Below are 56,485 nucleotides of genomic sequence, written 5' to 3'. Positions count from 1 at the left end.
GGCTGCCGCTGTCGAGGACCCCGCCGTCCGGGCCGAGCACCTGCACGTCCGTGCGGGCCGGGCGCACGATGTCGTGGCCGGGAGCGGAGGACGAGAAGTCGTCCGGGGTCATCTGGTGCGTGCGCACCTCGTCCTGGAGATCCTGGACGACCTGGTCGAACACGGACTCCTGGTCGACGCGGACCAGCCGGGCCGCCGCGCCGTACGACAGCACGCCGACGAGCAGGGTGACGGCCGCGGTCACCGCCGCGAAGGACACCACGAACGTGGTGCGCAGCGAGACGAGCCTGGGTCGCCTGGTGGCCACGAACCGCCGCAGGCGGCCCACTCAGTCCTCCCGCAGCACGTAACCCACGCCGCGCACCGTGTGGATCAGCTGCGGCGCGCCGGGCTCGTCGAGCTTGCGGCGCAGGTAGCCGACGTAGACGGCGAGGTTCTTGGAGCCGGGGCCGAAGTCGTAGCCCCAGATGCGGTCGTAGATCGTGGAGTGGTCCAGGACGATGCCCGCGTTGCGGACGAGGAGTTCCAGGAGCTCGAACTCGGTCCGGGTCAGCTCCAGTTCACGCTCGTCGCGCCAGACGCGGCGGGCCTGGAGGTCCATGCGGAGACCGGCCGCGGAGATCTGCTTGTCGGAGGACATCGTCGTGTGCGGGTCGTCCCGGAGTACGTCGGGGAGGACACCGGACGCTCCGGACGGGGCGGGGGTTCCGGGGACGCCGTTCGCCGCGACCGGGCTGGTGCGGCGGAGGAGGGCGCGGAGCCTGGCGAAGACCTCTTCCACGTCGAAGGGCTTCACGACGTAGTCGTCGGCGCCCGCATCGAGACCGGCGATCCGGTCGGCCGTCTCGACCAGGGCGGTGAGCATGAGGATCGGGGTGCGGTCGCCCTCCGCGCGCAGCACCCGGCAGACCTGGAGGCCGTCGATGCCGGGCATCATGACGTCGAGGAGCAGGACGTCCGGCGGAGTGCGGTGCGCCTGCGCGAGCGCCTCGACACCGTCGGCGACCGCGGTCACCTGGTAGCCCTCCAGGGTCAGGGCCCGCTCCAGGGCATGACGGATGGCGCGGTCGTCTTCAGCGAGCAGCACAGTCTGGGGCACGTCACCCAGTGTGCCAAGGCCTCCGGCGGTGGGGCGGTGGGGGCGGGTCTACGATCACCCTTTTTACCTGGCTCTCACCGAGGTGGGCGCAACCTGGGCTTTGCTCCTACCGTCTTCTCACGGTCGGGTGGGCGGGGGCTGGGTGGAGCTCGGCCCGAGTTCGGGGCGGGCGTACCTGGGGGCTGCGCCCCCAGACCCCCGTCGGCTCTGAAGGGGCCTTGTCCTCAAACGCCGGACGGGCTGATTTTCGCCGGCCGGGGTGGAAGGGCGTGGCCCCAATGGATGGGCCGGAGGGGCGGATGGTGTGCCCTCGCGCTCACACACCGGATCAGCTGTGGCCCCAGCGGGTGGGTGGGGGATCGGGATGGCGTGCGCCAGTCCTCAAACGCCGGACGGGCTGATGTTCAGCGCCGCCAGTTGGTCCGCGAACGGTACGACCGCCGGCCCGTCCGCCGGGTGGGTCGCCGACAGGCCCTGCATCAGGGTGGCCAGCTCTCCCGCCGCTCGGTCGATGCGTTCCGGGAGGCCTTCCGCACCCCAGTCCTCCGAGGCGGCGTAGACCGCGGTGGGGAGGACGACCGCTCGGAGGTAGGCGAAGAGGGGGCGGAGGGCGTGGTCCAGGACGAGGGAGTGGCGGGCGCTGCCGCCCGTCGCCGCGATGAGGACCGGCTTGCCGACCAGGGCGTCCTTCTCCAACACGTCGAAGAAGGACTTGAACAGTCCGCTGTACGACGCCGAGAACACCGGGGTGACGGCGATCAGGCCGTCCGCCTCCGTCACCGCGGTCAGCGCTGCCGCGAGCTTCTTGCCGGGGAAGCCGTTGGTGAGGTTGTGGGCTATCTCGACCGCGAGGTCGCGCAGCTCCACGACCTGTATCTCCGCCGGGACGCGGTCCGCCGTGGCGGTGGCCAGGCGGTCGGCCAGGAGGCGGGTGGACGAGGGAACGCTCAGCCCCGCCGAGACGACTACGAGCTTCATACGACGCTCACCTCTTCAGCGGACTCGGTGGACTTGGCGGACTTGGCGGACTTGAGGGACTCGTGGGTCGGCGCGTCCGGCACGTCCGCCGGGCGGTTCGCCTCGAACTCCTTGCGCAGGACCGGTACGACCTCCTCGCCGAGCAGGTCGAGCTGCTCCAGGACCGTCTTGAGCGGCAGCCCGGCGTGGTCCAGCAGGAACAGCTGGCGCTGGTAGTCACCGGCGTACTCCCGGAACGCGAGCGTCTTCTCGATGACCTCCTCCGGGGAGCCGACCGTCAGCGGGGTCTGGTCGGTGAAGTCCTCCAGGGAGGGCCCGTGGCCGTAGACCGGGGCGTTGTCGAAGTACGGGCGGAACTCGCGGACCGCGTCCTGGGAGTTCTTCCGCATGAAGACCTGCCCACCCAGCCCGACGATCGCCTGCTCCGGCGTGCCGTGGCCGTAGTGCGCGTAGCGCTCCCGGTACAGCTCGACCATCCGCTTGGTGTGGTCGGCCGGCCAGAAGATGTTGTTGTGGAAGAACCCGTCGCCGTAGAAGGCCGCCTGCTCGGCGATCTCGGGGCTGCGGATCGAACCGTGCCAGACGAACGGCGGTACGTCGTCCAGCGGACGCGGTGTCGACGTGAAGCCCTGGAGCGGGGAGCGGAACTTGCCCTCCCAGTTCACGACGTCCTCGCGCCACAGCCGGCGGAGCAGGGCGTAGTTCTCGATCGCGAGGTTGATGCCCTGGCGGATGTCCTGGCCGAACCACGGGTACACCGGGCCGGTGTTGCCGCGGCCCATCATCAGGTCCACGCGGCCGTCGGCCAGGTGCTGGAGCATCGCGAAGTCCTCCGCGATCTTCACCGGGTCGTTGGTGGTGATGAGCGTGGTGGAGGTGGAGAGGATCAGCTTCTCCGTCTGCGCCGCGATGTACCCGAGCATCGTGGTGGGCGACGACGGCACGAACGGCGGGTTGTGGTGCTCCCCGGTCGCGAAGACGTCGAGCCCGACCTCCTCGGCCTTCAGCGCGATGGCGACCATGGCCTTGATGCGCTCCCGCTCGGTCGGCGTCCGTCCGGTGGTCGGGTCCGGCGTGACATCCCCGACACTGAAGATCCCGAACTGCATGGTCGTTCACCCTCCAGGTTGTTGACTATTCAACTATACCCTCCAACGGCTGCCTTGGCGCACATATTCCGGCGGGGTGCGGGGTGTGGGCGTGGGGTGGGGGCGTGGGGTGGAGGGTGGATGGCGGTGCGGGGAGCGGGTGGGGTGGGGTTGGTGGCGGCGGCTGGGGTGGCTCGCGCGGGGCGGATGCAGGTGCCTGGGCCGACCCGGGCGGGCTCGAGGCCGGTACGCGGGAGCGGGCCGCGCGGGCTCGATGCCAGTGCGCGGGAGCGGGCCGCGCGGGGCTGACGCCGGTGCTGGGAGCGGTCCGAGTGGGGCTGACGCGGTGCTGGGAGCGGTCCGGGTGGGATCGGTGCCCGTGCCTGGGTCGGCCCTCGCGGGGCGGATACCGGTGCCGGGACAGGCGGGCGCTGGCCCGATGCCGCCTTCTGGGCGGGTCCGCCCCGGGTGTTCCGGCCGCCCCGGCACCCCCTCCCACCCCCACCCCCATCACCTCCCACCCGTTGTCAGTGGCGCGTCCTACGATCGCTTCATGGCCGCGCCGGACCGTGACACCCGAGGGATCGTCGACCCCGCCGAGCTCCTCGCGCGCGTGCGCTTCCGTCGTCCCGAGCCCGCCGAGCCCCTCCGCCCGTACATCGAGCACTACTGGCTCATCGACTGGGACCTGACCGAGCCCTACGTCTCTCATGTCGTCCCGCACCCGGCCGTGCACATCGTTTTCCAGCGGCTCGCCGGCGAGGACGCCTTCGTCGAGGTCGCGGGCATCCCGCACGGCCTCTTCGCCCAGAAACTGGAGGGGCGGGGACGGGTCTGCGGCATCAAGTTCCGGCCCGGCGCCTTCCGTTCGGTCGCGCCGGAGCGCCCGGTGTCGGAGTGGACGGGACGACGGGTCCGGCAACCCGAGGTGTTCCCCGACACCGACCCCGCCACGGTCCTGGACCCCGCCGACGAGACCGCCCGCGTCGCCGCGCTCGACGCCTTCCTGCTCGCCCTCGGCCCCCGCCCCGACCCGCAGGCCGAACTCGCGGCCACCCTGGTCGACCGCATCCGCACCGACCGCACGATCCGCCGCGTGACCGACTTCGCCCGCGCGGAGGGCCTCTCCGTACGGCTGCTGCAACGCCTCTTCGCCGGCTACGTCGGCGTCGGCCCGAAGTGGGTCATCCTGCGCTACCGCATCCACGACGCCCTGGAGCGAGCGGGAGTCGACGAGCCCGTGGACTGGGCGACCCTGGCCGCCGACCTCGGCTACGCCGACCAGGCCCACCTGATCCGCGACTTCACAGCCACGGTCGGCGTGACCCCGACGACATACGCCCAGGGCGCACGGGGCGCAGAGGGGACACGCTGACACCGGTTCCCTGAAGCCGGGTTCCCTGGCAAAGAAGTACGAACTGGGCAGACCTGCTGAGCCCCCCTGTCGAATACACGCAAGGACAACCCACCCAAGGGGCGCGGGGAACTGCGCGACCAGCCACATCGCACCCGCAGCCGTCTCCGAACGCAAGCCCCCGTTCTCTTAGGCGAACGCAACACACCGACGCCCCTGACCCCGCCCCCCCAAATCCGCTTGACCACCCCCCACCCCCTCCCCGATATTTATCTGCGTGACACAGACACTGCACGACACAAACAAAACAGCCGACGAACCCCCCGACCCCAAAACCCCACCCCTCCCCACCCCCACCCCCACCCGCTGGGCAATCCTCGCCATCGTCCTCGCCGCCGACGTCCTCGACCTCCTCGACTCGACGATCACCAACATCGCCGCCCCGACCATCGCAAGAGACCTCGGTGGCGGCCCCGCCCTCGTCCAGTGGCTCGGCGCCTCCTACGCCCTCGCCCTCGGCGTCCTCCTCGTCCCCGGCGGCCGGCTCGGCGACCGGTACGGACGGCGGCGGGTCTTCCTCATCGGACTCGCGGGGTTCGTCGCCGCCTCCCTGGCCTGCGGGCTCGCACCCGGCCCCGCCTTCCTGGTCGTCGCCCGGCTCGCGCAGGGCGCCTTCGGAGCGCTGCTCATCCCCCAGGGCTTCGGCATCCTCGGCGCGACCTGGCCGCGTGAGCGGATCGGCCAGGCATTCAGCCTGTTCGGGCCGGTGATGGGGCTGTCGGCCGTCGGCGGGCCGATCCTCGCGGGGTTCCTGATGGACGCCGATCTCGGCGGCCTCGGCTGGCGCCCCATGTTCCTCATCAACCTCCTCCTCGGCGGCGCCGCCCTCCTCGCCGCCCTCCGCCTCCTCCCCCACGACACCGGCGACGGCACCGCCCCCGTCGACGGCCCGGGCTCCGCCCTCATCGCGGGCGCCATGCTCGGCCTGCTCGGCGGGATCATCTACGGCTCCGCGCACGGCTGGACCGGACCCGCCCCCGCCCTCCTGCTCCTCGGCCTCGTCCTCTTCGCCGGGTTCTGCCACCGCCAGCGCACCGCGCCCGACCCCCTCATCCGCCCCTCACTCCTCCACAACCGCGGCTTCACCGCCGGTCTCCTCCTCGGAGTCGTCGCCTTCGCCGCCGTCGCCGGGCTCCTCTACGTCATCTCCCTCTACCTCCAGCAAGGCCTCGGCCGCTCCCCCGCGGGCACCGCGCTCGGCCTGATCCCGCTCTCCGCCGGCATCGTCGTCGCGTCGATCGCCTGCTACCGCCTCATCCACCGCCACGGCCGCCGCCTCGCCGCCGCGGGTCTCGTGATCATCCTCGCGGGCTGCGGCCACCTCGCTGCCCTTGTCGCCAACTCCGGTACAGGAGTGGGCAGTTGGGCGCTCGTCCCGCCTCTCCTCCTCGTCGGCCTCGGCATGGGCACCTGCTTCGGCACCGTCTACGACGTCACCATCGGCGACATCGAACCGGCCGAAGCCGGCAGCGCCAGCGGCTCGCTCAACGCCGTGCAGCAACTGGCCAACGCGACGGGCGCAGCGGCCGTGACCACCGTGTATTTCGCGGCAGTCGGCGCCGGGGCGGCCCACGCGCTGCTCGTCAGCCTCGGTGTCGTCGGCGCGGCCGTCGCCCTGTGCCTGTGTCTCGTACGGCTGCTGCCGCGCGCGGCGCCGGCGGAGCAGGGGCACTGAGCGCCGACGCGTCCGCCCGCCCGCTGGTAGCTTTCGCAGCGGCCGGACGACAGCGGGAAGAGAGCACGGTGAACCGAACCCAGACCCTGACCCGTTGGTTCACCCAGGACAACAACCCCATCCAGGTCTTCGGGACCGTCGCCGCGATCGTCGTCGGCGCGATCGCGGTGCGCCCGATCGGCACCTCCGGCACCGGGCTCGCGGTGCTGTGTCTGCTCGTCCTGGTCTCGCTGATGACGTGCACCCGGCTCATCCCCGAGGGGCGGCTGTCCCCGCGCGCGCAGCTCACGGTGCTGTGCGTCTGGTCGCTCGGGGCCGCCGCACTGCTGGCTCTCGACCACTCCGGGGCGTCGGCCCTGTTCGCGTACTTCGTCACCGGGCACGCCGGGTACCGCCTCGACAGCCGCCTTTCGCTTCCCTTCGCCGCGTGCACCAGCGCCCTGTGCGCGGGGGTGCTGCTCGTGCCATGGGGCGGCCACCACACGTCATGGATCGTGGGCGCCTTCACCGGGGTCAGCGTGCTGGTCGGCATCTCCAACCGCGCCCACACCGAGGCACTGCGCTCCGCGCGGGCCGCCGCCGAGCAGGCGGAGCTGGCCGCGCGGGCCGAGGCACGGGCCGAGACGCTCGCCGAGCGGGCCCGGATAGCCCGGGACGTGCACGACGTACTGGCCCACTCGCTGGCCGGGGTGAACATGCAACTGGAGGTCACCGACGCCCTGTTGGAGTCCGGTGACATCGGGCGGGCCCGGGAGGCGGCCCAGCGGGCGCAGAGCCTGGTGCGCTCGGGGCTGACCGAGGTGCAGCGCACGGTCGGGGACCTGCGCGAGGAGGCGCTGCCGCTGGTGGAGACGCTGCGGTCCATGCTCGACTCCGCGACCGACGCCGGTACCCTGACCGTCGACGGGCCGCCGCGTGAACTGCCCGTCCGCCGCACCCAGGTGATCGTGCGCTGCGCCCAGGAGGCGCTGACCAACGCGCACAAGTACGCGCCCGGCGCCCCGGTCCGTATGCGCCTGGAGTACCTGGAACAGCGGGAGGGGCTCCCGGAGGAGACCGTCCTCGAGGTGGTCAACTCCGCGCCGCCGGAGGGTTCTCGGCCCTTGGCGGGAGCCGGGAGCGGCATGGGACTTGTCGGGATGCGCGAGCGCCTCGACCTGGTGGGCGGCACGGTCTCGGCCGGGCCGATCGTGGACGGCGACGACGCAGGAGGATGGCGAGTGCGCGTGGTGATCCCGGCATGAGCGACGAGCAGCAGGGGCAGGGAGAGGGCCGGCGCGAGCAGCAGGCGCTGGTCCGGGTGGTCGTCGCCGACGACCAGACCGCCGTGCGCGAGGCGCTGGCGACCGTACTCGATCTGCAGCCCGGCGTGGAGGTCGTCGCCACGGCCAAGGACGGCGGGGAGGCCGTGCGGGCCGCCGAGGAGCACTCGCCCGACGTGATCCTCATGGATCTCAACATGCCGCGCATGGACGGGGTCGAGGCCACCCGGCTGGTCTCCGAGCGCTTCCCCGGGGTCGCCGTCGTGGTGCTCACCACCTTCGCCGACGAGGAGTACATCCTCGCCGCGCTCGGTGCCGGTGCCCGCGGCTACCTCACCAAGGAGTCCGGTCGGCAGGACATCACCCGCGCGGTGCGGGCCGCGGCGGCCGGGCAGTCCGTGCTCGACCCCGCCGTACGGGACCGGCTCGTCGCCGCCGCCGCGCGGGGCGGGGTCCCCGCCGAGCGGCCGGGCAGCGGGCTCGCCCCGGACCTCACCCCCCGGGAGATCGAGGTCCTCACCCTGATCGGCGAGGGCCTGACCAACCGGGGCATCGCGGAGCGGCTGGTGGTCAGTGAGGCCACGGTGAAGACCCATATCAACAACCTCTTCTCCAAGGCTCAGCTGCGGGACCGGGCGCATGCCGTGAAGTACGCGTTCACCCACGGACTGGTGAAGACCCAGGGGTGAGGGTCCCGGCCGGTGCCAGGAGGCGGACGCGGGCCAGCAGCAGGAACACCCGGGTGAGGACCATGGCCAGCGCCATGATGACGAAGAACGGTGCGATGGCGTCCTGCGCTATGTGGTGGTCCAGCATGAACGTGCCGAGGTGGTCGCGGAACCAGGTGTTGTGCTCGGCGAGGTAGATGAAGGCGACGCGCAGGGCGACCACCGCCGTCCAGATCGCCACGAAGCCCGCACCGCACCGCACCGGGTGTGCACCTTGCCGGTGCCCGGGTCCCGCTCCACGCCGGTCGTGAGCGTCGCGACAAGACCGCAGGCCAGGCCGATCGCGGCGCCCACCAGATAGACGACCACGTCGGCGTGCTGGCCGGGCATTCCCTTCAGGTAGAAGTAGCCCACCGCGGACACCGTGCCGATCGGCATCAGCACCTTGTGCAGGTCGTACTTCCGGCGTCCGTACTGCGTCAGCATCATCACCGCGAAGATGCCCCCGCTGATCGTCAGCGCCTGCTCCATGTCCGTCATGACGTCGCACTCCTCGGTCTCCGGCGGTGGGTCCGCCGCGCGTTTTCCTGAGCACGACTCTTCCGCCGGAGCCGGAAAAGCTCCCGGACCCACGGGTGGAATTCCGGGTGGAGATCGCAGGTGGAGCCGTCCCCTAGGGGGCCCTCGGGGGCGGCCCGCCGTGCGGCGACCGCCCCCCCTGAACCCGCCCCTCCGGCTCAGCGTTTGAGCGTGAACGTGAAGTCGCCGGTGAGCCTGGCGTCCAGCCGGACCCCCAACACGAGACTCCCCTCCGTGATCAGCCTCCCGACCTCGGCCCGCGACAGACCGCAGCCCTCGGCGATCAGCCGCACCGGCCGGACGGGTATCCGCGCCCCGAACCGCACCGCGACGTCGATCACCTCGCGGTCCGGGTGGCCGGTTCCGCCGGTGTCGAGACGCCAGGCGCCGGCCCAGTCGAGGGCGATGCGGTTGCGCCGCCGCAGCACCGGGTCCTGGAGCAACTGGGCTGCCAGGACAGGGTCGTTGGCGTGCAGCCGGTCCAGGAGTTCGGAGGGCACGGAGCGCACGTTCGCCCGCTCCAGGACCGTCAGTTTCGTGGTCGCCCCGCAGCCGGCGCAGAGCGCGAGGAGCCAGGCGTCGATGAGTTTGTGATGGGCGTTGACACGGAACTTGCCGTGCGCCCGGAAGCGTTCGGACGCGCACGCGTGGCAACGGCGGAGGACGAGCGGAAGGCGTGTGGGCATGACAAACCAGGTCGCGAGCACAGAAGGACACCGGTTCCAGTGAGAAGACCGCAGCGGAAAGAGGCGCGGCGCACAGACGCGACGCGCGACAGATCAGCACTCGGGAGGTCTCACACGGTGTACAACGAAACGTCCTTGCCCAGACGACGGGATGCGGCAGCACGCTAACGGCGCACGACGGCTCCGCTCAACGGGTTTTCGGCGCCCCCGGCGCTACACGTCCCCCGCCCGCAGCCGCGCGATCTGCTGCCCGCTGAACTCCACCGTCCGCCTCATGTGCCCGACGATCACGGCGAGTTCGGCGTCGTCGAGGTCGTCGAAGAGGGTGAACCAGCCGCCCCCGAGCCGGTTCCACATGCGCCCGAACTCGGCGATCTTCTCCGGCACGGTCGCCACCAGCACCCGCCGCCGGTCCTCCGAGTCCCGCTCACGGACCACGTAACCGGCCCGCTCCAGCCGGTCCACGAGCCGCGTCGCCGACCCCGTCGTCAGCCCGGTCAGCTCGGCGACCCGGCCCGTGGTCACGGGCCCGGCCTCCAGGGTGAGCAGGTTCAGACACTGCAGATCGGTGGGGTGCAGCCCGAGCCGGTCGGCGACGGCCTGGTTGAACAGGGCGTACGACGCCATGTACCGGCGCGATACGGAGGACAACTCGTCCAGCAGCCGCGCCCGCGCGTTCCCGGACATGTCGCACCCCTCGTCGCCTGTGCCGTTCCGCACGTGCCGTCCGTGCCGTGCGGAGATCGAGATCGTACGACGTGCTCGCGGGCGTGGCTCCGCGGTCCTACGGGTGTGGCTCAGAAGTAGTAGGTGTCACCGGTGTCCAGGACTAGCACCCGCTGCTGGTCGTTGGCCCGGTTCGAGTCCACCGTGCCCCCACCCCACAGCGTGTCCAGCTCCAGCAGCACCTCGGCGGACGCCTCCCGCAGCCGTACCCGCAGGTCGATCCGTTCGCCCACGCCGTCCGCGGCGAGCGCCCCCGTCCGGCAGACGACCACCTGCTCCCCCGACCGCGCGCACCCCTCCGGCAGCGTCTGCGCGTCCGCGAGCGGCTTCGACCAGCGCAGCCGTACGGTCGCGTCGGGCACCGCGGACGGGCCGTGGTTGCGCGGGGTGAACCGGACGTCGACCCGGCCGGCCGTCATCGCGGCGGAGCCGTGATACGCGAGATCCGCCTCCGGACCCGGGACGTCCGGATGCCCCGGGGCCGCGCCCGTCACCGCCAGCGCGGCACCCCCGACAGCGAGAGTCCGTAGTACCCCTAGTACCCGCATGCGATCCGCTCCTCAGTACGCCGCGCCCTTGCACCACGCCACCGTGGTCGTACGGATGTATCCCACGCGGAGCGGGCGACAGGCGCCGTCCATCAGGTGACACCCGCGTGATCTGATGGCGCCCATGCTCGTGCTCCGCTCCGCAGCCCTCTTCGTCGTCGCGGCCGTCTTCGAGATCGGCGGCGCCTGGCTGGTCTGGCAGGGGGTCCGCGAACACCGCGGCTGGCTCTGGATCGGCGGCGGCATCATGGCCCTCGGCGTCTACGGCTTCGTCGCCACCTTCCAGCCCGACGCCCACTTCGGCCGCATCCTCGCGGCCTACGGCGGGATCTTCGTCGCCGGTTCACTGGCCTGGGGCGCGGTCGCCGACGGCTACCGGCCCGACCGCTGGGACATCACCGGCGCCCTGATCTGCCTGGCCGGGATGGCCGTGATCATGTGGGCGCCCAGGGGGAACTGACCCCGAACCGGGCCCGCCTATCCTGGACGGAGTCGTACGTACGATCCCGTCGAACCGTCACCAGGAGCAGCCCATGGCCACCGCCGCACCGTCCGCCGCCTCCCGTATCGCGGTCGTCACCGGGGCGAGCGGCGGCATCGGCGCCGCCACGGCCCGGCAGCTCGCCTCCGCCGGGTACCGCGTCGTCGTCACCGCCCGCCGCAAGGACCGTATCGAGGCGCTCGCCGAGGAGATCAACGCCAACGGCGGCCAGGCCACGGCCTACGCCCTCGACGTCACCGACCGGGCCGCCGTCGACGAGTTCGCGACCGCCTTCAAGACCATCGGCGTCCTCGTCAACAACGCGGGCGGCGCGCTCGGCGCCGACCCGGTCGCCACCGGCGACCCCGCCGACTGGCGCACGATGTACGAGACGAACGTCCTCGGCACCCTGAACATCACCCAGGCCCTGCTCCCCGCCCTCACCGCGAGCGGCGACGGCACGGTCGTGGTCGTCTCCTCCACGGCGGGCCACGGCACCTACGAGGGCGGCGCGGGCTATGTCGCCGCCAAGCACGGCTCGCACGTCCTCGCCGAGACGCTGCGGCTGGAGATCGTCGGCACCCCCGTGCGGGTCATCGAGGTCGCGCCCGGCATGGTCAAGACGGACGAGTTCGCGCTGACCCGCTTCGGCGGCGACGCGGAGAAGGCGGCGAAGGTCTACGCGGGCGTCGCCGAGCCCCTCACCGCCGACGACGTGGCCGACACCATCACCTGGGCGGTCACCCGCCCCAGCCACGTCAACATCGACCTCCTCGTCGTCCGCCCCCGCGCCCAGGCCTCGAACACCAAGGTCCACCGGGAGCTGTGATGTCCGGCGACGCGGACCTCCCGGACGGCCCCGACAACTCCCAAGAGGCCCTGGACAAGCGCAGGTTGGCCGAGGAGACCAGGAACGAACGCAAGGTCTGGTACTTCCTCGGCTACTTCCTCTTCGGCATCCACGTCGTCGCGTTCGTGATGATCTACGCGGTGACCCACGCCCCGAACAAGTAGGGGCTGCTCGAGGAGGAGGCCGAGAGCCTGGAGGCCGTCGCCGTAGACCTTGGTGATCGCGGTGGCGCTTTTCATTCCGAATCGCACGCGGTAAGGCCCGAATTCAGTTCAGGGACTTGATGATGCGATCGATTCGCGCCGCGGCCTTCTCCGCGGTGCCCTTGATGTAGAAACCGTCGACGGCCGCATAGGTGACGTGGTCGAAATTCCACCTGTCGGGCATGTTCTTCGCGCCGCCCTCGAACATCGACATGACGAACGTGCTGGAGAAGGACGAGTTCTCGCGGATCGTGTTCGCGGTCGACGTGGACAACTCCGGCTCCACGCCCGCGAAGACGCCCTTGCCGACCTGGAAGACCCAGAGCGGCACCTGAGCGGTCCCGGTGGGGGTGAAGGTGACCTTCTTGGTGGGCCCGCTGGCTTGCGGACCCGTGACCTGGGTCGTGGTGATGGCGTCGGTGACGAGACGCACGACGACGCCCGTGCCGCTCTCGTACCTGCCGATCCCCTGCGCCACCCGCACGATCTCGTCGCCGAACCGCTCGCCCTGCGCGGTCAGCAGCGCGAATCCGGCGTCGTGCAGATCGACGCCGTAGGTCCAGCCCTTGTCCTTGTCGATCGTGTACCGCTTCGACCGGTACGCAGGGAACTGGTCGCCGCACGCGCCGACGAGCCAGAAGCCGACGGCGCCGGGGTACTGGCTCTCGACGTGCGCCACGGCCGCGCCGGCGAGGTCGGCGGAGATCGGGAGGGTGCCGTCGGCCACGACGGAGTCCTGCATCACGCAGGACTGCACGTTGTAGTTGGCCAGGACGGCGATCGGGTTGCCGTCGAGGTCGTTGAAGCGGGCGACGTAGACGCCCTTGTCGGAGGGCAGTTGCTCGTTCACGCCGAGCCAATAGCCGTCCGCGGTCAGGACGTTGCGGTTCACGTTGACGTCAACTCGACCGGAGCCGTAGCCGACCTCGGCGTCCTGGAGGTTCTTCACGGCGTCGGCGACGGCGGACCTGGTGGCGGCGACGATGTTCTGGACGTACGCGGCGGCACCGGCGGAGGACGAACTCGCCTGCACATGCGGCGCGGAGAAGCAGTGCGTGACGGTGACCATGATGTTCGCGGCGGCCACACCGGTCGCCGCGGTGATCGCGTCCCGCATCAGCGCGACCGCCTCCGCGCTGATCGAGGTCAGGTCCAGCACGGCCAGCACGATCCGCCGCGCACCGGACTCCACCAGCAGCACACGGACGTTGAGGTCGTCGTGCACGGCGGTGAAGTTGTCCAGCGGCAGCAGCGAGGCAGCGGGCGTGAAGGCGGCCTTCCCGACACCGACCTTCAGCCCACCGGAGGCCTTCGTCGCGGCCTGCGCGGAAGCGGCCGTACCGAGGGCGCTCGCCGCGAGGGCGGTAACAGCCCCGGCCGCCACCACGGCCCGCCGGCTCAACTCACCCTGATTCTCCTGCTGTTCACGCATGTGCTGTCCTCCGAGACGCCGCGGGTGGGGGTGGGATCAACTCCCGCGCAGCATCACAGTGAAATTCGGGGCCAGCAATGAGGGTCGCGTGCAATCAATGCTTTCACGAATGGAATATGCAGTTGACGTGCACCGGCTCCCGAATTCACAGCGATCTCAGAGGAATTTCAGAGCTCCGGCCGCCTTTCGGCGCTCTTGTGGAGTTCCGAAAGTCAGCCCTTCACACACACGACCTGCTTCAACTTCGCCACGACCTCGACGAGGTCCCGCTGCTGATCGATGACCTGCTCGATCGGCTTGTAGGCGCCCGGAATCTCGTCCACGACACCGGAGTCCTTACGGCACTCCACGCCCCGCGTCTGCTCCTCCAGGTCCTTCGTCGAGAAGCGGCGCTTGGCCGCGGTGCGGCTCATGCGCCGACCCGCGCCGTGCGACGCGGAGTTGAAGGACTTCTCGTTGCCGAGGCCCTTCACGATGTACGAACCGGTGCCCATCGAGCCGGGGATGATCCCGTACTCGCCGGAGCCGGCGCGGATCGCTCCCTTACGGGTGACCAGCAGGTCGACGCCCTCGTACCGCTCCTCGCTCACGTAGTTGTGATGGCACGAGATCTCCGCGTCGAAGACCGGCTTCGCCTTCTTGAACTCCTTGCGGATCACGTCCTTCAGGAGCGCCATCATGATCGTGCGGTTGTACTTCGCGTACTCCTGCGCCCAGAACAGGTCGTTGCGGTACGCCGCCATCTGCGGGGTGTCCGCGATGAAGACGGCGAGGTCGCGGTCGACCAGGCCCTGGTTGTGCGGGAGCTTCTGCGCCGTACCGATGTGGTGCTCCGCGAGTTCCTTGCCGATGTTCCGGGATCCGGAGTGGAGCATGAGCCAGACCGAACCGTCGCCATCTATGCACACTTCTGTAAAGTGATTTCCGGATCCGAGCGTTCCCATCTGCTTTTGTGCACGTTCCTGACGGAACTTCACCGCATCGGCAACCCCGTCGAACCGCCCCCAGAAGTCGTCCCACCCGCCGGTGGCCAGCCCGTAGAACCGCCCCGGCTCGACCGGGCTGTCATGCATCCCCCGCCCCACCGGAATCGCCTGCTCGATCTTCGACCGCAGCCGCGACAGATCGCCGGGAAGATCGTTCGCCGTGAGTGACGTCTTCACCGCGGACATCCCGCAGCCGATGTCGACCCCCACCGCCGCCGGGCACACCGCGCCCCGCATCGCGATGACCGAGCCGACCGTCGCGCCCTTGCCGTAGTGCACGTCCGGCATGACGGCGAGGCCCTTGATCCACGGCAGGGTCGCGACGTTGCGCAGCTGCTGGAGCGCGCCCTCCTCGACGGACGCCGGGTCGGTCCACATACGGATCGGAACCTTCGCGCCCGGCATCTCCACGTACGACATATCGTCCTCATTCCCCCGGAGTTCACCAAAAGTCATACATCGCAAAACCGGCGCCAAGGTCAACGAATGGGACAGCGGACCGGCATCCACGGCTGTGCGTGCGATAGACATTGTCTCCAGGGGGTCCCCTGGTGCGGCAAGCGATTAACCAGCGGGGACACTGGCAGACCCTGGATCGTTCAAGGGGTCGAGGGACACCGAGGACAACCGACGCACACCCGACACCCCGTCGAGAGGAGCCCGACCGTGCAGCGGAAGGCGTACGTACCCGGCACCGCCGCACTCCTCGTGGCGCTGCTGGCCGGCTGCACGAGCGGCGCGACCGACAGCGGTACGACGGACGACGCGAACCCGGGCGAGGCCGGCTCGACGACTGCGGTGGCCCAGCCGGGCAAGTACCGCACGCTTCCCGAGCCCTGCGGCGCGGTCGGTCAGGACGCGCTGGACTCCCTGCTCCCCGGTATCCAGCAGATCACCGACCCGGAGCAGCGCGAGGCGGCGTACGCGGGCGACGCGACGCTGACGTACGACACGGACCGCAAGGTCGGCTGCCGCTGGAAGGTGGAGTCGACGGAGGCGACCGACCATCTGCTGGTCGACTTCGAGCGGGTGGTGTCGTACGACAACGCGGTGAGCGACGACAGCCAGGCGCAGACGATCTTCGGGACGAAGGAGACGGCGGCGGATCTTCCGGAGCCGTCGGCGAGCGCGACCACGTCGGAGTCGGGGTCCGAGGCGGACACCGCGACCCCGTCGGACTCGGCGTCCGCCTCCACCACCCCGTCGTCGTCCTCGTCGGCCTCGGCCTCTTCCTCGTCGTCCCCCTCCGCCTCCTCCTCGTCCTCCGCCGCCGCTCTCCAGCCCCGCGTGCTCTCCGGCCTGGGAGACGAGGCGTTCCTTGACGACGCGTTGAGCAGCTCCGGTTCGACGGCTCAACAGCGCACGGTGACTGTGGTGTTTCGCACGTCCAACGTCATCGTGACCGTCGAGTACGAGGAGCAGCCGGCGACGGTCGGCGTCGTGCCGGACAGCCAGAAGATGCAGGACAGGGCGCGGAAACTGGCCGCGCGACTGGCCGACTCACTGAACGGTTAGGGCGTTCACGGGTGCCGTCCGGGGGGTCCCGCAAAGGCCGTGAACCGGGACCGCACAGGTGACTCACCGCGTACCGTGGCCCCTCGGACCCGATCCGACGGCAGGAACCACGAGCGTCATGAGTGAAGGAACCATGCATCAACCAGCACAGCGAGACCGGAGTGACCAGCAGCGGGCGAAGCGTCTGAGCCGCGTCCTTGTCTGCGCGGCGGCCGTTCCGGTGATGCTGATCGCGGCCGGCTGCTCCTCGGACTCCGGCTCCGCCGACGGCGCGAGCAAGGACACGGCAGGTCCCGGTGCGACGACGTCCGCCGACGCGACCGCCGCGCCGACGGTGCAGGCGGCGGCGTACAAGAAGCTGCCGGAGCCGTGTGCGGTGCTGTCGAAGAAGACGTTGACCGATCTGGTGCCGAAGGGCGCCACGTCGGGCAAGGAGGGCACGTCGAGCGACACGGCGTCGCGGGGCAGCTGCTCCTGGACGAGCCTGGACAACAAGGGCGTCAAGGGCTCGCAGTTCCGCTGGCTGAACGTGTCGTTGCTGCGGTTCGACTCCTCGCAGACGCAGGGCGAGGGCGACAAGCTGGCCGCGTCGTACTACGCGAAGCAGGTGCAGGCGGCGCAGGCGGTCACCGGCGCGAAGAACAGCAAGTCGGAGCCGGTCGCGGGTGCGGGCGACGAGGCGACGGCGGTGCGCTACGACCTGAAGAAGAAGGAAGGCGCCTTCAAGCAGCAGACGGTGGTGGCGCGCGTCGAGAACGTGGTCGTCACGATCGACTACAACGGCGCGGGCCTCGCGGGCGACAAGGCGCCGAGCGCGGACACGCTGACGAAGGCGGCGGAGAAGGCCGTGAAGGAGGCCGTGGCGGCGGTCTCGTCGGCCAACGGCGCGGGCGGAGGCGCTGGTTCGGGCTCCGGTTCGGGCGGCGCGGGCAGCACGCCCTCGAAGTCCCCGTCCAAGTCGCCCGCCAAGTCCGCCTCCCCGTCCGCCTCCAGGTCGGCGGCGAAGTCGGACGCGAAGGCCCCGGCGGCCACCGCTTCCTCCTCCGCCTCTTCCGCCGCGGACAAGAGCTGACCGCGCATTTCACATCCGGTCCTTTTTCGGACCTCAACTCGCAGGTCAGCAAGGCCCTTTGACGGAGCCCGGCCCCATCGCGGACCGGGCTCCTGACAGACCGGCACCCAGGACGCCGCACACTTGTGCCACCCTGTTGCGCGCAACGACAAGTAAGGGGAGGGGAGTCCGGGTGTCCGCGCCCATTCAGCTCACACGTATGCACCGCGTGCTCATCGGTGTGGTCGTCTCCGGTGCGATGGTCATCGCCGGTATCGGCTTCGCCGGTTCGTACGCCGCCGTACGCGAGCTCGCCCTGAAGAAGGGCTTCGGGAACTTCGCGTACGTCTTCCCGATCGGCATCGACGCGGGCATCTGTGTCCTGCTCGCCCTCGACCTGCTCCTGACCTGGATCAGGATCCCCTTCCCGCTGCTGCGCCAGACGGCGTGGCTGCTGACGGTCGCGACGATCGCGTTCAACGGCGCCGCGGCCTGGCCCGACCCGCTCGGTGTCGGCATGCACGCGGTGATCCCGATCCTGTTCGTGGTCTCGGTGGAGGCCGCCCGGCACGCGATCGGCCGCATCGCCGACATCACCGCCGACAAGCACATGGAGGGCGTCCGGCTCACCCGCTGGCTGCTCTCCCCCGTCCCCACGTTCCTTCTCTGGCGCCGGATGAAGCTCTGGGAGCTGCGCTCCTACGAGCAGGTCATCAAGCTGGAGCAGGACCGTCTCGTCTACCAGGCCCGCCTGCACTCCCGCTTCGGCCGCGCGTGGCGCCGCAAGGCCCCGGTCGAGTCGATGATGCCGCTGCGGCTGGCCCGCTACGGTGTCCCGCTCGCGGAGACGGCCCCCTCGGGTCTGGCGGCGGCGGGCATCGAGCCCGTACTGCTGCCCCCGGCCCCGCAGTTGGAGCCGGCCCGCGAACCGGAGCAGCCGGCGGTGCAGGCCGTGGAGAGCGCCCCGGCGCCGGCCCGCGAGCAGCTCCCCGCCGCCGAGGGCAACGAACGGCACGAGCAGTCCCAGGACCAGGCCGAGCCGCAGAACCCGTGGCTGCACTCGCGTGACCCGCAGACGGTGGCGTACCAGGGCGGCTACGACCCGACGTACGACCCGGACGCGGCCTACCGCCAGTGGTACGCGGAGCAGCAGCAGGCCGAGCAGTTCCAGCAGTACGAGGAGGAGCAGCAGCGGTTCGAGCAGCAACAGCAGCCGTTTCCGCAGCAGCAACAGGAGGAGCCCGCCCCGGCCCCTGAGCCCTCCATGGAGGACACCGGGACCTTCCAGATCCCGTCGGGCCCCGGCCGTACCCGTGAGATGGGTCCAGGCGGTGGCACGGAGTTGACGGAGGACGAGTACTACCAGGTCTTCAAGAAGTCGATAGACGGCAGCTACCCGACCTCAGGGCAGTTCCGGGGTGACGTGGAGGCCACTTATGGCATCACGCTCCCGCAGCGCGAGGCCGAGCGGATGGTGATCCGCTTCACCAACCGTCACACGACACAGCTTGAGGAAGAGCACATCGCCTGAGACAGGAAAATGACGAAGGGCCCTCGGAAGAGGGCCCTTCGTCATTGCGGCGCTACTACTCCCCCAGCAGCCTCCGCACCCGGTCCTGGCCCACGGCGAGGAGCAGCGTGGGCAGACGCGGCCCGGTGTCGCGGCCGACCAGCAGGTGGTAGAGGAGGGCGAAGAACGTGCGCTGGGCGGTCTTGATCTCCGGCGGGAGTTCCTTGGCGGTGGCGTCGGCGGAGAAGCCGGCCTGGACCTTGGGGACGCCGTAGACGAGGTGGCTCAGGCCGTCCAGGGACCAGTGGTCGGCGAGGCCGTCGCGCAGCAGCCGTAGCGACTGCTGGGAGGCCTCGTCGAGGGACTTGAGGAGTTCGGTGTCGGGTTCGTCGCGCACGATGGTCCGCTGGTCGGCGGGGACGTGCGTGTTGATCCAGGCCTCGGCCTTGTCGAGCCGGGGGCGGACCTCGTCGAGGGTGGACAGCGGGTTGGCGGGGTCGAGTTCGCTGAGGATGCGCAGCGACTGGTCCTCGTCGCCCGCGGTGATGTCGGCGACGGACGCGAGAGTCCGGTACGGCATCGGGCGAGGCGTGCGCGGGAGCTCACCGGCGGCGGTCCGCACGGCACGCGAGTGCGCGGCGAGGTCGGCGGGCAGGGCGGACCCGTCCGCGACCTTCCCGTCGAGCTTGTCCCACTCGTCGTAGAGGCGCTGGATCTCCTGGTCGAAGGCGATCTTGAAGGACTGGTTGGGGCGGCGGCGGGCGTAGAGCCAGCGCAGGAGCTGGGGTTCCATGATCTGGAGCGCGTCGCCCGGGGTGGGGACGCCGCCCTTGCTGCTGGACATCTTGGCCATGCCGCTGATGCCGACGAAGGCGTACATGGGCCCGATGGGCCGCTCGCCGCCGAAGATCCCGACGATCTGGCCGCCGACCTGGAAGGAGGAGCCCGGGGAGGAGTGGTCGACACCGCTCGGCTCGAAGATGACGCCTTCGTAGGCCCAGCGCATGGGCCAGTCGACCTTCCAGACGAGCTTGCCCCGGTTGAACTCGCTCAGCAGGACGGTCTCGGTGAAGCCGTCCTCGGTGCAGACGTAGGTCAGCTCGGTGGTGTCGTCGTCGTAGGCCGTGACGGTGGTGAGGTCCTTGCCGCAGCGGGCGCAGAAGGGCTTGTACGGGAAGTAGCCGGCGGAGCCGGAGCTGCCGTCGTCCTCCTCGGCCGCGCCGGACCCGGCCTCGGCCTCCAGCTCGGCGTCGTCGACGGGCTTCTGCGACTGCTGCTTCTTGGCGGGGGCCTTCTTGGTGCGGTACTGCTCCAGGATCGCGTCGATGTCGCCGCGGTGCTTCATGGCGTGCAGGATCTGCTCGCGGTACACCCCGGAGGTGTACTGCGCGGTCTGGCTGATCCCGTCGAACTCCACGCCCAGCTCGGCGAGGGAGGCGACCATGGCGGCCTTGAAGTGCTCGGCCCAGTTCGGGTACGCCGACCCGGCGGGCGCGGGTACGGAGGTCAGCGGCTTCCCGATGTGCTCGGCCCAGCTCGCGTCGGTCCCCTCGACTCCGTTCGGCACCTTGCGGTAGCGGTCGTAGTCGTCCCAGGAGATGAGGTGCCGGACCTCGTGACCCCGGCGGCGGATCTCGTCGGCGACGAGGTGCGGGGTCATGACCTCGCGGAGGTTCCCGAGGTGGATGGGCCCTGACGGGGACAGCCCGGACGCGACGACGACCGGTTTGCCCGGGGCCCGACGCTCCGACTCCTCGATGACCTCATCCGCGAAACGGGAGACCCAGTCGGTGGTCTCGGTGCTCTGAGCCACGATCGGCACGTCCTCTTTTTCTGACAGTTCTGCACGGGCAGCCGGTACGGTCGCACGACTGACCGCCCCATTGTCCCAGGCGAGCCCGCATCCACGAAAACGCCTTTTCCAAGCGCGTGACCGTGGGTGGGGCCCCCGACGGCATGAGGGTTCGCGGGGTGAAGGAGTACTGGGGGCGGAGAGGTGCGAGCCGTGGACGGCGGCGCAGCCGCCTTCAAGGGGCGCGGGGAACTGCGCGACCGGCCCCCACCGGGCCCGCACCCGAAAAACTCGCTTTACCCCCCGTGGGATACTGGCCATGCCCATCAACCCCACGAGGAGAACGGCTCCCACCCCATGACCTCGGTCACGTCGCTCACCGACCTAGTCCACCAGCGCCTCGCGAACGCCCTCACGGCAACCCTGCCGGAGGCCGACGCGGACCCCCTGCTGCGACGGAGCGACCGAGCCGACTTCCAGGCGAACGGCATCCTCGCCCTCGCGAAGAAGGCCAAGGCCAACCCCCGGGAGCTCGCCACCCAGGTCGTCGCGAACGTGACCACCGGTGACGTGATCAAGGACATCGAGGTCTCCGGCCCCGGCTTCCTGAACGTCACGATCACCGACCGGGCGATCACCGAAACCCTGGCCGCCCGCTACGCCGACGACACGGACCGCCTGGGCGTCCCCCTCGCCCCCCACCCCGGCACGACGGTCATCGACTACGCGCAGCCGAACGTGGCGAAGGAGATGCACGTAGGCCACCTCCGGTCCGCGGTGATCGGCGACGCGGTCGTCCAACTCCTGGAGTTCACCGGCGAGTCGGTGATCCGCAGGCACCACATCGGCGACTGGGGAACCCAGTTCGGCATGCTCATCCAGTATCTGGACGAGCACCCGGGCGAGTTGGACCACGCGGACGCGGACGTCACCGGCGAGGAGGCGATGTCGAACCTCGACCGCCTCTACAAGGCCGCGCGCAAACTCTTCGACTCCGACGAGGAGTTCAAGACCCGGGCCCGCCGCAGGGTCGTGGACCTCCAGGCCGGCGACCCCCAGACCATCGCCGCCTGGCAGAAGTTCGTGGACGAGTCGAAGATCTACTTCTTCTCCGTCTTCGAGAAGCTGGACATGGAGATCCGGGACGCGGACATCGTCGGCGAGTCGGGTTACAACGACATGCTGGACGAGACCTGCCGCCTCCTGGAGGAGTCCGGCGTCGCGGAGATCTCGGACGGCGCGCTGTGCGTGTTCTTCGACGACATCAAGGGACCGGACGGCAACCGCGTCCCCCTGATCGTCCGCAAGTCCGACGGCGGCTACGGCTACGCGGCGACGGACCTGTCCGCGATCAGGGACAGGGTCTTCAACCTGAAGGCGACCTCGCTCCTCTACGTCGTGGACGTCCGCCAGTCCCTCCACTTCAAGATGGTCTTCGAGACCGCCCGCCGGGCCGGCTGGCTGAACGACGACGTCACGGCGTACCAGCTGGCCTTCGGCACGATCCTCGGCAAGGACGGCAAGCCGTTCAAGACCCGTGAGGGCGTCTCGGTGAAGCTGGAGGACCTCCTGGACGAGGCGGTCCAGCGCGCCACGACGGTGGTCCGGGACAAGGCCGAGAAGGTGGGCCTGACGGAACAGGAGATCGTCGACAACGGCCGCTACGTGGGCATCGGCGCGGTGAAGTACGCCGACCTGTCGACGTCCGCGGTCCGCGACTACAAGTTCGACCTGGACCAGATGGTCTCCCTGAACGGCGACACGTCGGTGTACCTCCAGTACGCCTACGCCCGCATCCAGTCCATCCTCCGCAAGGCCGGCGAGTTCCACCCCCAGGCCCACCGGGAACTGGAACTGGCCCCCGCGGAGCGGTCGTTGGGCCTCCACCTGGACCAGTTCAGCGAGGTCGTGACAGAGGCCGCCAAGGAGTACGCCCCCCACAAGCTCACGGCGTACCTCTACCAACTGGCCTCCACCCTCACGACGTTCTACGACCAGTGCCACGTCCTCTCCCCGGACAACGCCCCCGAGGTGGTCGAAAACCGCCTGTTCCTGGTGGACTTGACGGCCCGGACGCTGCAGCGGGGCATGGCGCTGCTGGGCATCAGGACACCCGAGAAGCTGTAAGGCCCTCGGTGTCCGGAAGACGCATGTGATCGTGGCCCGTCCTCTCCCCCGGGAGGACGGGCCACGATCATGTACGGCCTTTGCCGTCAGGGCCAGTTGGTGTCACGGGCCGTTGGCGTCAGATGCCGTTTCCGTCAGATGCCGTTGCCGTCAGATGCCGTTGCCGTCAGATGCCGTTGGCGAAGTTCTTGAACGCGGCCCGGGTGCCGGAGCCCGCGTCGCCGTCGATGGCGCCGGTGTAGCCCCAGTTCTGCAGCAGCCGCTGGAGCGCCTTGATGGTGTTGACGCCCGGGTCGCCGTCGATGGCGCCGGTGTAACCCCAGTAGGTCTGCAGGTTGCGCTGGAACGCCTTCCAGCTGTTCGTGCCGAGCTGTCCGTCGATGCTGTCGTTGTAACCCCAGTACGTGTGCAGCCAGTTCTGCACCTTCTTCGCCTCGGCGGTGGAGAGGCCGAAGTTCTGCGTCGCCAGGATCGAGACGTCGGAGGCCTGTACGGAGGCGGCCGGCGCGGCGAAGCTGGGGGCGGCGAACGCGACGCCCCCGACCGCGATACCGGCGACGGCGGTGAGGCTGACGAGGGTCCTGGCCACGACATTCGGTCGCATGCGTTCCTCTTTCAGGTAGTCGGTCGTCGTACTGGAACGAGACTGCGGTCCGCCCGGTCCACCCCGCCACCGTCCCCGCCCAAGTGACGTCTCGACGGGACGACACCCCCTCCGACCTGCGGGGACACGGTCAGCGGGGACGACGGGACGGGACGCCGCGGGGCCGGTCGCCGACCATGGCCGATTCCCTTCACGCCAGGGAACCGAAAACCCGTGCGATGAGTTGTCAGTGATGCAGAATGCGACGCGGCAGGGACCGCTGACTCCGGTCCCCGAACGCGCACTGGGGGGAACATGTCGCGTTGGAAAGTGCTGCCCGAGGAACTCGATCCGCGCGTACGGCAGTTGGTGGTACGCCTGCGCCGGCTGAAGGACCACAGCGGCCTGAGCATCCGGCAGTTGGCGGCCCGGACGGACTACAGCCCGAAGTCCTGGGAACGCTATCTGGGTGCCCGCGCCCTACCGCCCGCGGAGGCGCTGGAGGCCCTCGCCCGGGTCTGCGGCGAGGACCCGACCCGGCTGCTGGCACTGCGCGAGGTGGCGGCGGAGGGCTGGAGGACCACACCCGAACATCCGCTGACGCCACGCCACTTGCCGCCACCGGATCAGCCCCACCACTCCCCCGAGAGACGCGCCCTGCGCATCGCACTCGTGGCGGGCGCGGTGACCCTCGTCCTGGCGGTCTCGTCGGCGGTCCTGGTGACGGTCCGCATCATGAACAACGACACCGCCGGCAGCCCTACGACCCGGACCCGGTCGTCGGCACCACTCGCCGAGCCGACGGCCGCGTCGCCGTACCCCTGCCGACTGGCACGGATCGACGGCCACTGGTACGCGGGCAACAGCCGTACCCAGCAGGAGAATCTGGCCGTCGGCAACATCGGGCCCGACGTCGCCGAGGCGCAGTGCCTGCTGCGCAGGGCGGGTATCTCGCCGGGCGGCATCGACGGGATCTTCGGCCCGCTGACGGAACACGCGGTCAAGCAGTTCCAGAAGCGGTCGGGACTCGTCGTGGACGGCATGGTCGGACCCCACACCTGGAAGGCCCTCCGGGGATGAATCAACTGGCCGCGGCCCTACGACAGTTACGCACCGAAACCGGCCTGAGCCTGGCCGGCCTCGCCATGAAGACCCCGTACAGCAAGTCGTCCTGGGAGCGCTACCTCAACGGCAAGACCCTCCCCCCGCGAGAGGCGGTGGAGGCGCTGTGCCACCTCGCGGGCGAACCGGTGGGCCGGTGCGTGGCCCTGTGGGAGATCGCGGAGGCGGAGGAAAGCGGACGGGGAGCGAAGCGGACGGCACCGGAGCCGAAGGCACCAGCGACAAGTCCGCAACCGACCGTCGCCGCACCCCCACCCACGCCCTCACCCCTACCCCTACCCCCACTCCCGCACCAACGCGGCGTCATAACCCTCGCGGTCCTGGCCTCCGTCTGCGCGGTCGCCGTGACGGCCGTGGTCCTGGCCCTGCTCCTCATCCCGGACCCCCGCACCTCCGCCCCCCTCTCCCCCACCGCCGCCACCACGGCCACCACCATCGGCCCCGGCTGCCACGGCGCGACCTGCGAGGGCCGCAGCCCGATGGCCATGCGCTGCGCCGCCCAACCGGACACCGTCGCCCGCCACCGGACGGCCACCGGCGCGTGGATGGAACTACGCCACAGCCGCGAGTGCGGCACCACCTGGGCCCGCACCTGGGGCGGCCGCATCGGCGACCGCATCGAAATGACCGTGCCGGGCCGGACGGAAGCGGCACACGCCGCACAGGTCGGCAACGCCATGGACGCCGAGTCCTACGTGTACACGCTGATGGCGGCGACGGGGCCGGGCACGGTGGTACGGGCGTGCTTCCAGCCGGCGGCGAAGGCGGGGGCTGCTCCGGGGCGGAAGGAGTGCTTTGACGGCGCTGTGAGGTAGCTGTGTAGGGTCCTTGAATGCCGAGAGTCAAAGTCAGCGTCATCGTTCCCGTCTACAACACCGGGAAGTACGTCGATGAGTGCGCGCCGTCGCTGCTGGGCCAGAGCCTGCCCGCCGACGAGTACGAGGTCATCTACGTCGACGACGGTTCGACCGACGACACGCTGAGCCGGCTGGAGAAGATCGCCGCCGGGCACCCGAACGTCCAGGTCCACACCCGGCCGAACTCCGGCTGGCCGGGTGCGCCCCGCAATCTCGGCATGCGGCATGCGAAGGGCGAGTACATCCAGTTCGTCGACCATGACGACACGCTCGGGTCCGAGGCCCTGGAGCGGATGTACGACCACGCGAAGCGCAACGACGCGGACGTCGTCCTCGGCAAGATGTCCAGCACGATGGTGCGGCCCCGCCGGCTGTTCCGGCACACGGTGGACGCCTGCACGATCGAGAACGACGAGCTGACGCAGAGCATGTCGCCGCACAAGATGTTCCGGCGGGCGTTCGTCGAGGAGCACGGGCTGCGGTTCCCCGAGGGGCCGTGGATCCTGGAGGACCTGGCCTTCGTCAGCGCCGCCTACCTCAAGGCGGAGCGCATCTCGATCCTCGCCGACTATCCCGTCTACTACTGGATGAAGCGGGACGACGGCGGCAACAACACCCAGCACCGTTTCAACCCGAAGCACGGTTTCTGGCCCAACACCCGTACGGTCGTCCGCCAGTTCAAGGACGCCACCCCCGCGTCCGACGACATCGACGCCCTGCAGAACCGCCTCCTCCACCGCCTCTACCACGTGGAGATCCTCTCCCGCACCCGCGAGCCGGAGATCCTCCGCGAGGACCCGGCCGAGCAGCGCCAGCGCTTCGAGGCGGCAAGGGCCGTGGCCCTGGAGGAGTTCCCGTCGGCCGTACGGGACGGCCTCCCCGCCGTCTCCCGCCTGCGCGCCGCCCTCCTGGAAGCCGGCGACTTCGACGGCGCGGTGACCCTCGCGGAGCGCATCCGCGAGGTCAAGGCTCGCAGCGAGGTCGGCGAACTGCGCTGGGAGAACGGCCGGTTGGTCGCCGACGTCACGCTCGGCCTCCTGCGCGGCGACGGCGAACCCCTGACCCTCGTCGAACGGGACGGAAAGCAGTACCTGGACCCGGAGTTGCTGGACGGCGTACCGGGGACCGAGGACGGCTGGGAGGTCCCGGACCCCTTCCGGCTGGCGTACGCGGAGCTGGTCGTGAAGGACCGCGACCGCGAGGACTGGTGGTACCCGGAGGGCGACCTGGAGGTCCGGCTGAAGCCCGTCGGGGACGGCCGTTCGCAGGTGATCGCCACCGGACGGCTGTCCCTCGACCCCGAACGACTCGCCGGCGGGCGTCCGTTGGAGCGTGGCGTCCACGATGTGTGGGCCTACGTCCAACTCCTGGGCGTGGACCGGCTCGTACGCGTGACGGGCGACGGCACACCGGGCACCCCGGCGGCCACCCCGGCCCTGACCGGTGGCCGGCTCTCCCTCCCGTACTGGACGGGCAGCGGCCAGCTCGCCCTCGACGTGGACCAGCGGCAGCGCAAGCTGGGCCAGGACGCCGCCACGGCCGCCACCGCCAACACCGAGCGCGGCGAGGGGAGTTCACTCCCCCTGCCGTACATCGCGGCGGCCCCGGACAGTACGCCCGCCCGCGTCAAGGTCACCGTGGCAACCCTCGGCGTGGAAGCCGACCTGCTCCCCACCCCCGACTCCTCCACGGCCCGACTCCGCCTTCCCGGCCGCCTGAAGCTCCCCTCCGGCCGTCACCCGGTCACCCTCCCGAAGTCGGCCGCGCCGATCGCCTACGCCGTCGTCCGCGACGGCACGGTGCTCCGCCTGGAGGGTCCGGCCTACGAGGCTGGAAGCGGCCGGCGGTTCGTCGACTCGGTGGCGGACAACCGTCAAGTACGGCGTGTGCGGAGGAGGTTGGGGCGCTAAGGGCTCGTCGGAGTCCGCCCGTTGGCCCGAATCCGACCATCGTCTCTTGCCGACGGGTCCGCTCACGCACCCCACTGTCAGTCCCCGCCTCTAAAGTCTCCCGCATGGCGACTCTTCCCAACCCGCTGCCCAAGTTGGCGGCCGATCCGAGCGGCAGTTCGCTCGGGCTTGAGCTCCCTGTCGGGAGTCTGATCGACGTGACCGCCGACGGTCCGGCGGACGAACCGTTGTTGTGGTGTGCGGGTGAGGCGGCGCGGCCCGGAGACTGGGCCGCGCTTCGGGCCGCGCGGGGCGCCGGGCTGCTGCCGGTGCTGCTGGACGTGGACGGGGGCCACGGCGGGCCTAGGGAATGGGAGTTGAGCCCGTACGAGCTGTCGTACCCCGGGGATCACGACGCCGACGAGGTGCTGGGGGAGCTCTGGGAGGCGTACGCCTCGGAGGATGACGAGTGGCCCGGTCTCGCGGAACCGCTCACCCTGGTCGCCGATCCGGACGCGCGGGCCGCCGAGGTCGCCGACTCACTTGCAGACGGCGGCGGTTGGCTCAAGGACCCGCGTCTCGCCCTCGTACCGGCCCGCCGCAGTGCCGACATCCCGGCGGCGATCGGCTGGATGGGCGCCGCGAACCACGAGAACGACACGGCCCTGCTCTGCGCGGTCCTGCGCTCCTGGGAGGACCGGTTCGGGATACGCGTCGTGGCCCTCGGCTTCGACCGGCTGGTGCTGTCGGTGGCGGCCCCGCCTGCGTCCCTGGAGGAGGCCGAGGAGATCGCCGCCGAGCACTTCGCCTTCTGCCCCGACAACATCACCCAGGGGCACCACGAGAACCTGCGCGCGTACGCCCGACACGAAGTGCTCGACAGGCAGGTGTGGTCCTTCTGGTGGGACTGACCCGCCCGGCACACCCGCTCCGGCTCAGCTGAGCAGCTTCATCCCCTCTGGCGCCTCGATCCCGAACTCCTCGTCCAGCAGCCGCCGCGCCTCCCCCTCGTCCGTCAACTCCCGCTCGGTCACCGCCCCGTCGGCCCGCGTCTCCGTCAACACACGGCCGTGCAGCAGGAGATGACGGCCGGGGGTGAGGCGCTGCACGAAGAGGCGCTGGGTGAACGGGGAGCGCGGGTTCGTCGCGATGTGCCAGTTGATGACGTCGAAGTCGACGTGCTCGAAGGGTTCCAGGGTGAAGACGTACTGCGGCTCCCAGGTGCCCCCGGCGTCGTCCCCTGCGCCCTTCACGTACGCCTGAAGACTCAGCATCTCCAGCGGCCCCCGATGCTCCACCCGGACCAGCCGGTGCCTCCGCCCCGCGCCCTCGAACTCCGCGCCCACCACCACCGGTACCGGCTCCAGCAGCCCCCCGATCGCCCCGAACCCGGCATCCGCCAGATAGGGCCGCGCATCCCCCGGCACCTCCACCAGCAGCGCCATGTGCGTGCGCGGGCGGCTCTCGATCCGGTCCGTGCCCACGACCACCCGCGCCGTCAGCAACGTCACCCCGAAGCCGAGTGCCCGCAGCGCGGCGGCGAGCAGGGTGTTGTGCTCGTAGCAGTAGCCGCCGCGCCTGCTCCGCACCAACTTGGCCATCAGGGCAGGGAGTTCGAGCGAGGGGGCCGTGCGCCGGTACGCGTCCAGGTTCTCGAAGGGGATGCCCCGCAGGTGCGCGAGGTGCACGCCCCGCAGGGTCTCCACGTCGGGGCGCCGCTCGCCCTCGCCCGGTCCCTCCCAACCGATGTGCGCGAGGTATTCGTCCAGGTCGAAGGCGCCGCTGTCAGACATGCCTCCACCCTACGAAATCACCGGGCGGAGCCCGCTCACTGCTGGGTGGCCGGCTCCAGCGCCTCGACCGCCGCGGCCGCCGCCGTCGAGTCCTGGCCGTAGAAGATGTCGATGTCGACCTCCTCGCCGCCCATCGTCAGGGTGTCCCACGCGCCGCTGAGGACGAGCATGCGCAGGGTCCGGGACTCCAGGGTGCGGAGGCGTTCCAGGATGGCCTCGTCGTCCGGCATGCCGGGGAGGCGGGGGGCGAGTCGGTCGCGGATGGCGCCCATGCGGGCCAGCAGGGTGGCCGTGTCCGCCTCGCGGTCGGGTTCCTCCGCGATGCCGTCGATGCCGTGGTCGATGATGTCCTTGATCGCCCAGGTGACGCCCTGGTCGTCGGTGGTGACCATCGCCTTCCACGCGCGGCTCTTGTGCCGGTACTGCAGCATCGACATGGCCGCCTCGTGCCGCAGGAAGTCGGCGTCGCGGAAAGGACGGCCGTTCCAGGCGCTGTTGAGGGAGCGGGCCAGCGAAATGGCCGACGCCAGGCCGCTGTTGAGGCCCCGGCCCGGCCAGAAGTGGATGGCGTTGGCCGCGTCGCCGAGGAGGAAGCCGTAGGTGCCGGGCGAGTTGACGGTCGGGGGCAGCAACTCGGCTGAGAAGCGCGGGCGTTGCACCATGTCCAGGCGGAAGCTGGTGACGGCGCTCAGGTCCTGGTCGGAGACGTCGAAGAGCCGTAGGCCCTCGTGCACGCGCTTCCACAGGGGGGAGCCCTTGATGAGCGCGGGCAGGAACAGCGTGCCGTGGGTCGCGCACTGGAAGTCGCCGTGCTCGTCGCGGTCCATCAGGCACGGGCGGGAGGCGATGCACTCCTCGAAGACCCGGCGGACCGGGTCGATGCCGATGACCTCGGTCAACTCGGTGTCGGTGAGCCGCATGTTGAGGAAGCCCTCGCCGCGCAACGAGTTGAGCAGGAACCGGTTCTGAGCGACCGTCAGCAGAATCGCCATCGGGTCCGGCAGCTCCGACTTCACCCTCAGCCCGAGGACCACGTCCCGCAGGTGGACGCCGTCGAGGGAGTAGATGGACTCGTCGGCCTTGCCGAAGCGGGCGGCGAAGTGGTCCCGGGTGCGCGACCGGCCGCCGTCGCAGATCGCGAGGACGTGCTGGGTGGCGAGCTCGTCGCGCTGCTCCGCCGGGTCGAACTTGGCGGGTATCAGGCGTATGCGGTCGCGCTTCTCGTTCGCCAGCTCCAGCAGCTTGTCCTCGATGTAGGCGATCCGCATGTTGCGCGGGTGGTGGTCGCCGATCGAGTCGGGCCCGGACGGCCACATCTCGGTGTAGTGCTCGGGGTCGAAGAGCCGCTCCTGCACGTACGGCGGCCACGCGAGGTACTGCCGGCTCTGCACGGTCACGACCTGCTGGCGCCGTACGTTGCCCTCCTCCTGGCTCTTCCAGACGACCGTACGGCCGTCCTTGCGCCACCGGCCCTCGTAGACGGTGATCCGCGCCTGCGCGCCGAGGAAGTGCTCGAGGAGCAGGGCCATGGACAGGCCGACGGGGCCGCCGCCCACGACGGTGACCCGCAGTACGGTCCCCTCGTCGCTCTCCTCCGGGTGGGTCACCGAGCGGGGCAGGTTGAGCGCCATCAGGGTCTGCATGGCGTCGGCGACCTCGAAGCGGAACTCCTGGTCCCCGATGGTGATCTCGTCCCCGGGCTGGAGCAGCCGCGCCTCCACCTCCTCGCCGTTGACCTGCGTGCCGTTGCTGCTGCCGCAGTCGCGCAGGACGTAGCCCGCGTCCTGGTCGAAGACGATCTCGGCATGGAAGCGGGAGACGCTCGGGCTGGCGATGACGACCGTGTTGCCCGCGTTGCGCCCGAACGTGACCCGGGTGTCGACGATCGGGATGCGCTCTCCCGCCAGCAGACCTTCACGTCCGACGAGCACCGGTGCCATGGCCATTCCCTCCCAGGGGTCAACTCGGTGCGTTTCCAAGGGGATTCACCGATTCAGGGCCTCCGTGTTCGAGGCCTGCGGCAACCATAAGCGCACCGCACCGCGTTGGAATCCCCCCGGCAGGCCACCAGGTCAGCCCATGAGTCCCGCCCCCAGCCTCCTGAGTCCCTCCCGGATCTCCCCGGGCGTCTGCGTCACGAAGCACAGCCGCATCGTCGAACGCTCGGGCTCCCCGGCGTAGAAGGGCGCACCCGGGACATAAGCGACGTCCTGCCGCACCACCCGCGCCAGCAGTTCCGTCGTGTCGTACGACTCCGGGAGCCGCGCCCACAGGAACATGCCGCCCTCGGGACGCTCCCAACTCGACCCCTCGGGCAGGGAGTCGGGCAGGCCCGCGAGCATGGCGTCGCGCCTGGCCCGGTACACGGCCGCGACCCGGGCCACATGCGCGTCGAGGTCGTTGTCCGCCAAGTACCGTGCGGCGGCGAGCTGGTTGACGGTCGGGGTGTGCAGGTCGGCGGCCTGCTTGGCGACAACGCAGGCCCGCAGCAGGTCCGTTGGTGCCCGCAGCCAGCCCAGCCGCAGGCCGGGGGCCATCACCTTGGAGAAGGAGCCGAGCAGGACCGTACGGTCGGCCGCGCCCTCCTGGGCGGCGATCCACGGCAACCGCGCGCCCTCGAAGCGGAGTTCGCCGTACGGGTCGTCCTCCACGATCCACAGCCCACGCCGCGCGGCGACCTCGGCGACGGCGGCCCGGCGGTCGGCGGGCAGCGTACGGCCGGTCGGGTTCTGGAAGGTCGGCACGGTGTAGAACAGCTTCGGCCGCTCCCGCACGACGAGTTCGTCCAGCGCCTCGGGGTCGACCCCGGCCGCGTCACCCGGCACGGCGACGATCCGCGCACCGGCGAACGCGAAGACCTGAAGTGCCGCCAGATAACAGGGCTGTTCGACCAGGACGACGTCCCCGGGCTCCAGCAGCGCGGTCGCGAGCAGCGAGAGCGCCTGCTGCGACCCGGTGGTGACGAGGAGGTCGTCGGCACCGGTGGCCAGCCCGCGGGCGGAGGTCCGCGCGGCGAGGGCGGTCCGCAGCACCGGCTCGCCCTCGGTCGTCGCGTACTGGAGCGCCCGCGCGGGCGTCTCCGTGAGCACCGCCTGGTACGCGGCGGCGATCCCGGCGGCGTCGAAGAGTTCGGGGGCCGGGAGCCCGCCCGCGAAGTTGATGACCTCGGGGCGGGCGGTCACGGCGAGGATGTCCCGTACCGGCGAACCCCCGATCGCACGGGCGCGCGCGGCGAGCGGGGGCAGGGGGACGGCGGGTGTCTCGGTGACGGTCATGGCGGACAGCGTAGGAAGGTAGGTGCCGCCTACAAACAGGTTTCCGCGATCCGGACGGACCCCGCGCGCTCAGGCCCCCAGTGCCAGGCGTTCAGCCTCCCGGCGTCGGGCGCTCAGGCCTTCTTGCCGGTCGCCCCGTACACGTTGATGTCGTCGTCGGTCACATCGTTGATGTCCCGGTAGGTGATCTTCTCGATGTCGTCGAGGCTCTCGAAGTACGCCTGCTCGACCACCGGCGGGGCGGGCGCGGGCCCGGGGTGCCACTGGTGGGCGGGGACCACACCGGGCTCGTCCAGGGTGACGCCCGGGGTCTCGGTGAAGAACCGCTCGACGTCGGCCCTGGAGCGGAACACGAAGGTGAACCCCCGCTCCGTGTACGTCCGTTGGACCGCACGGCTCGGGATCGGGTGCATCTCGTCGGTGAGATGGCTGAGCACCAGATGACTGCCGGACGGCAGCACGTCCACCAGCTCACGCACCAGCGGGTACGCCTCCTCGTCCTCGACGAAGTGCAGGATCGCCACCAGCAGCAGGGCCACCGGCTGGCTGAAGTCGATCGTCTTGGCGGCCTGTTCGAGGATGTCGCCGGGGCGGCGCAGGTCGGCGTCGATGTAGTCCGTACGGCCCTCGGGGCTGCTGGTGAGCAGGGCGCGGGCGTGCGCGAGGACCACCGGGTCGTTGTCGACGTAGACGATCCGCGCCTCGGGGTCGATGCCCTGGGCGATCTGGTGCACGTTCTCCGCGGTGGGCAGCCCGGTGCCGATGTCGAGGAACTGGCGTACCCCGTGCTCCTGCGACAGCCGGGTGACCGCGCGGCGCATGAAGTCGCGGTTGTGCCGTACGTCGAGGTAGCCGCGCGGGTTGGCGGCGAGCGCCGCGGCGGCGGCCTCGCGGTCGACGGGGTAGTTGTCCTTGCCGCCGAGGAAGACGTCGTAGACGCGGGCGGGGTGGGCCTTGGTGGAGTCGATCCTCCTTCTCAGCTCGGCGGGGTCTTGGCTGAGGGCGTCACCGGGCATGCGCGTCTCCCAGAAGAGTGGTCATACAAAGGGCAACAAGAGCAGTGGCCAACAACCTAGCTCCCACCGGCACTTGATGGTGCCCAAGTCCGGCGGGCGGCCCCGGGCCCCCTTCCCGGCGTCCCGGAACGTGCCCGGAAGGACCGGCGTCCCCGCAGGTCAGCGCGGGCGGGACGGCCCGGGCGTCCCGGATCCGCCGACAGCCGTAGACCGCGCCCGGCCCGACCACCCAAGCTGCCCCTGATGACGCTTCGCTTCCACAGGGGGACCCATGCCGGCCCGCACCACCCGCACCCGCCCTCCCATCCGTACCCGCACCCGCGTCCGCGTGCTGGCCGCGACGGCGGCCGTGCTCGCCGCGCTGCTGCTGTCGGGCTGCAAGGACGGCATGGGCGTACGCGACGAGGGCCCGTCGGGCGTGACCCCCACCTCCACGGGGTCGACGCCCTGACGGGCCCTCGGTGACGCGTGCGATCAGACGTGCGCCGGAACGCCGTCGATCTCCTTCGGGTTCGGGCCGTACTGGTTGGCGCCGGGCTTGCTGTCCGAGACGGTGAAGACCAGCAGGATGATGCCGCCGACGAGCGGGACGAGCCCGATGAAGATCCAGCCGCCGGAGCGGCCCGTGTCGTGCAGTCGGCGGACGGTGACGCCCAGGCCGGGCAGCAGGATCGCCAGGTAGAAGAGGACCACGAGGTACGGGAACTTGATCGCCACGCCGATGATGCCCAGGACGATCGCGATGATGCCCGCGAACAGGGCGAACATCCAGTACTCCTTGCGGCGCGAACGCCCGCTGAATACCGCGTACTTCTTCAGCGCCTCGATGAACCAGCTCATGGTGTCCCCCAGGGATCGACATTCCAGACCGTCCGGAACGGATCAGGCCAGGCGCAGAAGGTATGGACCGTGATGCGCACGCGTCAAATCCGTATAAGTGCCGGACGGGGAAGGGTATTTGGGGGCACACCCACCCACAATGGCCGTCGATTTCACGCCAGGACATGTCCAGGGCGCCGGACCGAGATCGCCCCGACGCCGGAACGATCTCGAAGCGTTGCCTGTTGACGCGGGTTCAGCGGAGCTTCTGCGCCGCCTCGACCGCCCAGTACGTGAGGATGTTCTGCGCCCCGGCCCGCTTGATCCCGGTGAGCGACTCGAAGATCGCCTGGTCCCGGTCGATCCAGCCCTTCTCGGCGGCGGCCTCGATCATCGAGTACTCGCCGGAGATCTGATAGGCGAAGACGGGCACGTCCGTGCTCTCGGCGACCTTGGCGAGGATGTCGAGGTAGGGCCCGGCCGGCTTGACCATCACCATGTCGGCCCCCTCCTCCAGGTCGAGCGCCAACTCCCGCATGGACTCACGGGCGTTGGCCGGGTCCTGCTGGTACGTCCTGCGGTCCCCCTTGAGCGAGGAACCGACGGCCTCACGGAACGGCCCGAAGAACGCCGACGCGTACTTCACGGTGTACGCGAGGATCGCCACGTCCTCCCGCCCGATCTGGTCGAGCGCGTCCCTGATGACCCCGATCTGCCCGTCCATCATCCCGCTGGGCCCGACCACATGGGCCCCGGCATCGGCCTGCACCTGGGCCATCTCGGCGTACCGCTCAAGGGTCGCGTCGTTGTCCACCCGCCCGAGCTCGTCCAGCACCCCGCAGTGCCCGTGATCGGTGGTCTCGTCCAGACACAGATCGGACATGACGAGCAGCTCGTCCCCGACCTCGGCCCGCACATCGCGCAGGGCGACCTGCAGAATCCCGTCAGGATCGGTCCCGGCCGTCCCGAGGGCGTCCTTCTTGGACTCCTCAGGCACCCCGAACAGCATGATCCCGGAGATCCCCGCCGCGACAGCCTCGGCAGCAGCCTTCTTCAGACTGTCCCGAGTGTGCTGCACGACCCCGGGCATGGCCCCGATCGGCACCGGCTCGGAAACCCCCTCCCGCACGAACGCGGGAAGGATGAAGTCGGCCGGGTGCAACCGCGTCTCGGCAACCATCCGCCGCATGACGGGGCTGGTCCGCAGCCGCCGGGGGCGAGAGCCGGGAAAGGATCCGTACGTCGTCATGACTTCTACGCTACGCCCGGCCCGGGGGCGCCTTTGCCGACGGTGAGTCGGTGATCAGTCGGCGACAAGCCCGCGAACTTTTCAGCACGGGTCGGCACAATCCAGCCCGTCCGGCGCCTTCTCGACACAGGCCCGCAATACCCAGCCCGTGCGGCGCCCTCTCCACACAGGCCCGCAACACTCAGCCCGTCCGGCACCTTCTCCACACAGGCCCGCAATACTCAGCCCGTCCGGCGTTTGAGGACGAGGCCCTTTCGGGGCCGAAGCGGGGGTGTGGGGGCGCAGCGCCCCACGGACGCCCGCCCCCACTCACCGCACCTACAAACCCGACCTCGACCTCAGGTGGTCCGCCGCCGCCGCGCCCCCGGCCGACGCTCACTGGGCCGAGTAACCGGATCCCCCGCCTCCTGAGCCGCCGCCCGCCGCCGGAGTCCAAAGTTCGCCAACGCCTCGGCCAACTTGTGCACAGACGGCTCCGGAGCCATCACATCCACCCGAAGACCGTGCTCCTCGGCCGTCTTCGCCGTAGCAGGCCCGATACACGCGATCACAGTCACGTTGTGCGGCTTCCCTGCGATCCCCACCAGGTTCCGCACAGTGGACGACGACGTGAAGAGAACGGCGTCGAAGCCACCCCCCTTGATCGCCTCCCGCGTGTCCGCCGGCGGCGGCGACGCCCGCACGGTCCGGTACGCGGTCACGTCATCCACCTCCCACCCGAGCTCGATCAGCCCGGCGACCAGCGTCTCCGTGGCGATGTCGGCCCGCGGCAGGAACACCCGGTCGATCGGGTCGAAGACGGGGTCGTACGGCGGCCAGTCCTCGAGCAGCCCGGCCGCGGACTGCTCCCCGCTCGGCACCAGATCCGGCTTCACCCCGAAGGCGATCAACGCGTTGGCGGTCTGCTCCCCCACCGCGGCGACCTTGATCCCGGCAAAGGCACGGGCGTCGAGCCCGTACTCCTCGAACTTCTCGCGTACGGCCTTGACCGCGTTCACCGAGGTGAAGGCGATCCACTCGTACCGCCCGGTGACGAGCCCCTTGACCGCCCGCTCCATCTGCTGCGGCGTCCGCGGCGGCTCGACGGCGATCGTGGGCACCTCGTGCGGCACGGCGCCGTAGGACCGGAGTTGGTCGGAGAGCGACGCCGCCTGCTCCTTCGTGCGCGGGACGAGGACCTTCCAGCCGAACAGCGGCTTGGACTCGAACCACGACAACTGGTCGCGCTGCGCGGCGGCGGACCGCTCACCGACCACGGCTATCACCGGCCGGCCACCATCAGGAGACGGCAGCACCTTCGCCTGCTTCAGCGTCTGCGCGATCGTCCCGAGGGTCGCGGACCAGGTCCGCTGACGAGTGGTCGTACCAGCCACTGTGACGGTCATGGGCGTATCAGGCTTACGACCCGCAGCGACAAGCTCACCGGCGGCCGAAGCCACCGAGTCCAGGGACGTCGACACGACCACCGTGCCGTCCGACGCCCCGACCTCCGTCCAGCAGCGGTCCGACGCGGTACGGGCGTCCACGAACCGGACGTCCGCGCCCTGCGCGTCCCGCAGCGGGACACCGGCGTACGCGGGCACGCCGACAGCCGCGGCGACACCGGGCACGACCTCGAAGGGAACACCCGCGGCGACGCAGGCGAGCATTTCCTCGGCGGCGTACGTATCCAGTCCGGGGTCCCCGGACACCGCACGCACGACCCGCCTGCCGCCCCGCGCGGCCTCCATGACAAGATGTGCGGCATCCCGCACGGCGGGTAGACCAACGGTTGTTGACGCGCCGTCAACAACCGTTAGTTGAGGCGTGCCTGTGCCCGGGAGCGAGTCCGCAGAAGGACCCGCGTCCGGATGCACGACGGCCACGCCAGGTCGGGCGTGCGCACGGACGACGTCGAGCACCTCGTGCTCGGCGACGAGAACGTCCGCGTTCGCCAGCGCCTCCACGGCGCGCAGTGTGAGCAGTCCCGGATCTCCGGGTCCGGCACCCAGGAAGGTGACGTGCCCGTGTTCAGGACCGGCGGCGGGAAGAGTGGTGGGGCTCACTTGGCTTGCTCCCCCATCAGACCGGCCGCGCCCTGGGCGAGCATCTCGGCGGCGAGGTCGCGACCGAGCTTCAGCGCTTGGTCATGCGTCTCGGGCACGGGACCGGTGGTGGACAGCTGCACCGTACGCGAACCGTCGGTCGTGCCGACTATTCCGCGCAGGCGCATTTCCTTGACAATCTGCCCGTCGGCCAGAAGGTCGGCCAGCGCGCCCACAGGGGCGGAGCAGCCGGCCTCCAGGGCGGCGAGCAGGGACCGTTCGGCGGTCACGGCGACCCGGGTGAGCGGGTCGTCGAGTTCGCCGAGCGCCGCGATCAGGTCCGCGTGGTCGGCGGAACACTCGATCGCCAGGGCCCCCTGGCCGGGGGCGGGCAAAATCGTGTCGACCGACAGGAAGTCGGTCACTTCGTCGATCCGGCCGATCCGGCTGAGTCCGGCGGCGGCGAGGACGACGGCGTCCAGCTCACCGTCCCGTACGAAGCCGACGCGGGTGTCGATGTTCCCGCGGATCGGGACCGTCTCGATGTCGAGGCCGTGGCTGCGCGCGTACGCGTTCAGCTGGGCCGTGCGACGGGGGGAGCCCGTACCGATGCGCGCCCCGCGGGGCAGGTCGGTGAACTTCAGGGCGTCCCTGGCGACGATGACGTCGCGCGGGTCCTCGCGCTCGGGGACGGCGGCGAGCACCAGCCCGTCGGGCTGCGCGGTCGGCAGGTCCTTCAGCGAATGAACCGCGAAGTCGACCTCACCGGCGAGCAGCGCGTCCCGCAGCGCGGTCACGAAGACCCCGGTGCCGCCGATCTGCGCGAGGTGCTCGCGGGAGGTGTCGCCGTAGGTGGTGATCTCGACGAGCTCGACGGGCCGTCCGGTCACCTGGCTCACGGCGTCCGCCACCAACCCGGACTGGGCCAGGGCGAGTCTGCTCCGCCTGGTCCCGAGCCTCAGTGTCCCTTTTTCCTGCTCCCGCCTCCGGGGCGCCTCAGCCGGTGTCGAGACTCCGACCGTGCTCAGCCCTTCGGGCCTCCGCGCGCTCGGCCTCTCGCCTCCGGCGCGCCCCTGCGGCTCACGCGTGCTACTCATGCTGGCCCTCGGTTCTTGCTGATCTCAGAGTCTTCTTCGGCCCGGGAGACGGAGGCCACCGTCTCCTGGTCGAGGTCGAACAGGGTGCGCAGCGCGTCCGCGTACCCGGCGCCGCCGGGCTCGGCCGCGAGCTGCTTGACCCGTACGGTCGGCGCGTGCAGCAGCTTGTCGACGACGCGTCGCACGGTCTGGGTGATCTCCGCGCGGTGCTTGTCGTCGAGGCCGGGCAGCCGTCCGTCGAGCCGGGCGATCTCACCCGCGACGACCTCGGCGGCCATGGCGCGCAGGGCGACCACGGTCGGCGTGATGTGCGCGGCCCGCTGGGCTGCCCCGAAGGCCGCGACCTCGTCGGAGACGATACGCCGGACCGCGTCCACGTCCGCCGCCATCGGAGCGTCGGCCGAGGCTTCCGCGAGCGACTCGATGTCCACGAGGCGGACGCCGGCCAGCCGGTGCACGGCGGCGTCGACGTCCCGCGGCATGGCGAGGTCGAGGAGCGACAACACCGGTGCGGGGCGCGGGATGTGGGCCACGGGCTCGGGCCTGCGCCGCTCGGGGATGCGTCCGACGGTCGCGGCCATGGTGGCGAGTTCGGTGATGAGCTCGGCCTCGGGCGTGCTCCGGGCCGCCTCGCGCCGGTCCACGGCGCTGCCGCCGACCCAGGCCGCGTGCTGCTCAAGCGTGGCCGCGTCCATCCCGGCCACGGCGGCCTCCCCCATCACGGAGAAGCCACTCGCCCCCTGCACCGCGGACAGGTCCAGCGGACACCCGTCCTCGACCCCGACGGACGTCGGCGGAAGCTCTTCGCGTACGTCGTCCAGAGGGGCCGCGCTTCCGGCGGTGGCGTCCTCGGACACCCTGTCCGCTACGGCGGCGGCGACCGCGTCGGCCGTCAGGACCAGGCCCGTCGCGCCCGTGCAGGACACGGCGACATCGGCACGTGTCAGCTCGAACGGCACCGAGTCCATCGGTACCGCGCGGGCGGACACGTCCGTCTCGGGGCTCTCGGTGATGATCTGGGCGAGCCGCTCGGCGCGGTCGGAGGTGCGGTTGGCGACGACGATCTCGGCGACCCCGGCCCGCGCGAGGGTGGCGGCGGCCAGCGACGACATGGAGCCGGCGCCGATGACCAGGGCGCGCTTCCCCCTGGCCCAGGCCTCGACGGCCGTGCCGGAGGAGAGCTGTTGAAGGCCGAACGTGACCAGGGACTGGCCCGCGCGGTCGATGCCGGTCTCGGAGTGGGCGCGCTTGCCGACGCGCAGGGCCTGCTGGAACAGGTCGTTCAACAGCCGCCCGGCGGAGTGCAGTTCCTGCGCCTTGGCGAGGGAGTCCTTGATCTGACCGAGGATCTGGCCCTCGCCGACGACCATCGAGTCGAGGCCGCAGGCCACCGAGAAGAGGTGGTGGACGGCCCGGTCCTCGTAGTGCACATAGAGATAAGGAGTGAGCTCGTCCAGGCCGACGCCGCTGTGCTGGGCGAGCAGCGTGGACAGCTCCGCGACGCCCGCGTGGAACTTGTCCACGTCGGCGTAGAGCTCGATGCGGTTGCAGGTGGCCAGCACCGCGGCCTCGGCGGCCGGTTCGGCGGCGACCGTGTCCTGGAGGAGCTTGATCTGGGCGTCCGCGTTGAACGTGGCCCGCTCCAGGAGACTGACCGGCGCGCTGCGGTGGCTCAGCCCGACGACGAGGAGACTCATGCCGGCATCACGGCGGGGACGTCCCCGTCAGGGCCCTGCTCGGCGGAGTCGCCGCGGTGTGCGGCGGTCGGGTTCGCCGCCTGGTTGGCGGCCTCCTCGCCGGCCTTGCGCTGCTCGTGGAAGGCGAGGATCTGCAGCTCGATCGAGAGGTCGACCTTGCGGACGTCCACACCGTCCGGGACGGTCAGCACGGTCGGCGCGAAGTTCAGGATGGAGGTGACACCGGCGGCCACGAGACGGTCGCAGACGGGCTGGGCGGCACCGGCGGGGGTCGCGATGACGCCGATGGAGACGCCGTTGTCGCTGATGATCTTCTCGAGCTCGTCCGAGTGCTGGACCGGGATGCCCGCGACGGGCTTGCCGGCCATCGCCGGGTCGGCGTCGATGAGGGCGGCGACCCGGAAGCCGCGGGAGGCGAACCCGCCGTAGTTGGCGAGGGCTGCGCCGAGGTTTCCGATACCGACGATCACGACCGGCCAGTCCTGGGTGAGGCCCAGCTCGCGGGAGATCTGGTACACGAGATACTCGACGTCGTAGCCCACACCGCGGGTGCCGTAGGACCCGAGGTACGAGAAGTCCTTGCGCAGCTTCGCGGAGTTGACCCCCGCGGCGGCCGCGAGCTCCTCGGAGGAGACCGTGGGTACCGAGCGCTCCGAGAGTCCGGTCAGCGCGCGGAGGTACAGCGGGAGACGGGCGACGGTGGCCTCGGGAATCCCTCGGCTACGGGTCGCCGGTCGGTGAGTTCGGCCAGTTGCCACGGTGCTCCTGCGGGTAGAGCGGGGCTGTGGGCGGTCACACGTACCCAGACCGCCCCGTCGAAAGCAGGCTATGTCTTTGTGAACGCGTGCACAAAGATGGTGTCCGATTTGCCCGGCCAACGTGACCGGGGTCACGCCCGGTATTCCAGGGGGCAAAACCGCCACACTCCTCGTAATTCCCGCCCCCGAGACCAAACCGCCGTCGATCCTAAGCGACGTTCGGGTGCGCGTTGAACTACTTGGTCAGTTCCCGGCGCAGACGGCCCTCGTCCACTCGCCAGAAGGTGTGCTGTTCACCATCGATCAGGACGACCGGAATCTGCTCCCAGTACGCGTCGTGCAGGCGCTGGTCCTCGGTGATGTCCTTCTGTTCCCAGGGGACCCCGAGATCGGCGCAGACCTTCTCCACGAGGAGCTGCGCGTCCTCGCACAGATGACAGCCGGGCTTGCGGATGAGGGTGACGAGATGACTCATGCACACCATTCTCGCGCCACCGGTGCACTTCTTTAACGGCCCGGTCGCGGAGAGTTCACAGCCTCCGAACCTCTCGGCTCCGGAACCACCGAACAAACTGGCTATGCTCACGGCATGGCCGCTCTCGGATGGCTCACTCCCCGTAGGCGCTCCGCCACGGCGCGGAGCGTGTTGGCAGGCGAGGCCTCTGCGGAGGCAGCGCGCAAGTCGTCGCAGGACGCCCAGGACATACAGGACGCCCTCGCGGCGGAAGACGCGGCGGAGGAGCCGGAATTCCCGGTCCTCGGCGACGACAGAGCGGCCGCGTTCTTCGACCTCGACAACACCGTCATGCAGGGCGCGTCGATCTTCCACTTCGGCCGCGGCCTCTACAAGCGGAAGTTCTTCGAGACCCGCGACCTCGCCCGGTTCGCCTGGCAGCAGGCGTGGTTCAGGCTGGCCGGCTTCGAGGACCCCGAGCACATGCAGGAGGCGCGCGACTCCGCGCTGTCCATCGTCAAGGGCCACCGCGTCGCCGAACTCCAGTCGATCGGCGAGGAGATCTACGACGAGTACATGGCCGAGCGCATCTGGCCCGGCACCCGCGCCCTCGCCGAGGCCCACCTCGCCGCGGGCCAGAAGGTGTGGCTCGTCACGGCGGCCCCGGTGGAGATCGCCAACGTGATCGCCCGCCGCCTCGGCCTCACCGGCGCGCTCGGCACGGTCGCCGAGTCCGTCGACGGCGTCTACACCGGCAAGCTGGTCGGCGAACCGCTGCACGGACCCGCGAAGGCGGAAGCCGTAAGGGCGTTGGCCGCCGCGGAGGGCCTGGACCTGTCCCGCTGCGCCGCGTACAGCGACTCGCACAACGACATCCCGATGCTCTCGCTGGTCGGCCACCCCTACGCGATCAACCCGGACTCCAAGCTGCGCAAGCACGCGCGCGAGCTGGACTGGCGGCTGCGCGACTACCGCACGGCCCGCAAGGCGGCCAAGGTCGGCATCCCGGCGGCGGCCGGCGTGGGCGCGGTGGCGGGCGGCACGGCCGCGGCGATCGCATTGCATCGCCGACGCCGGTGACGCGGTAAACACAGCCAATCCACGGGTCGTACCCGCGTAACCCCCTGTCCAGTCACGTTGGCTGCACACGGCCACAACACGCCCCGGTCCCTGACTGAATTCGGACCGTTCTGATCAACAACCGGTCACTCTGCGGTACTTGATCGGGCGTCAACCGGTTACGGAAGCGACGTAATCGATGATTTGAGCAACTGGGTGTAGCAGCGCCTGCACGAAGCGTTATTCTCCTCAGACGCAATCCGGTACCCCTCCGTCGCTACGACGGGTGAATGTTCCGGTACTGCACGTGATGGAAGCTCTGCCTCTGGGAGTCCCGTGTACCCACACGTCGGGGTTGACGCCTCGGGCCTGGCTACGCTGCGCGCAACGGTCCAAGACCTGTTGCGCGGCTTCGTCCCCACCGCGTACGCCGTCCCCGCCGCCTTCGCCACCACCGCGCCCGTAGGCCCGTGCTACGCACTGGCCGACGGCAGCGCGGCGGTCGGCAGACGAGGGCGCTCGGCCGGCGCCGCCACCGCACGCCGTCCGGCCGCTGACAGCGACAGCGCCCGGATGATGGACCTCGTGGAGCGTGCCCAGGCCGGCGAAGCCGACGCCTTCGGCCGCCTCTACGACCAGTACAGCGACACCGTGTACCGGTACATCTACTACCGAGTGGGAGGCAAAGCCACCGCCGAGGACCTCACCAGCGAGACCTTTCTGCGCGCCCTGCGCCGCATCGGCACGTTCACCTATCAGGGTCGCGACTTCGGCGCCTGGCTGGTGACGATCGCCCGCAACCTGGTGGCCGACCACTTCAAGTCGAGCCGCTTCCGGCTGGAAGTGACCACCGGCGAGATGCTCGACGCCAACGAGGTCGAGCGCTCCCCCGAGGACTCCGTCCTGGAGTCCCTGTCGAACGCCGCGCTGCTCGACGCCGTGCGCCGGCTCAACCCGCAGCAGCAGGAGTGCGTCACGCTCCGCTTCCTGCAGGGCCTCTCCGTCGCGGAGACCGCCCGGGTGATGGGCAAGAACGAGGGTGCGATCAAGACCCTCCAGTACCGGGCCGTGCGCACTCTCGCCCGGCTCCTCCCGGACGACGCCCGCTGACGGCATACGCTCGGTAACGCCCAACTCGCGCTCAGTGAAAGTCCGTTGAATTCGCGGTCGGATCATCCGTCGTCCGTAACCCAAGTGCCGCGCCACTCGTTGTGCGGGATACAGGCTCCCTGTGGTCACACCCTGCCCCTCCCCGGTCACTCGATCGTGTGGATGCGGTCAGGAGGTGCAACCCTCAGGACCCCCTGGGGAGTCGACCGTCATGACGAGAGGAGGTGCCGCCAGTGATCGCGAACGTATCGGCGCACCGGCGGGCGAACGCCTTCGCCCAGGCCCTGGATGAGGAGCAGTCCGACCGGGGTACGGCGGCCGAGCAGTCCGAAGGACCGGCTCCGGCCACCCCGGCTGCTGCGGAACAGACCGAGCAGGGCCGCATGCTGGCCTTCGCCACCGGTCTGGGCGAGCTGCCCAAACCCGTGCTGGACCCCGAGGTCAAGGTCGTCCAGCGGGCCCAGCTGGTCGCCGCCTTCGAGGCCATGCTCCAAGGGGGCGAGGCACCCGGACCTTCGGTACCGGAGCAGCGTTCCCCCCGGTCCCGGGGTGCGCACCGGGCCACCGGTCTGGGCAAGCTGCGACCGCGCTCCCGGCTCACCAAGGGCCTCGCGGCCGGCGGACTGAGCGTCGGGGTGGCCGCGGGTGCCTTCGGCGGAGTGGCCGCCGCGAGCTCGGGCGCCCTGCCCGGCGACTCGCTCTACGGCCTGAAGCGCGGCATCGAGGACTTCAAGCTCAACTACCTGTCCGACGGCGACGACCAGCGCGGTGTGGCCTACCTCGACCAGGCGTCCAACCGCCTGAGCGAGGCACGCCGGCTGATCGAGCGGGACCGCAGCGGACACCTCGACCACGAGCAGCTCGGCGAGATCCGCCGCACGCTCGCCGGGATGACGCACGACGCGTCCGAGGGCCACCGCCTGCTGCACGAGGCGTACGAGCAGGACCCGAACTCGCTGGGCCCCATCCAGGCCCTCTCCGCGTTCTCCCGCTCGCACCGCGAGGCCTGGGGCGCCCTGCGCGACCGCCTCCCCGTCCAGCTCGGCGACGTCAGCGACCAGGTCTCCTCGGTCTTCGACGCCATAGACGAAGAGGTCGCCCCGCTGCAGTCCCTGCTCCCCCAGCCGCCCTCCACGGCCCCCGGCACCGGCAGGCACCGCGCGCCGGGCACCCCGTCCACGGGCGGGGGCTCGAGCGACACCCGCCGCTCCACGAAACCGAGCGCGCCGGACGGCTCGGCGGAGTCCAGCCATTCCAGCACCCCCAGCGAGTCCGCCACCACCGGCGACGGCCTCCTCGGCGGCAACACGGGCGGCCTCCTGGACCCCCCGAAGTCCTCGGGCACGGAGTCGCCGTCCGCGAACAAGCCGTCGATCCCCGAACCGGACGTCACCCTGCCACCCCTGCTCCCGGGCTTGCTGCCGGGCTTGGGCATCGACAGCGAGGACGCGAACTAGCTCCACCTAGGCGGTACGACGATGGGCGCCCCTCCCACGAGGGGCGCCCATATCTCTCTGCTTTTAGGGGCGCGAGGAACTGCGCGACCAGCCCCCACCGGCCCGCAGTCAAGAACCCTGCGGAACCGATCTAGAAGAACACCGACCGCCGCTGCACCAGCAACTTGTACAGCGTGTGCTGAATCTGCTCCCTCACCTGATCCGTGAGGTTGAACATCAGCATCGGATCCTCGGCAGCCTCCGGCGGATACCCGTCCGTGGGAATCGGCTCCCCGAACTGGATCGTCCACTTCGTGGGCAACGGAATCGCACCGAGCGGCCCCAGCCACGGGAACGTCGGGGTGATCGGGAAGTACGGGAAGCCCAGGACGCGGGCCAGCGTCTTGGAGTTGCCGATCATCGGATAGATCTCCTCCGCGCCCACGATCGAGCACGGAATGATCGGCGTGCCCTTGCGCAGCGCGGTGGAGACGAAGCCGCCCCGGCCGAACCGCTGGAGCTTGTACCGCTCGCTGAACGGCTTGCCGATCCCCTTGAACCCCTCCGGCATCACCCCGACCAACTCGCCCCGCCCCAGCAGCCGTTCGGCGTCCTCCGCGCACGCGAGGGTGTGACCGGCCTTGCGGGCGAGTTCGTTGGCGACCGGCAGCATGAACACCAGGTCGGCCGCCAGGAGCCGGAGATGACGGCCGGCGGGGTGGTTGTCGTGGACGGCGACCTGCATCATCAGCCCGTCCAGCGGCAGCGTCCCGGAGTGGTTGGCGACGATCAGCGCCCCGCCCTCGGCCGGGATGTTCTCGATGCCCTTGACCTCGACCCGGAAGTACTTCTCGTACAGCGGGCGCAGCACCGACATCAGGACCTGGTCGGTGAGCTCCTCGTCGTAGCCGAAGTCGTCGACCTCGTAGTCCCCGGTGAGACGGCGGCGCAGGAACGCCAGGCCGTGGGCGATCCGGCGTTCCAGGCCGCTCTGTGTGTCCTGGACGCTCTCGTCGCGCGGCTGTTCCGGCTCCTGCTCCTCACGTGTCACAGGAACATCATCCTGCGCGGCGGCCACACCCGGCAGGGGCTGGACCTCACGGACCGGCGCGGGCTCGCCGTTCTTGCGCCGGCTCCCCGTGCTCCGGCGCCGCTGCGGCCGCTGCACGCCGTTCGCGCGGGACCGGTCGTCGTCGAACGGAATGACCTTGGCATCAGCCATCGTTGATGCGCTCCTCAGTTGGCGCTCGGCGTCGGGGGACGGCCGCTGTCCGGCCGGGAGAGCGCGGCGAGCCGGTCGACGGCCCCCGCCACGGCCTCCGGCGGCAGCAGCCCCGGGCCCTGACTCCGCGCGAAGTCCGCGAAGGTCTCGGCGGTCGTGTACTTCGGCCGGTACCCCAGCGTCTCGCGCATCTGGACCGTCGACACGACCCGGCCGTGGGTGAGCAGCCGAATCTGTTCCGGGGAGAAGTCCGTCATCCCCAGCGTACGCACCAGGGAACCCGCCCAGGTGACCGCCGGCAGCAGCAACGGCACGGTCGGGCGGCCCAGGCGCCGGGAGCACTGGGAGAGCAGCAGGACGCCGTCCCCGGCGATGTTGAAGGTGCCGCTGTTGAGCGTGCCCCGCTCCGGGTCGTGCGAGGCGATCCGCAGCACGTCGATGACGTCGTCCTCGTGCACGAACTGCAGCCGCGGGTCGTAGCCGAACACGGTCGGCAGGACCGGCAGCGAGAAGTACGAGGCGAGCGGCGAATCCGCCGTAGGACCAAGGATGTTGGCGAAGCGGAGTACGCAGACGGCGACGTCGGGGCGGCGGCGGGCGAAGCCGCGGACGTAGCCCTCGACCTCGACGGTGTCCTTGGCGAAGCCGCCGCTCGGGAGGGACTTCGGCGGGGTGCCCTCGGTGAAGACGGCGGGGTCGCGCGGGGCGGAGCCGTAGACGTTCGTGCTGGACTTCACCACCAAGCGCTGCACGACCGGCGACTTCTGGCAGGCGCCCAGCAGCTGCATGGTGCCGATGACGTTGGTCTCCTTGACCGTGGTCCGGCTGCCGCTGCCCAGGGCGGTGCCCGTCACGTCCATGTGGACGACCGTGTCGGCGCCCGACTCGGCGAGCACGCGCGCGATGGTGGGCTGGCGGATGTCGGCCTGGATGAACTCCGCGCCGCCGAGATGGTGCCCGGGCGCGACCGCGTCCACGGCGATCACCCGGTCCACCTGTGGGTCACGCTGGATCCGCCGCACGAACCGGCCCCCCAGTTGGCGGGCCACTCCGGTCACGAGCACGACCTTCCCCAAGATCAGCGCCTTCCTTTTGAGTTACCCGTGTGCGGCCAACCTAGCGCCTGGGTGTTGCGCTGTGATGACCGCCCGACCGACGACATTCCGAGTACCCGCGAACGCGCGGTCAGACATAACTGTGGCCCCCCACCGCATGCGGTGGGGGGCCACAGGAGACGCTCTCGCGGCGCCGCGTCGCCTACTTCTTGTTACGACGCTGCACGCGCGTGCGCTTCAGCAGCTTGCGGTGCTTCTTCTTAGCCATCCGCTTGCGCCGCTTCTTGATAACAGAGCCCACGACTACCCTCGCTCACTTCTCATCACTCGGTGCTGGGCATCATGGGCCCATACGACCTACAAGGGGCCAGCCTACCCGTCCGAGCGCTGAGGTCGTAATCGAGGTATCGCCTCAGGCTGTCTCCACCCCCACATAACTCTCGCGAAGGTACTCGTGTACCGCTTGCTCGGGGACGCGGAAGGACCGCCCCACCCGGATAGCGGGCAGATGACCGCTGTGCACCAACCGGTACACGGTCATCTTCGACACTCGCATCACCGAGGCGACCTCCGCCACGGTAAGGAACTGAACCTCGTTCAGAGGCCTCTCGCCAGCTGCAGCCATGACACACCTGAACCTTCCGCACTCGACGGTCACCGGCTTCCCCTTCCGGTGACTCTTCGTCGTTGCGTGCTCACTCCCCAATGTAGGGGCGTGTGATGCGAGTGGGGAAGAGGTGCACCCATCGGCGGCCTACTGTGACAGACACGCTCGATTGAGTACGTAGCGGGTGAGCGGACGGTAGTAATCGGACCGCACGGCGTCATCAAGTGGAACGGCCACGGACACCGACCCCTCGGCCTCCCCCACGAACAGCGCGGGGTCGTCGGTATCCGCCAGCCCAATGGCCTCGAACCCCAGCTGACCTGCTCCGCAGACCCATCCGTGGTCCCCGATCACCAGCTCGGGAAGCGCCCCGCCGGCCTCCGCCGCCGCACCCAGCACGGTCCGAACCGGCAGCGGCGAGTGCGTGTGTGCGCCCGGCTCACGCCCGGAGTGTTCGGGGCCCGGTTCACGGACCAGCGCGACGCCCTGTACGTAGTCAAGGTTGTACGTGCGTAGACCGAACCGGGTCGTTATGTCGACACAGTGACCCTGCGCCGGGGTGAGAACAGCACATCCCGCCGCCGACAAGGCGTCCGCCAACGAGGCGTAGAACTCGAGCAGTCGATGCGGATGCCCGGTACCGAGAAGCACCGCCCCGCTGCGCTGTGCTATCGCGCCGACCCGGTCGGCGAAGGCGTCCAACGCGGCCAGAGTCCGCTCCGGATCGATCACATCATGCCCGGAAGTGTGCGTCGGGTCGGCCGAAACCCCACACTTGTCCGCCATCAGCCCGATCAGATCCCGCTGCCCCCACGTCCATGCGGGGTCGAGCCCGATGAGCACCCGGGGGTCGCGGGCGGCGAAGGCGCGATAACTCCGCAGGCTCTCCTCCCGCGAGGTGGCCACGGGTCCGGCCAGCCGGGCGGCCAGCAGATGGGCGCGGAGGGCGCCGGTGCTCAACACGAGGCCGATGGTGACGGACCCGTCGGCCGCGCACGGCGAAAACCCCGGAAACACCGCGCGGTTGGCGTAACGGCGGTGACAGGACAGTGACAAAGACGGCCACAACTGTCGTACGGCTTCCCGGGTCTCACCTTGCGTGGACGGAACGACCAACCGTCCCAAGCGAGTTGACCATCACCACCAAGGCACCACCATCAAACTGGGGGAACACCGTCATGAAGCTGTCCCGTCGCACCACGACCGCCGCCGCACTCACCGTCCTGGCGCTCGGCGGCACGCTCGCCGCCACCGCGCCCGCCTCGGCGGCCACCACCGCGGCCGGCGCGTACAACGGTGCCTGCGGCGCCGGTTACACCGTCCAGGACTCGATGGACGTGAAGTCGTCCCAGACCACCGTCGCCGGCACCGTGTACGTCACCTACAGCCGCGACACCGGCAAGCACTGCGCCGTCCTCGTCCGCACCAAGCCCGGCACCCGCATCTTCATGGAGGTCACCCTCGACACCGCCCCCACCTCAGGCACCCCCGCCCGGGACTACGGCTCCTTCACGACCTACGCGGGCCCGGTCTACGTCGACGCGTCCCAGTCCGACGCCCCGTGCCTGGAGTGGAGCGGCTCGGTCGACATCTACTACAACAGCGTCCAGGGCCTGTGCTCGTAGCCACCGCCTGACACCGGCCGGCATCACCCAGCCTGTCCGGTGCCTTGCTGGCACGGGCCGGCATTTTTAGCCCGTCCGGTGCCGTGTCGGCGCAGGCCGACATTTCCAGCCCGTCCGGCGCCCCTCAAACGCAGGCTGGCACAACTCAGCCCGTCCGGCGTTTGAGGACGAGGCCCCTTCAGGGCCGATGGGGGTCTGGGGGCGCAGCCCCCAGGGCCAGTCACCCCCACCCACCTACGCCAACAAACCCCGCAGCGGAAACACGGCCCGCCGAGTCGCCACGACAGCCTGGTCGAGGCGATCGGCGGGGTCGTACCCCGACTCCCAGTCGGCATAGCCCACCGGCCACCGCCCATCAGTCATCCGCTGCGGCCCCAACTCCCGCGTCCGAGCGAACACTTCCTGCCGCCACCCCTCGGGAATCATCGTCTCGGGCAGGATCTCCCGCCCGGCGGCAATCGCGACGAGATGCGTCCACGACCGGGGCACGACCTCCACCACGGCGTAGCCACCCCCACCGAGCGCGACCCACTTCCCGTCCGCGTACTCGTGCGCCAGCGAATGACACGCGACCTGCACAGCCCGCTGCGCGTCCAACGACACCGCGAGATGCGCCAACGGATCCTCGAAGTGCGTATCGGCCCCGTGCTGGGAAACCAGCACCTGCGGCCGGAAGTCCGCGAGCAACTCCGGCACGACCGCGTGGAACGCCCGCAACCACCCCGCGTCCCCGGTCCCCGCGGGCAACGCCACATTGACCGCGGAGCCCTCCCCCGCGCCACCCCCGGTCTCCTCGGGCCACCCGGTCTGCGGAAACAGGGTCCGCGGATGCTCGTGCAACGAGATCGTCAGCACCCGGGGGTCCTCCCAGAACGCCGCCTGGACCCCGTCCCCGTGATGCACGTCGACGTCGACGTACGCGACCCGCTCGGCCCCCAGCTCCAACAGTCGGGCGATGGCCAGCGAGGCGTCGTTGTAGACGCAGAATCCCGACGCGGCCCCCGGCATCGCGTGATGCAGCCCACCCGAGAAATTCACGGCATGCAGGACGTCCCCGCCCCACACCGCCTCGGCTGCCCCGACGGACTGCCCCGCGATCAACGCCGACACCTCGTGCATCCCGGCGAAAGCGGGATCGTCCATGGTCCCGAGCCCGTACGCCCCGTCCGCGGAATCCGGATCCGCCGAGGCCGCCTTCACCGCCTCGACGTAGTCCTCCCGGTGGACCAGCCGCAACGTCGAGTCACCGGCGGGCTTCGCCGCGACGACGTCCAGGTCCTTGTCGAGCCCGAAGGCGTCGACGAGTCTCCGGGTCAGGGCGAGCCGGACGGGATCCATCGGATGGTCCCGGCCGAAGTCATAGCCCGTTACTGCCTCGTCCCACATCAGCTGTGCGCGCCCGCTCATGCCCGTCACCGTACCGGCCCGCCTGGGGCGCGAACGAGCGGGCGTACACCAACGTCACCAGCACCAACACCATCGGCACGAGCATCGCCCCGCGGTAACTCCAGGCATCGCCCAGCGCCCCCACCAACGGCGAACCGATCAGGAACCCGACGTAATTGAACACATTGAGGCGGGCGATGGCCGTATCCGAAGCCCCGGGGAACAACCGCCCGGCCGCCGCGAACGTCTGCGGCACCAGCACGCACAACCCGAGCCCCAGCAGCGTGAACCCGAGCATCCCGACCCCGGCCCCCGGCGCCACGGCCACCACGGCGAACCCCACCGCGGCCACCACCGCCCCCAGCCGCACGACGGCCACGGCCCCGAACCGCCGCACGCCCAGGTCCCCGATCCCTCGCCCGAGCAGGCACATCACCATGTAGACGTTGTACGGAACGGTCGCCACCTGCTCCGAACTGCCCAGCACGTCCTTCAGGTACTTCGCACTCCAGTTGGAGACCGTCGAGTCCCCGATATAGGCGAAGGTCATCACCAGACACAGCGGCAGCAGCAGCTTGAAGACCAGCGGCCCGGCCTCCGCACCCTCCGCCTCGCTCCCCGGCGCACCCCCGTCGACGTACCACCGACTCCCCACCAGCGCGGCGGGCAACAACACCACCACGACCGGCAGATACGACACCCACAGCGCGAGATGCCAGTGCGCCCCGGCCCACGCCAGCGAGGCCCCCACGATCCCGCCCAGGCTGTACGCGGCATGGAAGCTGAGCATGATGCTTCGCCCGTACGTCCGCTGCAGGCTCACGCCGAGCATGTTCATCGAGGCGTCCAGCGCACCCACCGCGAGCCCGAACGCACCGAGGGAGACGGCGAGTTCGGCCATGCTGTCGCCCGCCCCGACGCCGAGCAGCGCCAGCAGGACGACCGGCTGGGACCAGCGCAGCAGCACGCTGGGCCGTATTCGCTTCACCAACTGCTCGGTGGTGACGCTCCCCACGCCGGCGAGGATCGGCACGGCCGCGAGGAAGACGGGCAGCAGCCCGTCCGAGACCCCGTACCGGTCCTGGATCGCCGGGATGCGCGTCACGAGCAGCGCGAAGGTGGCGCCCTGAGCGAAGAAGCTGAACGCCAAAGAGGCCCTACCGCGCCGCAGCACATCTGTCATGGCGGCGAGCGTAAGGGCCTCGGCGTACTCGTGGGTAGATCCAGCCAAAGATGAATTCTGCTCAGCTTTACCGAGCGGCGACCAGCGAGGGCATCACCGCAGGTGCGGGCGCGTCCCCGGTCTTCAGCTCGGCGTCGATCATCTCCGCCATCGGCCCTACGGCGATCCCGCCGCTGATCACGGACGTCACGGCGATCGTGCCGATCATCACGACCGTGCCGAGCCACACCATGGTGTCCACGGGCAGCGTGTACACGCCGACGATCCGCGCGATGCACTCGGCGAGCAGCATCACACCCCACACCAGCGAGAACCGCCGCTCGGCCCGCTGAAAGGCCGCCGACCCACTGAGCAGCCGCTCGAACGCGGCGTCCCGCGCCGGGTCCCCCTTCACCAGGAAGGGCTTCATCCCGGCGGTCATCATCGGCTTCCCCATCACCACGGACACCAGGATCCCGATCCCTACGGCACTGCTGATCCCGCTGTCCTTCGCGAGCATCAGCCGCGGATCCCCGGCCACGAAGCTGAGCAGCAACCCGACCACGTTCACGAAGAGAATCAGCGCCGCGAAGGCGTTGATCGTCCGCTCGGCGACAACCCCCCACACGGTCCGCACCGCCGGCACGACACTGCTCCACCCCAGCGCCGCCACCGTGCTCATCCCGAACGCGCTCTTCAACAGGTAGTACGACCCGATCGGCACCGCCACGTCCATGAGGAGCGGCGCGAAGTTCTTCTTCAGGGAGCCCGTGTTCGTCGTCATGCCCTCAGCTTCCCGCGAGGACCGGGCCCGCCAGTAGAACCGATCGTCCGGAGCTCGGCATGACAAATGTCAGCGCCCCCATGCTGCCCGAGGTCATTCCAGCAGGTCAGCCAACTGCCCCATGTCACCGAAGAGTTGAGTGACCCCGGAGAGCCGCTCAGCAGGAGTCATGGCAGTGAACCCATACACATCCATCCCAGCAGCAACAGCCGCCCGCACCCCCAACGGACTGTCCTCTACGACGACACAGCGCTCCGGCGCCACACCCATCCGCTCGGCCGCGTAGAGGAAGAGATCCGGCGCGGGCTTCCCCCGCCCCACGTCCTCAGAACTGAAGACCCACTCGTCCTCGAACCACTCGTCCAGCCCCGTCGTCCGATGCCCCACCCGAATCCGCTCATGGCTCCCGGACGAGGCCACGCAGTACGGCACCCCGTCCGCGACCAGCCTCTCCAGCACCTCGACGGCCCCGGCGACGGGCTTCAACTCCCGCTCGAACGCGGCGAACACCCGCGCGTGAAAGACATCGTCGAAGTCGGCCGGCAACCGCTCCCCGGTCCGCTCCTCGACGAGATCGTGGACGCGGTGCATCGCCGCGCCCATGTAGTCACGGAGGGACTCCTCGTAGGAGGTCGGGTGCCCCAGCTCGGTCAGATAGCCGGCCAGCAGCCGGTTGGAGATCGGCTCACTGTCGACGAGGACACCGTCGTTGTCGAAGATCACGAGGTCATAGCGCATACCTTTGAGCCTAAACGCAGAAAACCCCCGTACCGAATTAACGGTACGGGGGTTTTCGCAATATTTGTTCGGCGGCGTCCTACTCTCCCACAGGGTCCCCCCTGCAGTACCATCGGCGCTGTAAGGCTTAGCTTCCGGGTTCGGAATGTAACCGGGCGTTTCCCTCACGCTATGACCACCGAAACACTATGAAACAGACAACCGCACCATCACCGTGACCATGGCAATGGGGTTGTTCGTGGTTTCAGAACCAACACAGTGGACGCGAGCAACTGAGGACAAGCCCTCGGCCTATTAGTACCGGTCACCTCCACCCATTACTGGGCTTCCAGATCCGGCCTATCAACCCAGTCGTCTACTGGGAGCCTTAACCCCTCAAGGGGGTGGGAACACTCATCTCGAAGCAGGCTTCCCGCTTAGATGCTTTCAGCGGTTATCCCTCCCGAACGTAGCCAACCAGCCATGCCCTTGGCAGAACAACTGGCACACCAGAGGTTCGTCCGTCCCGGTCCTCTCGTACTAGGGACAGCCCTTCTCAATGTTCCTGCGCGCGCAGCGGATAGGGACCGAACTGTCTCACGACGTTCTAAACCCAGCTCGCGTACCGCTTTAATGGGCGAACAGCCCAACCCTTGGGACCGACTCCAGCCCCAGGATGCGACGAGCCGACATCGAGGTGCCAAACCATCCCGTCGATATGGACTCTTGGGGAAGATCAGCCTGTTATCCCCGGGGTACCTTTTATCCGTTGAGCGACGGCGCTTCCACAAGCCACCGCCGGATCACTAGTCCCGACTTTCGTCCCTGCTCGACCCGTCGGTCTCACAGTCAAGCTCCCTTGTGCACTTACACTCAACACCTGATTGCCAACCAGGCTGAGGGAACCTTTGGGCGCCTCCGTTACTCTTTAGGAGGCAACCGCCCCAGTTAAACTACCCATCAGACACTGTCCCTGATCCGGATCACGGACCCAGGTTAGACATCCAGCACGACCAGACTGGTATTTCAACGACGACTCCACCCACACTGGCGTGTGAGCTTCACAGTCTCCCAGCTATCCTACACAAGCCGAACCGAACACCAATATCAAACTGTAGTAAAGGTCCCGGGGTCTTTCCGTCCTGCTGCGCGAAACGAGCATCTTTACTCGTAGTGCAATTTCACCGGGCCTATGGTTGAGACAGTCGAGAAGTCGTTACGCCATTCGTGCAGGTCGGAACTTACCCGACAAGGAATTTCGCTACCTTAGGATGGTTATAGTTACCACCGCCGTTTACTGGCGCTTAAGTTCTCAGCTTCGCCACCCCGAAGAGTGACTAACCGGTCCCCTTAACGTTCCAGCACCGGGCAGGCGTCAGTCCGTATACATCGCCTTACGGCTTCGCACGGACCTGTGTTTTTAGTAAACAGTCGCTTCTCGCTGGTCTCTGCGGCCACCCCCAGCTCATGAAGTAAATTCAATCACCAGTGATGGCCCCCCTTCTCCCGAAGTTACGGGGGCATTTTGCCGAGTTCCTTAACCATAGTTCACCCGAACGCCTCGGTATTCTCTACCTGACCACCTGAGTCGGTTTAGGGTACGGGCCGCCATGAAACTCGCTAGAGGCTTTTCTCGACAGCATAGGATCATCCACTTCACCACAATCGGCTCGGCATCAGGTCTCAGACTTAATGAATGGCGGATTTGCCTACCACTCGTCCTACACCCTTACCCCGGGACAACCACCGCCCGGGATGGACTACCTTCCTGCGTCACCCCATCACTCACCTACTAACCGCTTGGGCCGGCGGCTCCACCACTTTCCATTCCCCGAAGGGTCCGGAACGGCTTCACGGCCTTAGCATCACGATGCTCGATGTTTGACGCTTCACAGCGGGTACCGGAATATCAACCGGTTATCCATCGACTACGCCTGTCGGCCTCGCCTTAGGTCCCGACTTACCCTGGGCAGATCAGCTTGACCCAGGAACCCTTAGTCAATCGGCGCACACGTTTCTCACGTGTGTATCGCTACTCATGCCTGCATTCTCACTCGTGAACCGTCCACCACTAGCTTCCGCTGCAGCTTCACCCGGCACACGACGCTCCCCTACCCATCCCAGCAGGCGTTGGCCCTATTGCTGGAATGACACGACTTCGGCGGTACGCTTGAGCCCCGCTACATTGTCGGCGCGGAATCACTAGACCAGTGAGCTATTACGCACTCTTTCAAGGGTGGCTGCTTCTAAGCCAACCTCCTGGTTGTCTCTGCGACTCCACATCCTTTCCCACTTAGCGTACGCTTAGGGGCCTTAGTCGATGCTCTGGGCTGTTTCCCTCTCGACCATGGAGCTTATCCCCCACAGTCTCACTGCCGTGCTCTCACTTACCGGCATTCGGAGTTTGGCTAAGGTCAGTAACCCGGTAGGGCCCATCGCCTATCCAGTGCTCTACCTCCGGCAAGAAACACACGACGCTGCACCTAAATGCATTTCGGGGAGAACCAGCTATCACGGAGTTTGATTGGCCTTTCACCCCTAACCACAGGTCATCCCCCAGGTTTTCAACCCTGGTGGGTTCGGTCCTCCACGAAGTCTTACCTCCGCTTCAACCTGCCCATGGCTAGATCACTCCGCTTCGGGTCTTGAGCGCGCTACTAAATCGCCCTATTCGGACTCGCTTTCGCTACGGCTTCCCCACACGGGTTAACCTCGCAACACACCGCAAACTCGCAGGCTCATTCTTCAAAAGGCACGCAGTCACGACGCACCAAGTAAACTTGATGCGCGACGCTCCCACGGCTTGTAGGCACACGGTTTCAGGTACTATTTCACTCCGCTCCCGCGGTACTTTTCACCATTCCCTCACGGTACTATCCGCTATCGGTCACCAGGGAATATTTAGGCTTAGCGGGTGGTCCCGCCAGATTCACACGGGATTTCTCGGGCCCCGTGCTACTTGGGTGTCTCTCAAACGAGCCGTTGACGTTTCGACTACGGGGGTCTTACCCTCTACGCC

Annotated in this window: 52 protein-coding genes and 2 rRNA genes (2 of these 54 only partly in view); 20 read left to right on the top strand and 34 right to left on the bottom strand. The window is 69.5% G+C overall.

Annotated features, from left to right (window positions below; all coding sequences use genetic code 11):
- The 4 genes from OHT77_RS25725 to OHT77_RS25710 form a co-directional block, all read right to left on the bottom strand.
- Positions 1-328, bottom strand: the 5' end (the start) of a protein-coding gene (locus tag OHT77_RS25725; protein ID WP_328830821.1) for a sensor histidine kinase. Its footprint begins 1,133 nt before the window's first position; only the first 328 of its 1,461 coding nucleotides appear in the window; its start codon is at positions 326-328; its stop codon lies beyond the left edge, outside the window.
- A complete protein-coding gene (locus tag OHT77_RS25720; protein WP_328830820.1) occupies positions 329-1,099 on the bottom strand; it encodes a response regulator transcription factor in 771 nt (256 codons plus the stop codon).
- 381 nt (positions 1,100-1,480) lie between these two features.
- On the bottom strand, positions 1,481-2,077 hold the full coding sequence (locus OHT77_RS25715; protein WP_328830819.1) for an FMN reductase: 597 nt from the start codon (positions 2,075-2,077) through the stop codon (positions 1,481-1,483).
- A complete protein-coding gene (locus tag OHT77_RS25710; RefSeq protein ID WP_328830818.1) occupies positions 2,074-3,186 on the bottom strand; it encodes an LLM class flavin-dependent oxidoreductase in 1,113 nt (370 codons plus the stop codon). The genes OHT77_RS25715 and OHT77_RS25710 overlap by 4 nt, the downstream gene beginning before the upstream one ends.
- A gap of 532 nt (positions 3,187-3,718) precedes the next feature.
- On the opposite strand from OHT77_RS25710, the gene OHT77_RS25705 reads away from it, so the two are divergent.
- The 4 genes from OHT77_RS25705 to OHT77_RS25690 all read left to right on the top strand — a co-directional run bounded on the left by OHT77_RS25705 (position 3,719) and on the right by OHT77_RS25690 (position 8,205).
- Positions 3,719-4,540 carry a helix-turn-helix domain-containing protein gene (locus tag OHT77_RS25705; RefSeq protein WP_328830817.1) on the top strand — a complete coding sequence of 274 codons (822 nt, stop codon included), beginning with the start codon at positions 3,719-3,721 and terminating at the stop codon, positions 4,538-4,540.
- A gap of 256 nt (positions 4,541-4,796) precedes the next feature.
- A complete protein-coding gene (locus OHT77_RS25700; protein ID WP_328830816.1) occupies positions 4,797-6,254 on the top strand; it encodes an MFS transporter in 1,458 nt (485 codons plus the stop codon).
- Between the two features lie 68 nt (positions 6,255-6,322).
- Positions 6,323-7,498, top strand: a complete 1,176-nt coding sequence (locus tag OHT77_RS25695) for a sensor histidine kinase (protein ID WP_328830815.1) — start codon at positions 6,323-6,325, stop codon at positions 7,496-7,498.
- Positions 7,495-8,205, top strand: coding sequence for a response regulator transcription factor (locus OHT77_RS25690; protein WP_328830814.1), 711 nt, complete (start codon positions 7,495-7,497; stop codon positions 8,203-8,205). The genes OHT77_RS25695 and OHT77_RS25690 overlap by 4 nt, the downstream gene beginning before the upstream one ends.
- Before the next feature lie 108 nt (positions 8,206-8,313).
- Here the strand turns inward: OHT77_RS25690 and OHT77_RS25685 are convergent, their stop codons facing one another.
- The 4 genes from OHT77_RS25685 to OHT77_RS25670 all read right to left on the bottom strand — a co-directional run bounded on the left by OHT77_RS25685 (position 8,314) and on the right by OHT77_RS25670 (position 10,723).
- Complete coding sequence (locus OHT77_RS25685) at positions 8,314-8,724, bottom strand: hypothetical protein (RefSeq protein ID WP_328830813.1); 411 nt, start codon at positions 8,722-8,724, stop codon at positions 8,314-8,316.
- Between the two features lie 197 nt (positions 8,725-8,921).
- On the bottom strand, positions 8,922-9,449 hold the full coding sequence (locus OHT77_RS25680) for a DUF1062 domain-containing protein (protein WP_328830812.1): 528 nt from the start codon (positions 9,447-9,449) through the stop codon (positions 8,922-8,924).
- A 213-nt stretch (positions 9,450-9,662) separates the two neighbouring features.
- Positions 9,663-10,136 (bottom strand): MarR family winged helix-turn-helix transcriptional regulator, encoded by a 474-nt coding sequence (locus OHT77_RS25675; protein WP_328830811.1) that lies wholly within the window; start codon positions 10,134-10,136, stop codon positions 9,663-9,665.
- 110 nt (positions 10,137-10,246) lie between these two features.
- Positions 10,247-10,723 carry a hypothetical protein gene (locus OHT77_RS25670; protein ID WP_328830809.1) on the bottom strand — a complete coding sequence of 159 codons (477 nt, stop codon included), beginning with the start codon at positions 10,721-10,723 and terminating at the stop codon, positions 10,247-10,249.
- Between the two features lie 124 nt (positions 10,724-10,847).
- Between OHT77_RS25670 and OHT77_RS25665 the strand changes: the two genes are divergently transcribed.
- From OHT77_RS25665 to OHT77_RS25655, 3 genes are all read left to right on the top strand, one after another.
- Complete coding sequence (locus tag OHT77_RS25665) at positions 10,848-11,183, top strand: YnfA family protein (RefSeq protein WP_026151077.1); 336 nt, start codon at positions 10,848-10,850, stop codon at positions 11,181-11,183.
- Positions 11,184-11,256: 73 nt separating this feature from the next.
- Positions 11,257-12,033 (top strand): SDR family NAD(P)-dependent oxidoreductase, encoded by a 777-nt coding sequence (locus OHT77_RS25660; RefSeq protein ID WP_328830808.1) that lies wholly within the window; start codon positions 11,257-11,259, stop codon positions 12,031-12,033.
- Positions 12,033-12,218, top strand: a complete 186-nt coding sequence (locus tag OHT77_RS25655) for a hypothetical protein (protein ID WP_328830806.1) — start codon at positions 12,033-12,035, stop codon at positions 12,216-12,218. Before OHT77_RS25660 ends, OHT77_RS25655 begins: the two co-directional genes overlap by 1 nt.
- 103 nt (positions 12,219-12,321) lie before the next feature.
- Here the strand turns inward: OHT77_RS25655 and OHT77_RS25650 are convergent, their stop codons facing one another.
- A complete protein-coding gene (locus OHT77_RS25650; protein WP_328830805.1) occupies positions 12,322-13,689 on the bottom strand; it encodes a hypothetical protein in 1,368 nt (455 codons plus the stop codon).
- A 212-nt stretch (positions 13,690-13,901) separates the two neighbouring features.
- Positions 13,902-15,095 (bottom strand): RtcB family protein, encoded by a 1,194-nt coding sequence (locus tag OHT77_RS25645; RefSeq protein WP_266769663.1) that lies wholly within the window; start codon positions 15,093-15,095, stop codon positions 13,902-13,904.
- 246 nt (positions 15,096-15,341) lie between these two features.
- On the opposite strand from OHT77_RS25645, the gene OHT77_RS25640 reads away from it, so the two are divergent.
- From OHT77_RS25640 to OHT77_RS25630, 3 genes are all read left to right on the top strand, one after another.
- Positions 15,342-16,190 carry a DUF3558 domain-containing protein gene (locus OHT77_RS25640; protein WP_328830804.1) on the top strand — a complete coding sequence of 283 codons (849 nt, stop codon included), beginning with the start codon at positions 15,342-15,344 and terminating at the stop codon, positions 16,188-16,190.
- A 133-nt stretch (positions 16,191-16,323) separates the two neighbouring features.
- Positions 16,324-17,262: a DUF3558 family protein gene (locus tag OHT77_RS25635; protein WP_328830803.1), complete on the top strand. Its 939-nt coding sequence runs from the start codon at positions 16,324-16,326 to the stop codon at positions 17,260-17,262.
- A gap of 199 nt (positions 17,263-17,461) precedes the next feature.
- Positions 17,462-18,772, top strand: a complete 1,311-nt coding sequence (locus tag OHT77_RS25630) for a DUF2637 domain-containing protein (RefSeq protein ID WP_328834343.1) — start codon at positions 17,462-17,464, stop codon at positions 18,770-18,772.
- A gap of 55 nt (positions 18,773-18,827) precedes the next feature.
- Here the strand turns inward: OHT77_RS25630 and lysS are convergent, their stop codons facing one another.
- Positions 18,828-20,573 carry a lysine--tRNA ligase gene (lysS, locus tag OHT77_RS25625; protein WP_328830802.1) on the bottom strand — a complete coding sequence of 582 codons (1,746 nt, stop codon included), beginning with the start codon at positions 20,571-20,573 and terminating at the stop codon, positions 18,828-18,830.
- 327 nt (positions 20,574-20,900) lie between these two features.
- Here lysS and argS point away from each other — a divergent pair, with 327 nt between their 5' ends.
- Positions 20,901-22,670 carry an arginine--tRNA ligase gene (argS, locus tag OHT77_RS25620; RefSeq protein ID WP_328830801.1) on the top strand — a complete coding sequence of 590 codons (1,770 nt, stop codon included), beginning with the start codon at positions 20,901-20,903 and terminating at the stop codon, positions 22,668-22,670.
- A 166-nt stretch (positions 22,671-22,836) separates the two neighbouring features.
- On the opposite strand, the gene OHT77_RS25615 is transcribed toward argS, so the two are convergent.
- Positions 22,837-23,274, bottom strand: coding sequence for a peptidoglycan-binding domain-containing protein (locus OHT77_RS25615; protein ID WP_328830800.1), 438 nt, complete (start codon positions 23,272-23,274; stop codon positions 22,837-22,839).
- A gap of 294 nt (positions 23,275-23,568) precedes the next feature.
- Here OHT77_RS25615 and OHT77_RS25610 point away from each other — a divergent pair, with 294 nt between their 5' ends.
- The 4 genes from OHT77_RS25610 (at position 23,569) to OHT77_RS25595 (ending at position 28,032) form a co-directional block, all read left to right on the top strand.
- Positions 23,569-24,333, top strand: a complete 765-nt coding sequence (locus OHT77_RS25610; protein WP_328830799.1) for a peptidoglycan-binding protein — start codon at positions 23,569-23,571, stop codon at positions 24,331-24,333.
- Positions 24,330-25,190 (top strand): helix-turn-helix domain-containing protein, encoded by an 861-nt coding sequence (locus tag OHT77_RS25605; protein WP_328830797.1) that lies wholly within the window; start codon positions 24,330-24,332, stop codon positions 25,188-25,190. The genes OHT77_RS25610 and OHT77_RS25605 overlap by 4 nt, the downstream gene beginning before the upstream one ends.
- A 17-nt stretch (positions 25,191-25,207) precedes the next feature.
- Positions 25,208-27,142 carry a glycosyltransferase family 2 protein gene (locus OHT77_RS25600; protein ID WP_328830795.1) on the top strand — a complete coding sequence of 645 codons (1,935 nt, stop codon included), beginning with the start codon at positions 25,208-25,210 and terminating at the stop codon, positions 27,140-27,142.
- 104 nt (positions 27,143-27,246) lie between these two features.
- Positions 27,247-28,032 carry a DUF4253 domain-containing protein gene (locus tag OHT77_RS25595; RefSeq protein WP_328830794.1) on the top strand — a complete coding sequence of 262 codons (786 nt, stop codon included), beginning with the start codon at positions 27,247-27,249 and terminating at the stop codon, positions 28,030-28,032.
- A gap of 24 nt (positions 28,033-28,056) precedes the next feature.
- Here the strand turns inward: OHT77_RS25595 and OHT77_RS25590 are convergent, their stop codons facing one another.
- The 4 genes from OHT77_RS25590 to OHT77_RS25575 form a co-directional block, all read right to left on the bottom strand.
- Positions 28,057-28,914: an arylamine N-acetyltransferase family protein gene (locus OHT77_RS25590; RefSeq protein ID WP_328830793.1), complete on the bottom strand. Its 858-nt coding sequence runs from the start codon at positions 28,912-28,914 to the stop codon at positions 28,057-28,059.
- A 35-nt stretch (positions 28,915-28,949) separates the two neighbouring features.
- Complete coding sequence (locus tag OHT77_RS25585; protein WP_328830792.1) at positions 28,950-30,854, bottom strand: FHA domain-containing protein; 1,905 nt, start codon at positions 30,852-30,854, stop codon at positions 28,950-28,952.
- A gap of 132 nt (positions 30,855-30,986) precedes the next feature.
- On the bottom strand, positions 30,987-32,189 hold the full coding sequence (locus OHT77_RS25580; protein WP_328830791.1) for an aminotransferase-like domain-containing protein: 1,203 nt from the start codon (positions 32,187-32,189) through the stop codon (positions 30,987-30,989).
- A gap of 113 nt (positions 32,190-32,302) precedes the next feature.
- Positions 32,303-33,205 (bottom strand): SAM-dependent methyltransferase, encoded by a 903-nt coding sequence (locus OHT77_RS25575; RefSeq protein ID WP_328830790.1) that lies wholly within the window; start codon positions 33,203-33,205, stop codon positions 32,303-32,305.
- 271 nt (positions 33,206-33,476) lie between these two features.
- Here OHT77_RS25575 and OHT77_RS25570 point away from each other — a divergent pair, with 271 nt between their 5' ends.
- A complete protein-coding gene (locus OHT77_RS25570) occupies positions 33,477-33,656 on the top strand; it encodes a hypothetical protein (RefSeq protein WP_328830789.1) in 180 nt (59 codons plus the stop codon).
- 23 nt (positions 33,657-33,679) lie between these two features.
- On the opposite strand, the gene OHT77_RS25565 is transcribed toward OHT77_RS25570, so the two are convergent.
- The 7 genes from OHT77_RS25565 to OHT77_RS25535 form a co-directional block, all read right to left on the bottom strand.
- Positions 33,680-34,045 carry a DUF805 domain-containing protein gene (locus tag OHT77_RS25565; protein WP_328830787.1) on the bottom strand — a complete coding sequence of 122 codons (366 nt, stop codon included), beginning with the start codon at positions 34,043-34,045 and terminating at the stop codon, positions 33,680-33,682.
- A 235-nt stretch (positions 34,046-34,280) separates the two neighbouring features.
- Complete coding sequence (hemB, locus tag OHT77_RS25560) at positions 34,281-35,273, bottom strand: porphobilinogen synthase (RefSeq protein ID WP_328830786.1); 993 nt, start codon at positions 35,271-35,273, stop codon at positions 34,281-34,283.
- A 338-nt stretch (positions 35,274-35,611) separates the two neighbouring features.
- A complete protein-coding gene (locus OHT77_RS25555) occupies positions 35,612-37,318 on the bottom strand; it encodes a bifunctional uroporphyrinogen-III C-methyltransferase/uroporphyrinogen-III synthase (protein ID WP_328830785.1) in 1,707 nt (568 codons plus the stop codon).
- Positions 37,315-38,259, bottom strand: coding sequence for a hydroxymethylbilane synthase (hemC, locus tag OHT77_RS25550; RefSeq protein ID WP_328834342.1), 945 nt, complete (start codon positions 38,257-38,259; stop codon positions 37,315-37,317). Before hemC ends, OHT77_RS25555 begins: the two co-directional genes overlap by 4 nt.
- Before the next feature lie 131 nt (positions 38,260-38,390).
- Positions 38,391-40,091 carry a glutamyl-tRNA reductase gene (locus tag OHT77_RS25545; protein ID WP_328830783.1) on the bottom strand — a complete coding sequence of 567 codons (1,701 nt, stop codon included), beginning with the start codon at positions 40,089-40,091 and terminating at the stop codon, positions 38,391-38,393.
- Entirely contained in the window at positions 40,088-40,849 is a 762-nt protein-coding gene (locus tag OHT77_RS25540; protein ID WP_328830782.1) for a redox-sensing transcriptional repressor Rex, read from the bottom strand. The genes OHT77_RS25545 and OHT77_RS25540 overlap by 4 nt, the downstream gene beginning before the upstream one ends.
- 235 nt (positions 40,850-41,084) lie before the next feature.
- Entirely contained in the window at positions 41,085-41,324 is a 240-nt protein-coding gene (locus OHT77_RS25535; RefSeq protein ID WP_328830781.1) for a glutaredoxin family protein, read from the bottom strand.
- A 114-nt stretch (positions 41,325-41,438) separates the two neighbouring features.
- On the opposite strand from OHT77_RS25535, the gene OHT77_RS25530 reads away from it, so the two are divergent.
- From OHT77_RS25530 to OHT77_RS25520, 3 genes are all read left to right on the top strand, one after another.
- Positions 41,439-42,383 (top strand): HAD family hydrolase, encoded by a 945-nt coding sequence (locus OHT77_RS25530; protein ID WP_328830780.1) that lies wholly within the window; start codon positions 41,439-41,441, stop codon positions 42,381-42,383.
- Between the two features lie 315 nt (positions 42,384-42,698).
- A complete protein-coding gene (locus OHT77_RS25525; protein ID WP_266769722.1) occupies positions 42,699-43,472 on the top strand; it encodes an ECF subfamily RNA polymerase sigma factor, BldN family in 774 nt (257 codons plus the stop codon).
- Positions 43,473-43,705: 233 nt separating this feature from the next.
- Positions 43,706-44,929: a DUF5667 domain-containing protein gene (locus OHT77_RS25520; RefSeq protein WP_266769724.1), complete on the top strand. Its 1,224-nt coding sequence runs from the start codon at positions 43,706-43,708 to the stop codon at positions 44,927-44,929.
- 130 nt (positions 44,930-45,059) lie between these two features.
- On the opposite strand, the gene OHT77_RS25515 is transcribed toward OHT77_RS25520, so the two are convergent.
- From OHT77_RS25515 to OHT77_RS25495, 5 genes are all read right to left on the bottom strand, one after another.
- A complete protein-coding gene (locus tag OHT77_RS25515; RefSeq protein ID WP_328830779.1) occupies positions 45,060-46,130 on the bottom strand; it encodes a lysophospholipid acyltransferase family protein in 1,071 nt (356 codons plus the stop codon).
- 14 nt (positions 46,131-46,144) lie between these two features.
- The gene (locus tag OHT77_RS25510) at positions 46,145-47,206 is read right to left on the bottom strand and encodes an NAD-dependent epimerase/dehydratase family protein (protein ID WP_328830778.1); all 1,062 of its coding nucleotides are present in this window, start codon (positions 47,204-47,206) and stop codon (positions 46,145-46,147) included.
- A gap of 181 nt (positions 47,207-47,387) precedes the next feature.
- On the bottom strand, positions 47,388-47,486 hold the full coding sequence (locus OHT77_RS25505; protein WP_003948845.1) for a 30S ribosomal protein bS22: 99 nt from the start codon (positions 47,484-47,486) through the stop codon (positions 47,388-47,390).
- A gap of 111 nt (positions 47,487-47,597) precedes the next feature.
- Complete coding sequence (locus tag OHT77_RS25500) at positions 47,598-47,810, bottom strand: helix-turn-helix domain-containing protein (RefSeq protein ID WP_004984898.1); 213 nt, start codon at positions 47,808-47,810, stop codon at positions 47,598-47,600.
- 129 nt (positions 47,811-47,939) lie between these two features.
- The gene (locus OHT77_RS25495) at positions 47,940-48,755 is read right to left on the bottom strand and encodes a phosphatase (RefSeq protein ID WP_328830776.1); all 816 of its coding nucleotides are present in this window, start codon (positions 48,753-48,755) and stop codon (positions 47,940-47,942) included.
- A gap of 215 nt (positions 48,756-48,970) precedes the next feature.
- Between OHT77_RS25495 and OHT77_RS25490 the strand changes: the two genes are divergently transcribed.
- Positions 48,971-49,417 carry a hypothetical protein gene (locus OHT77_RS25490; RefSeq protein ID WP_328830775.1) on the top strand — a complete coding sequence of 149 codons (447 nt, stop codon included), beginning with the start codon at positions 48,971-48,973 and terminating at the stop codon, positions 49,415-49,417.
- 234 nt (positions 49,418-49,651) lie between these two features.
- Here the strand turns inward: OHT77_RS25490 and OHT77_RS25485 are convergent, their stop codons facing one another.
- From OHT77_RS25485 to OHT77_RS25460, 6 genes are all read right to left on the bottom strand, one after another.
- Positions 49,652-50,824: an acetoin utilization protein AcuC gene (locus OHT77_RS25485; protein ID WP_328830774.1), complete on the bottom strand. Its 1,173-nt coding sequence runs from the start codon at positions 50,822-50,824 to the stop codon at positions 49,652-49,654.
- Positions 50,775-51,986, bottom strand: coding sequence for an MFS transporter (locus OHT77_RS25480; RefSeq protein ID WP_328830773.1), 1,212 nt, complete (start codon positions 51,984-51,986; stop codon positions 50,775-50,777). Before OHT77_RS25480 ends, OHT77_RS25485 begins: the two co-directional genes overlap by 50 nt.
- A 67-nt stretch (positions 51,987-52,053) precedes the next feature.
- Positions 52,054-52,749 (bottom strand): VC0807 family protein, encoded by a 696-nt coding sequence (locus OHT77_RS25475; RefSeq protein ID WP_328830772.1) that lies wholly within the window; start codon positions 52,747-52,749, stop codon positions 52,054-52,056.
- Between the two features lie 93 nt (positions 52,750-52,842).
- Positions 52,843-53,487 carry an HAD family hydrolase gene (locus OHT77_RS25470; protein WP_328830771.1) on the bottom strand — a complete coding sequence of 215 codons (645 nt, stop codon included), beginning with the start codon at positions 53,485-53,487 and terminating at the stop codon, positions 52,843-52,845.
- A gap of 66 nt (positions 53,488-53,553) precedes the next feature.
- Positions 53,554-53,670, bottom strand: a 5S ribosomal RNA gene (gene rrf, locus OHT77_RS25465).
- 91 nt (positions 53,671-53,761) lie between these two features.
- Positions 53,762-56,485: ribosomal RNA gene (locus OHT77_RS25460) — 23S ribosomal RNA — on the bottom strand; it runs 399 nt beyond the window's last position.

The organism is Streptomyces sp. NBC_00252 (assembly GCF_036187565.1).
GTDB lineage: Bacteria > Actinomycetota > Actinomycetes > Streptomycetales > Streptomycetaceae > Streptomyces.
The sequence above is the reverse complement of the archived record's forward strand: the minus strand, read 5'-3'. Positions and strand labels throughout refer to the sequence as shown.

Excerpts from the sequence above, each read along its gene's own strand:
- OHT77_RS25715 (WP_328830819.1), bottom strand. The coding sequence starts at position 2,077 with ATGAAGCTCGTAGTCGTCTCGGCGGGGCTGAGCGTTCCCTCGTCCACC.
- OHT77_RS25710 (WP_328830818.1), bottom strand. The coding sequence starts at position 3,186 with ATGCAGTTCGGGATCTTCAGTGTCGGGGATGTCACGCCGGACCCGACC.
- OHT77_RS25705 (WP_328830817.1), top strand. The coding sequence starts at position 3,719 with ATGGCCGCGCCGGACCGTGACACCCGAGGGATCGTCGACCCCGCCGAG.
- OHT77_RS25690 (WP_328830814.1), top strand. The coding sequence starts at position 7,495 with ATGAGCGACGAGCAGCAGGGGCAGGGAGAGGGCCGGCGCGAGCAGCAG.
- OHT77_RS25685 (WP_328830813.1), bottom strand. The coding sequence starts at position 8,724 with ATGACGGACATGGAGCAGGCGCTGACGATCAGCGGGGGCATCTTCGCG.
- OHT77_RS25680 (WP_328830812.1), bottom strand. The coding sequence starts at position 9,449 with ATGCCCACACGCCTTCCGCTCGTCCTCCGCCGTTGCCACGCGTGCGCG.
- OHT77_RS25675 (WP_328830811.1), bottom strand. The coding sequence starts at position 10,136 with ATGTCCGGGAACGCGCGGGCGCGGCTGCTGGACGAGTTGTCCTCCGTA.
- OHT77_RS25670 (WP_328830809.1), bottom strand. The coding sequence starts at position 10,723 with ATGCGGGTACTAGGGGTACTACGGACTCTCGCTGTCGGGGGTGCCGCG.
- OHT77_RS25665 (WP_026151077.1), top strand. The coding sequence starts at position 10,848 with ATGCTCGTGCTCCGCTCCGCAGCCCTCTTCGTCGTCGCGGCCGTCTTC.
- OHT77_RS25660 (WP_328830808.1), top strand. The coding sequence starts at position 11,257 with ATGGCCACCGCCGCACCGTCCGCCGCCTCCCGTATCGCGGTCGTCACC.
- OHT77_RS25655 (WP_328830806.1), top strand. The coding sequence starts at position 12,033 with ATGTCCGGCGACGCGGACCTCCCGGACGGCCCCGACAACTCCCAAGAG.
- OHT77_RS25650 (WP_328830805.1), bottom strand. The coding sequence starts at position 13,689 with ATGCGTGAACAGCAGGAGAATCAGGGTGAGTTGAGCCGGCGGGCCGTG.
- OHT77_RS25645 (WP_266769663.1), bottom strand. The coding sequence starts at position 15,095 with ATGTCGTACGTGGAGATGCCGGGCGCGAAGGTTCCGATCCGTATGTGG.
- OHT77_RS25635 (WP_328830803.1), top strand. The coding sequence starts at position 16,324 with ATGCATCAACCAGCACAGCGAGACCGGAGTGACCAGCAGCGGGCGAAG.
- OHT77_RS25630 (WP_328834343.1), top strand. The coding sequence starts at position 17,462 with ATGCACCGCGTGCTCATCGGTGTGGTCGTCTCCGGTGCGATGGTCATC.
- argS (WP_328830801.1), top strand. The coding sequence starts at position 20,901 with ATGACCTCGGTCACGTCGCTCACCGACCTAGTCCACCAGCGCCTCGCG.
- OHT77_RS25615 (WP_328830800.1), bottom strand. The coding sequence starts at position 23,274 with ATGCGACCGAATGTCGTGGCCAGGACCCTCGTCAGCCTCACCGCCGTC.
- OHT77_RS25610 (WP_328830799.1), top strand. The coding sequence starts at position 23,569 with ATGTCGCGTTGGAAAGTGCTGCCCGAGGAACTCGATCCGCGCGTACGG.
- OHT77_RS25605 (WP_328830797.1), top strand. The coding sequence starts at position 24,330 with ATGAATCAACTGGCCGCGGCCCTACGACAGTTACGCACCGAAACCGGC.
- OHT77_RS25600 (WP_328830795.1), top strand. The coding sequence starts at position 25,208 with ATGCCGAGAGTCAAAGTCAGCGTCATCGTTCCCGTCTACAACACCGGG.
- OHT77_RS25595 (WP_328830794.1), top strand. The coding sequence starts at position 27,247 with ATGGCGACTCTTCCCAACCCGCTGCCCAAGTTGGCGGCCGATCCGAGC.
- OHT77_RS25590 (WP_328830793.1), bottom strand. The coding sequence starts at position 28,914 with ATGTCTGACAGCGGCGCCTTCGACCTGGACGAATACCTCGCGCACATC.
- OHT77_RS25585 (WP_328830792.1), bottom strand. The coding sequence starts at position 30,854 with ATGGCACCGGTGCTCGTCGGACGTGAAGGTCTGCTGGCGGGAGAGCGC.
- OHT77_RS25580 (WP_328830791.1), bottom strand. The coding sequence starts at position 32,189 with ATGACCGTCACCGAGACACCCGCCGTCCCCCTGCCCCCGCTCGCCGCG.
- OHT77_RS25575 (WP_328830790.1), bottom strand. The coding sequence starts at position 33,205 with ATGCCCGGTGACGCCCTCAGCCAAGACCCCGCCGAGCTGAGAAGGAGG.
- OHT77_RS25570 (WP_328830789.1), top strand. The coding sequence starts at position 33,477 with ATGCCGGCCCGCACCACCCGCACCCGCCCTCCCATCCGTACCCGCACC.
- OHT77_RS25565 (WP_328830787.1), bottom strand. The coding sequence starts at position 34,045 with ATGAGCTGGTTCATCGAGGCGCTGAAGAAGTACGCGGTATTCAGCGGG.
- hemB (WP_328830786.1), bottom strand. The coding sequence starts at position 35,273 with ATGACGACGTACGGATCCTTTCCCGGCTCTCGCCCCCGGCGGCTGCGG.
- OHT77_RS25545 (WP_328830783.1), bottom strand. The coding sequence starts at position 40,091 with ATGAGTCTCCTCGTCGTCGGGCTGAGCCACCGCAGCGCGCCGGTCAGT.
- OHT77_RS25535 (WP_328830781.1), bottom strand. The coding sequence starts at position 41,324 with ATGAGTCATCTCGTCACCCTCATCCGCAAGCCCGGCTGTCATCTGTGC.
- OHT77_RS25530 (WP_328830780.1), top strand. The coding sequence starts at position 41,439 with ATGGCCGCTCTCGGATGGCTCACTCCCCGTAGGCGCTCCGCCACGGCG.
- OHT77_RS25515 (WP_328830779.1), bottom strand. The coding sequence starts at position 46,130 with ATGGCTGATGCCAAGGTCATTCCGTTCGACGACGACCGGTCCCGCGCG.
- OHT77_RS25500 (WP_004984898.1), bottom strand. The coding sequence starts at position 47,810 with ATGGCTGCAGCTGGCGAGAGGCCTCTGAACGAGGTTCAGTTCCTTACC.
- OHT77_RS25490 (WP_328830775.1), top strand. The coding sequence starts at position 48,971 with ATGAAGCTGTCCCGTCGCACCACGACCGCCGCCGCACTCACCGTCCTG.
- OHT77_RS25485 (WP_328830774.1), bottom strand. The coding sequence starts at position 50,824 with ATGAGCGGGCGCGCACAGCTGATGTGGGACGAGGCAGTAACGGGCTAT.
- OHT77_RS25480 (WP_328830773.1), bottom strand. The coding sequence starts at position 51,986 with ATGACAGATGTGCTGCGGCGCGGTAGGGCCTCTTTGGCGTTCAGCTTC.
- OHT77_RS25475 (WP_328830772.1), bottom strand. The coding sequence starts at position 52,749 with ATGACGACGAACACGGGCTCCCTGAAGAAGAACTTCGCGCCGCTCCTC.
- OHT77_RS25470 (WP_328830771.1), bottom strand. The coding sequence starts at position 53,487 with ATGCGCTATGACCTCGTGATCTTCGACAACGACGGTGTCCTCGTCGAC.